Source organism: Mesorhizobium sp. L48C026A00 (assembly GCF_000502375.1).
GTDB classification, from domain to species: domain Bacteria; phylum Pseudomonadota; class Alphaproteobacteria; order Rhizobiales; family Rhizobiaceae; genus Mesorhizobium; species Mesorhizobium muleiense.
Window position 1 is genome coordinate 1 of record NZ_AYWU01000039.1, and the last position, 48373, is coordinate 48373.

General features: G+C 59.1%; 35 protein-coding genes and 8 pseudogenes. 11 read left to right on the forward strand and 32 right to left on the reverse strand.

Going from position 1 to position 48373, the window contains the following annotated elements; all coding sequences use genetic code 11:
* Nucleotides 1–47 precede the first annotated feature (47 nt).
* A pseudogene (locus X738_RS0144235) lies at nt 48–416 on the forward strand (IS6 family transposase); the annotation flags it as partial.
* Between the two features lie 235 nt (nt 417–651).
* Here X738_RS0144235 and X738_RS89415 read toward each other — a convergent pair.
* From X738_RS89415 to X738_RS76845, 5 genes and pseudogenes are all read right to left on the reverse strand, one after another.
* Complete coding sequence (locus X738_RS89415; protein ID WP_023803376.1) at nt 652–1041, reverse strand: dihydrodipicolinate synthase family protein; 390 nt, start codon at nt 1039–1041, stop codon at nt 652–654.
* Complete coding sequence (locus X738_RS89420; RefSeq protein WP_063830579.1) at nt 1001–1333, reverse strand: dihydrodipicolinate synthase family protein; 333 nt, start codon at nt 1331–1333, stop codon at nt 1001–1003. The genes X738_RS89415 and X738_RS89420 overlap by 41 nt, the downstream gene beginning before the upstream one ends.
* A gap of 157 nt (nt 1334–1490) precedes the next feature.
* A pseudogene (locus tag X738_RS0144245) lies at nt 1491–2708 on the reverse strand (trans-sulfuration enzyme family protein); the annotation flags it as partial.
* A gap of 610 nt (nt 2709–3318) precedes the next feature.
* On the reverse strand, nt 3319–4374 hold the full coding sequence (locus X738_RS76835; protein WP_031256823.1) for a cytochrome-c peroxidase: 1056 nt from the start codon (nt 4372–4374) through the stop codon (nt 3319–3321).
* A gap of 805 nt (nt 4375–5179) precedes the next feature.
* The gene (locus X738_RS76845) at nt 5180–5482 is read right to left on the reverse strand and encodes a DUF982 domain-containing protein (RefSeq protein ID WP_023803380.1); all 303 of its coding nucleotides are present in this window, start codon (nt 5480–5482) and stop codon (nt 5180–5182) included.
* A gap of 558 nt (nt 5483–6040) precedes the next feature.
* On the opposite strand from X738_RS76845, the gene X738_RS76850 reads away from it, so the two are divergent.
* A complete protein-coding gene (locus X738_RS76850) occupies nt 6041–6505 on the forward strand; it encodes a MucR family transcriptional regulator (protein WP_023803381.1) in 465 nt (154 codons plus the stop codon).
* A gap of 242 nt (nt 6506–6747) precedes the next feature.
* Here the strand turns inward: X738_RS76850 and X738_RS76855 are convergent, their stop codons facing one another.
* The gene (locus X738_RS76855) at nt 6748–6960 is read right to left on the reverse strand and encodes a cold-shock protein (protein ID WP_023721434.1); all 213 of its coding nucleotides are present in this window, start codon (nt 6958–6960) and stop codon (nt 6748–6750) included.
* 354 nt (nt 6961–7314) lie between these two features.
* Between X738_RS76855 and X738_RS76860 the strand changes: the two genes are divergently transcribed.
* The 3 genes from X738_RS76860 (at nt 7315) to X738_RS76870 (ending at nt 11918) form a co-directional block, all read left to right on the forward strand.
* Entirely contained in the window at nt 7315–7533 is a 219-nt protein-coding gene (locus X738_RS76860) for a hypothetical protein (protein WP_023803382.1), read from the forward strand.
* Nucleotides 7534–8525: 992 nt separating this feature from the next.
* On the forward strand, nt 8526–9947 hold the full coding sequence (locus tag X738_RS76865; protein WP_023803383.1) for a M16 family metallopeptidase: 1422 nt from the start codon (nt 8526–8528) through the stop codon (nt 9945–9947).
* A 513-nt stretch (nt 9948–10460) separates the two neighbouring features.
* The gene (locus X738_RS76870; protein WP_373420499.1) at nt 10461–11918 is read left to right on the forward strand and encodes an NAD-dependent succinate-semialdehyde dehydrogenase; all 1458 of its coding nucleotides are present in this window, start codon (nt 10461–10463) and stop codon (nt 11916–11918) included.
* A gap of 852 nt (nt 11919–12770) precedes the next feature.
* On the opposite strand, the gene X738_RS76875 is transcribed toward X738_RS76870, so the two are convergent.
* From X738_RS76875 to X738_RS87825, 4 genes are all read right to left on the reverse strand, one after another.
* A complete protein-coding gene (locus X738_RS76875) occupies nt 12771–14594 on the reverse strand; it encodes a class I tRNA ligase family protein (RefSeq protein WP_245277843.1) in 1824 nt (607 codons plus the stop codon).
* A gap of 491 nt (nt 14595–15085) precedes the next feature.
* Nucleotides 15086–15865 (reverse strand): phytanoyl-CoA dioxygenase family protein, encoded by a 780-nt coding sequence (locus X738_RS76880; RefSeq protein WP_031256830.1) that lies wholly within the window; start codon nt 15863–15865, stop codon nt 15086–15088.
* Between the two features lie 501 nt (nt 15866–16366).
* The gene (locus X738_RS76890) at nt 16367–17731 is read right to left on the reverse strand and encodes a lysine N(6)-hydroxylase/L-ornithine N(5)-oxygenase family protein (RefSeq protein ID WP_245277844.1); all 1365 of its coding nucleotides are present in this window, start codon (nt 17729–17731) and stop codon (nt 16367–16369) included.
* Nucleotides 17732–17922: 191 nt separating this feature from the next.
* Complete coding sequence (locus X738_RS87825; protein WP_023803391.1) at nt 17923–18072, reverse strand: hypothetical protein; 150 nt, start codon at nt 18070–18072, stop codon at nt 17923–17925.
* A 1170-nt stretch (nt 18073–19242) separates the two neighbouring features.
* Here X738_RS87825 and X738_RS89425 point away from each other — a divergent pair.
* The 5 genes and pseudogenes from X738_RS89425 (at nt 19243) to X738_RS0144270 (ending at nt 24841) form a co-directional block, all read left to right on the forward strand.
* A pseudogene (locus X738_RS89425) lies at nt 19243–21486 on the forward strand (prolyl oligopeptidase family serine peptidase).
* Nucleotides 21487–21685: 199 nt separating this feature from the next.
* Nucleotides 21686–22366 (forward strand): OmpW/AlkL family protein, encoded by a 681-nt coding sequence (locus tag X738_RS76905; RefSeq protein WP_023803396.1) that lies wholly within the window; start codon nt 21686–21688, stop codon nt 22364–22366.
* A gap of 108 nt (nt 22367–22474) precedes the next feature.
* Nucleotides 22475–22843, forward strand: coding sequence for an amino acid kinase family protein (locus X738_RS87830; RefSeq protein ID WP_245277845.1), 369 nt, complete (start codon nt 22475–22477; stop codon nt 22841–22843).
* 682 nt (nt 22844–23525) lie between these two features.
* Nucleotides 23526–24323, forward strand: a complete 798-nt coding sequence (locus tag X738_RS0144265) for a 4'-phosphopantetheinyl transferase family protein (RefSeq protein WP_198032929.1) — start codon at nt 23526–23528, stop codon at nt 24321–24323.
* 290 nt (nt 24324–24613) lie between these two features.
* A complete protein-coding gene (locus tag X738_RS0144270) occupies nt 24614–24841 on the forward strand; it encodes a hypothetical protein (RefSeq protein ID WP_031256838.1) in 228 nt (75 codons plus the stop codon).
* Between the two features lie 941 nt (nt 24842–25782).
* On the opposite strand, the pseudogene X738_RS87835 reads toward X738_RS0144270, so the two are convergent.
* The 3 genes and pseudogenes from X738_RS87835 to X738_RS83775 all read right to left on the reverse strand — a co-directional run.
* Nucleotides 25783–26188: pseudogene (locus tag X738_RS87835) on the reverse strand (IS110 family transposase); the annotation flags it as partial.
* A gap of 37 nt (nt 26189–26225) precedes the next feature.
* Complete coding sequence (locus tag X738_RS89430) at nt 26226–26636, reverse strand: helix-turn-helix transcriptional regulator (RefSeq protein ID WP_373420498.1); 411 nt, start codon at nt 26634–26636, stop codon at nt 26226–26228.
* Nucleotides 26626–26871 carry a helix-turn-helix domain-containing protein gene (locus X738_RS83775; protein WP_031256840.1) on the reverse strand — a complete coding sequence of 82 codons (246 nt, stop codon included), beginning with the start codon at nt 26869–26871 and terminating at the stop codon, nt 26626–26628. Before X738_RS83775 ends, X738_RS89430 begins: the two co-directional genes overlap by 11 nt.
* Nucleotides 26872–26990: 119 nt before the next feature.
* Between X738_RS83775 and X738_RS76925 the strand changes: the two genes are divergently transcribed.
* The gene (locus tag X738_RS76925; protein ID WP_023803403.1) at nt 26991–27266 is read left to right on the forward strand and encodes a DNA -binding domain-containing protein; all 276 of its coding nucleotides are present in this window, start codon (nt 26991–26993) and stop codon (nt 27264–27266) included.
* A 12-nt stretch (nt 27267–27278) separates the two neighbouring features.
* Here the strand turns inward: X738_RS76925 and X738_RS76930 are convergent, their stop codons facing one another.
* From X738_RS76930 to X738_RS83800, 19 genes and pseudogenes are all read right to left on the reverse strand, one after another.
* Complete coding sequence (locus X738_RS76930) at nt 27279–27773, reverse strand: DUF2285 domain-containing protein (protein ID WP_023803404.1); 495 nt, start codon at nt 27771–27773, stop codon at nt 27279–27281.
* 58 nt (nt 27774–27831) lie between these two features.
* On the reverse strand, nt 27832–28089 hold the full coding sequence (locus X738_RS83780) for a transcriptional regulator domain-containing protein (RefSeq protein ID WP_023803405.1): 258 nt from the start codon (nt 28087–28089) through the stop codon (nt 27832–27834).
* Nucleotides 28090–28123: 34 nt separating this feature from the next.
* Entirely contained in the window at nt 28124–28750 is a 627-nt protein-coding gene (locus tag X738_RS76935) for an acyl-homoserine-lactone synthase (protein WP_023803406.1), read from the reverse strand.
* Between the two features lie 91 nt (nt 28751–28841).
* Complete coding sequence (locus tag X738_RS76940) at nt 28842–29570, reverse strand: LuxR family transcriptional regulator (protein ID WP_023803407.1); 729 nt, start codon at nt 29568–29570, stop codon at nt 28842–28844.
* Nucleotides 29571–30064: 494 nt separating this feature from the next.
* The gene (locus X738_RS76945; RefSeq protein WP_023803408.1) at nt 30065–31471 is read right to left on the reverse strand and encodes an aminotransferase; all 1407 of its coding nucleotides are present in this window, start codon (nt 31469–31471) and stop codon (nt 30065–30067) included.
* Between the two features lie 329 nt (nt 31472–31800).
* Nucleotides 31801–31972, reverse strand: a pseudogene (locus tag X738_RS83785) (IS5 family transposase); the annotation flags it as partial.
* 773 nt (nt 31973–32745) lie between these two features.
* On the reverse strand, nt 32746–34185 hold the full coding sequence (locus tag X738_RS76950; protein WP_023803409.1) for an Asp-tRNA(Asn)/Glu-tRNA(Gln) amidotransferase GatCAB subunit A: 1440 nt from the start codon (nt 34183–34185) through the stop codon (nt 32746–32748).
* Nucleotides 34182–34442 carry a hypothetical protein gene (locus X738_RS0144280; RefSeq protein WP_051407985.1) on the reverse strand — a complete coding sequence of 87 codons (261 nt, stop codon included), beginning with the start codon at nt 34440–34442 and terminating at the stop codon, nt 34182–34184. The genes X738_RS76950 and X738_RS0144280 overlap by 4 nt, the downstream gene beginning before the upstream one ends.
* A gap of 621 nt (nt 34443–35063) precedes the next feature.
* Nucleotides 35064–35561: an Lrp/AsnC family transcriptional regulator gene (locus tag X738_RS76955; protein WP_023803411.1), complete on the reverse strand. Its 498-nt coding sequence runs from the start codon at nt 35559–35561 to the stop codon at nt 35064–35066.
* A 483-nt stretch (nt 35562–36044) separates the two neighbouring features.
* On the reverse strand, nt 36045–37589 hold the full coding sequence (locus X738_RS76960) for a fumarate hydratase (RefSeq protein WP_031256846.1): 1545 nt from the start codon (nt 37587–37589) through the stop codon (nt 36045–36047).
* A gap of 6 nt (nt 37590–37595) precedes the next feature.
* Nucleotides 37596–39029 (reverse strand): NAD-dependent succinate-semialdehyde dehydrogenase, encoded by a 1434-nt coding sequence (locus X738_RS76965; RefSeq protein WP_023803413.1) that lies wholly within the window; start codon nt 39027–39029, stop codon nt 37596–37598.
* Between the two features lie 204 nt (nt 39030–39233).
* Entirely contained in the window at nt 39234–40160 is a 927-nt protein-coding gene (locus X738_RS76970) for a LysR family transcriptional regulator (RefSeq protein ID WP_023803414.1), read from the reverse strand.
* Nucleotides 40161–40288: 128 nt separating this feature from the next.
* Nucleotides 40289–41191 (reverse strand): HpcH/HpaI aldolase/citrate lyase family protein, encoded by a 903-nt coding sequence (locus X738_RS76975; RefSeq protein WP_023803415.1) that lies wholly within the window; start codon nt 41189–41191, stop codon nt 40289–40291.
* Between the two features lie 132 nt (nt 41192–41323).
* Entirely contained in the window at nt 41324–42475 is a 1152-nt protein-coding gene (locus X738_RS76980) for a CaiB/BaiF CoA transferase family protein (RefSeq protein WP_023803416.1), read from the reverse strand.
* Nucleotides 42465–43742 carry a methylaspartate ammonia-lyase gene (locus X738_RS76985; protein ID WP_036270434.1) on the reverse strand — a complete coding sequence of 426 codons (1278 nt, stop codon included), beginning with the start codon at nt 43740–43742 and terminating at the stop codon, nt 42465–42467. The genes X738_RS76980 and X738_RS76985 overlap by 11 nt, the downstream gene beginning before the upstream one ends.
* Before the next feature lie 78 nt (nt 43743–43820).
* Nucleotides 43821–44816 carry a succinylglutamate desuccinylase/aspartoacylase domain-containing protein gene (locus X738_RS0144285; protein WP_031256850.1) on the reverse strand — a complete coding sequence of 332 codons (996 nt, stop codon included), beginning with the start codon at nt 44814–44816 and terminating at the stop codon, nt 43821–43823.
* Nucleotides 44817–44999: 183 nt separating this feature from the next.
* Nucleotides 45000–45488, reverse strand: a pseudogene (locus tag X738_RS83790) (IS630 family transposase); the annotation flags it as partial.
* An 85-nt stretch (nt 45489–45573) separates the two neighbouring features.
* A pseudogene (gene ltrA / locus X738_RS76995) lies at nt 45574–46832 on the reverse strand (group II intron reverse transcriptase/maturase).
* A 459-nt stretch (nt 46833–47291) separates the two neighbouring features.
* Nucleotides 47292–47818: pseudogene (locus X738_RS83800) on the reverse strand (helix-turn-helix domain-containing protein); the annotation flags it as partial.
* Between the last annotated feature and the right edge of the window lie 555 nt (nt 47819–48373).

The window sequence follows — 48373 nt, forward strand, 5'->3', positions numbered from 1 at the left end:
AAGGTCATTTGCTGCATGACGCTTGCTCTTTTTTCCGGGAGTTTGTCATGTTCAAAGGCCGCCATTTTGATCGATCCGTGATCCTACTGTGCGTTCGCCGGTATCTTGCCTACAATCTCAGCCTGCGCGATCTGGAAGAGATGATGGCCGGGCGGCACGTCGACCATTCCACTGTCCACCGCTGGGTCGTGCATTTTTCGCCTCTGCTGCTTGAACGCTTCAACCGGAGAAAACGTCCGGTCACCGGCAAGTGGCACGTTGATGAAACTTATGTCCGGGTGCGCGGTCGCTGGATGTATCTTTACCGCGCCGTCGACAGCGTGGGCGATACGGTCGAATTCTTTTTCAGCGAAAACCGTGACCTGCCGGCGGCCAAACGCTTCTTACGGAAGGCCCTGCAGCGCCATGGCAGGCCGGGCTGGCATCCGATGGCAAGCGTTCCAACGCGGCGGCGATCTGGCGCTTCGCTGCTGAGGGCAGAGGCAGGATGGGACGCGGGGGGGGCGGCACGGCAAATGTCGAGCAATTCGGCAAGTGCATAGACGACGCGAAGGCTCGAGAACTCCTTGAAGAGTCTCCAGAGCGGCGCAAGCGTGGCATCGATCCGTCGCGCTTCGGCCGCATCGCCCTGTTGCGCCGCCGTGACGATCTTCACGCAGACCTCGGGCAGGATNAGTCGCCGCTGTAGCCGATCGAGAACCCTTCCGGCACAGTGCGCCTCTGGTCGGCCAGATGGCTCTTGATCGCTTCGCCCTTGTCTGTCGGATTCTTGATAGCGACAATCCCATCCACCTTTGCCAGGCGGCTGACGAGTGCTGGGGTGAAATGGAAATGCGTCGTTCCTGGATTGTCGTAGACGACGATCGGCAGGCCGCTCTCGCACGCCACCGTCGAGAAATGTTGGAACACCTCGTCATCAGTGAGCGGGGTGTAGGAGGCGGCCGCAAGCAGCCCCGCGGCAGCTCCAAGGGCCTTGGCGTCCTGCGCGAATCTCACTGCTTCATCGGTGCGCAGCGCGCCCACACCCACCACGACCGGCATTCGTCCTGCGGTTTCGTCTAAGGTCTCGGCGAGCGCCCTTCGCCGTTCCTCCCGCGACNCCCACCACGACCGGCATTCGTCCTGCGGTTTCGTCTAAGGTCTCGGCGAGCGCCCTTCGCCGTTCCTCCCGCGACAGATACATGTATGTGCCGGTGCTGCCGAGAAGGCCGATGGAATTGACCTGAGCGGCGCTAAGCCGAGCAATCAGCCTGCGCAGAGCAACGGTATCGACGCGGCCGTAATGGTCACTCGGCGTGATGGGGAACGCGGAAAGACCGCTCAGGAATTCCATGGCAAAGCTCCAGGTTGCTGCTTGAGCGCAGGGCGGGCCGGACGACAGGTCATCAGAATGCGTCCAGAGCTCGCCGAAGGTCGGCGATTAGGTCATCGGCGTCTTCAAGACCCACCGAGAGACGCATGAGGTCCTCGCCGACTCCATCGGCCAGATGCGCANGCCGAAGGTCGGCGATTAGGTCATCGGCGTCTTCAAGACCCACCGAGAGACGCATGAGGTCCTCGCCGACTCCATCGGCCAGATGCGCGTCCTTGCGGATCGGCTGACGAGCACGTGTCAGGCTTGCCGGATGATAGATGAGGCTGTCGGCATCGCCGAGGCTGACAGCCCGGGTGATCAGGTTGAGCCGGTCCATCATCCGGCGCGCGCCCTCGAACCCAGCGTGGAGGCCAAAGGCCAACATGCCCGACCCGTGGGACATCTGCTTTCGCGCCGTCACCTGATCGGGGTGCGAGTCAAGGAAGGGATAACTCACCCATGCCACCGCCGGGTGCGTCTCGAGCGCCTGGGCCACCGCAAGGGCCGTGGCGCTGTGCCGCTTCATACGCAGCGTGAGCGTCTTCAGACCGCGCAGTATCAGGAAGGCTGACATGGGCGAGAGCGCTGCGCCGGTGATGTAGCGCAGGCCCGTCTCGTGCAGCGTGCGGAGCGTTTGCGCGTCGCCGAGAATCGCCCCGCCAAGGGCATCGCCGTGCCCATTGATGTATTTGGTCAGCGAGTGGAGCACGAGGTCGGCCCCATGTTCGAGCGGCCGCTGGAGCGCGGGCGAGGCGAAGGTGCTGTCGACTGCAATCTTTACACCGCGCGCGTGGGCGCGCTCGGCAATGGCAGCAATGTCAAGGATGCGGCTCAGCGGATTCACCGGCGTCTCGAAGAAAACCAGCCGGGTCCGCTCGGTGATCGCGGCATTGAGATTGTGAGGATCGGACAGGTCGACCGCGACGACCTTGATGCCGAAGCGGGGGACCGCCTGTTCGACCATGGCAAGCGTGTTCGCATAAAGCGTCCTGTGGACGATGAGTTCATCCCCTTGGGACAGGAGCGACAGGATCAGCGTCCCGAAAGCCGCCATCCCCGAGGCAACGACCAGACCTGCCTCGGCTCCTTCCAGATTGGCGAGCCGCTGCTCGAGGATCTCCGTCGTCGGATTGTATTCGCGCGCATAGAGCCGTCCACCAAGGGTGGCGGCCGCCTCGTTTGCTGCCACGCTTTCGAATCCATAGGTTGACGTCAGGAACACTGGCGGCTGGACGGCATTGGAAAAGCGGGCCGGATCGTAGCCATGATGGATCGCCCGGGTGGCAAATCCGGGACCGGTGTGGTTGAGCGACCCAGTTGGAGCATCGGTTTCCGATTGATGGGAGCGGGTCATTCGGCCTCTGAGATCTTTCTTGGGTTCCGAAAGATTGACGGCAAACTGGCCAATGTGAAATATCCAGTTGGCGATGAATAAAATGGTCCAGTCTTCAAGTGCCGGTTCTGCAGGTCGCACGCACGCGATGGGTGCACGCCAGATCTACGAGGCTCTTCGCGAGCAGATCCTCGGAAGTGTCTACGAAACCGGCAGTCANGCACGCCAGATCTACGAGGCTCTTCGCGAGCAGATCCTCGGAAGTGTCTACGAAACCGGCAGTCAGCTGCCGTCCTCCCGAGGAAGAATCGCTGGACATAGAGGACGGAGTGGCTGCCCCATCACACCCTGCGGGGGCCGGTCACTCCGGCGCGCGGCTATTCGGCCGCCAGCGCGATAGCCGGCCGCCGCGCGGTATCGACAGCGCGCGAGCCTCAAACGTCCGACGCCTTCCTTGGCATGTCGCACGCCAGATCCCAAACATGGTTCCACCGCAACGAGGTGGTGACGGAAGCAGTGTCTGCACTTTGGAAACGAGCCAGGCCTTTGCGTCCTCATGTACGTCGCGATCGTCTCGTCCCAGTAAAAGTCGCAATCATTGTCGATGCGACGTTCCGCGCCAGCTGGCCGTTTATTTTCCTAAGATCTGCGTTACAGGCCGGGGCGTTGTCGCCGTTTCGGCGGGTAAAATGGGATAGGCGAGCTCGGGTGCCTTTCCGGTCAGCGAGTTGAGGAAGGCAACAAGCAGGTCGACTTCTTCGTCCGCCAGTACCACGCCAAGCTGGGTGGTTCCCATCATGGCAACGGCCTGTTTCAAATCCCAAACCTTGCCCGAATGAAAGTATGGCGCGGTGAGTGCAACGTTGCGCAGCGGCGCCACGCGGAAAACATAGGAATCGTCGGCAGTATTGGTGACCGCAAATCGGCCCTTGTCTTTTTCCGGCAGGACCTCGGCGCTGGGCTGTTCCACGAGGCCGAATGGGTAATAGGCTTCCCCACCAACGTTGATACCGCCATGGCAGGACGAGCAGCCTTTGTCCATGAAAAGCGCCAGGCCCTGTTTCTGTTCGGAAGTCATGGCGGCGTCATCGCCATTGAGGAAGCCGTCGAAGGGGGCCGGCGTGACCAGTGTCGCCTCGAAGGCTTCGATCGCCTTGGCGACGTTGTCGAAGGTGACGCGATCGGCTTCAGCCGGAAAAGCTGCATCGAACCAATCGACATATTGCGGCATCGACTTGAGGGTGGCGATGACTTGACCCGGTGTATTGGCCATTTCGACGCCGGCTTGGACCGGTCCCTTCGCCTGAGCCTTCAGGTCTTCGGCACGACCATCCCAGAACTGGGCGATGTTGAAGACAGCGTTCAGTACAGTCGGCGCGTTGCGCGGTCCCTTCTGCCAACCATGGCCGATCGAGGTTTCGTGATTGTCGTCGCCGCCGGTGGCCAGGTTGTGGCACGAGTTGCACGACAAGACGCCTGACGCCGAGACGCGTGGATCGAAGAACAGTGCCTTGCCGAGGGCGATCTTCTCCGGCGTGATCGGGTTGTTAGCGACTGCCGGCGTGGTGGGTGGCAAAGCCTTGAAAGTGGCCAATGCCGTTTCTCTGAGGTCTGCGGGGATCGAATCCGCAGCAAAAGCGGTGGCTGCCAGCAAGGCGACAGCCATCGTACTGAATAGGATTTTCATAAATGATCTCGCTGCGTGGTGCACTCAGCCACTCTGGGATATGCGGCTCATGAACGCCCTGCGCTAGATCAGCTGCGGGAGAGGACCGGGGATCCGACACCTCTCGCGGCAGAGATGGGACCGTCCCGGAATTGAACGCTCTTCTCGATTGGATTTCAGGGAGGCGGAGGATCGCTGCTCGGCAAGCGGCGGCGCCGGAGCCGTGCTCCGGTTCTCTCTGCGCCTTCTACCATGAAGAAATCGGGTCCGCCGCTGTCTCAGATTTCGGTTCGGGGCCGGTGATCTGTTCCGCTGCAGGTCCTGCTCGACTTCCGCCTGCCTTCGACAGATCGACGTGAGCCCAAATCGATCCGCGATAGTGTCTTGTAGCACCTTTGCGGGACAATTTTATTTCGACTGTAGAGGACCGTTTCGGGTGAGCGAAATTAAACGAATTTCAAAGGGCGCCCGAGTAGCTGTTTTGATTGGCTTGTGAGGCTTATAGCCTCCATCGAGAGAATATTGGCAGACGACGGAGCACAATTTTGGCCTCGTTTATCAACTTCAATGGGACAACTGCTTTGCGATAATAACAGGGCAATTTACCGTCATGAATTCGAGAGAACCAAGTCCCACGCAGTGATTTTCACACCGGAAGCGTTGCAGTCCTGTCGCGAGAAGCTGATTTACAAATACAACAAGATGATTAACATCGCCATAGCGCGCAAAATATTGTTTGTTTATACTACGCTCTAGATGCCGGCGAAATCTGGATACAATAACCTGGTCGGCGTACCCGCTCCAGCCTCACACACGACTGCGACGCCTATACTTGCGCTTTTCCACTGTCCGACATGAAGGCAGCGAGCCATTGCATCGCGGAGGTTGCATCTTCCAATATGACGACCTGTTTCGCAAAGCGGAAAAAAGTCTTGCGCGCTGCGCTCGCAGGTTTTCGTCCGTTGTATGCATCAAAGCACGCCCTGAGGGCGGCTTCGTAGATCCGGTCTCTGCGATCTTCTGGCCATTCGTTGAGAAAATCGATAGCATCCGCAGGACTGGCAATCTCTTGCACGATGTGGGCTGCGCGCCTTACGAAAAGTGGGCTGCTGAAAGTCCCTGAGCTCATTCGTTCCTCCCGACCTGCTGAACCGCTAGCTTGCAGTGAACAGGCGTCTCCTTTACACCCGCCCACCATTGCGGAATGTGTTGTCACAGCGATAGCGGTTCAATAGCAAAGCAGCGGCGTGATGTCCTCGGTTTACCAGCGGGCCAATCCCTAACATCCTGCTGCAAGAGCGGCTCACCGGATGAATCTAGATCGTTTCGACCATTGCGAATCAACGCTTGATACTTCCTCCACGCGCCACCAGGAAGCTGCCACTGCTCTGCCATCGATTTCACAGCCAAAGAGAGAATGGCGAAACAGAAATAGCCCGCTTCGTTTCGAGATTACGGGTCATTTCGGCGCAAAGCTTACGGCCGAGACGCGCCTGAAAATGCGCAAGGACCGCGGCAGGTCGCCAACAACGGACGGATCAACAGTCACGACGGCGGGATACCGCGCCATAGATCTCGCTGGACGAGCATCGCAATAATCGTGTCGAGACCTTTGTTGCTTTCAGCGGCGACCGCCACTATGAAGCGACGCTTCGCCGACTGTGTTTCACGCCGCCTGGAGAGTTTCATGACAGAAGAAGCCGAAAAAAACATCGACACCCTCATCGAGCTCACGGCCGATGTCGTGTCAGCCTATGTCTCCAACAATCCGATCCCGGTGGGGGATCTCCCTGCCCTCATCGGCCAAGTGCACGCGGCTCTGAAAGGGACGGCCGGAGGTGTCTCTGCAGAAGAGCCGGTTGCCCTTACGCCTGCAGTCCCGATCAGGAAGTCGGTGACACCGGACTACATCATCTCCCTTGAGGACGGGAAGAAATTCAAATCGCTAAAGCGCCATCTGTCGACCCACTATGGGCTGACGCCCGATGGATATCGGGCCAAATGGGGCCTAGCGGCGGATTATCCCATGGTCGCGCCGAACTACGCCGCGGCGCGCTCGGCATTGGCCAAGACGATGGGGCTCGGCCGCAAACCGAAAGCGCCGGAAGCGCCGGCCCCGACGAAGCGAACCCGCAAGAAGGTCGCAGCTTGATTTCGGCAATCGAGATTCGTTCTGGAGCGTTGCAGCCATCGGCTTAATCTCCGCCTCAAATAAAAAGGCGGGGCCAACCCCGCCTTCCTTTGAAACAACTTTGTTTCATGAGGAATTCGCGACGCCTTGCAGCAATCTGCTGCGGCCTTGTAGTTGAGCCACGTTCTTGCTCGCTCTTGTCGAGCGGCCGTGAGGCCCTCCTGGCGTACCGCTCCCACTCTTGCCAGGACGCAAGAGTAAATTCAGCCAACTTTGCTGAGACTGCCAGCGGAGGATTTGCCAGTGCGGCGGTCCTGTTCAATCTCATACTTGATCTTCTGGCCGTCAGCGAGGGTCGAGAGGCCCGCGCGTTCGACAGCGGAAATGTGGACGAAAACATCCTGACCGCCATCGTCGGGTTGGATAAATCCAAATCCCTTGGTGCTGTTGAACCACTTCACTGTTCCGGTCGCCATATGCGTGTTCCTTTGTAACAATTGCAACGTGGGCAGGCCATTTGGCCAGTCCGATTCATAGCCGAGACCTGGAGGCAGCAAAACGAAAAACTTCAAGGCCGTTTGATTGGTCGCGGCAACTGCCGCACTCCATTGTGGCCGTGGCCGCCAGCAAAAAATGTCCTTACACTACCGCTCGAGCATGGCCGGAAGCGCCCGACCCTTCCAACGCTCCTCAGCGCCACGTCTATTGCTGGTGCTTGGAGGCACGGGACGTACGGCAGACCGCTGCTCGTGCCGCCAGGTCAAAGGCTGGGTAGTTCACGGAGCTACCTTCGTGCATAACGGCTTGGCAAGCGCTTGAAGGAGTTCCGAATGAATTGTTTCAAGAGGGTCGAGGGGTTAATCGATGCCACCAGCGTGGAAGCGATCGATAACGCGCGCGTATTGCTGGACCAGTTCAAGGGCAAGTCAGAAACAGTCGCCCAAGCGATCGACGACTTCCTACTTGATTTCATGACCTTGCTGTTTGTGGTAGAAGCTACCCGCGAGCGGTTCCACAATCCGGCGAGGCGGTGGCGCGCACCAGATTGAGCAGGATCAGGCTATTACTGACCCGATGCCCTTGACCTTAGCGACCACGCCGCCAGGGATGCGTTTGCAGCCGCGAAGAAGGCACAATCTGTTCGCCGGCAAACCGAGCACAGCCAGGCGGTATTTACGCAGATGAATTCAATCGCGACCGCCAAATTCTCCTGTTTGGTACCCAGCGACGACGGCAAGCGCGGACTGCCTCCGTGCAGCTGTCCTCCAGCGACAAACGTGCCTGCATGCCCCCATCCACGGCAAGCTCGACGGTTGTCTCTTACGTTTGACCAAGGTCCCGCGCAAACACTCCCCTTTCCCGCAGCAACTCATCAGGCTCAACGGCCTCGCGGCAGGCGCATTACGCCTGAAGCGCGCCACCGCTTCCTTCTTTCCCGCCCGAGTCCTACGATTTTCGTTTTCCAGCGCCTCGCGGATATCGCCCAACTCGCCGATCTTTGATCAGATCCGTCTTCGCGCGCGAGCAGGCTCCGCGCTCGAGTTCGCTACGCTCCTCGCGCCTCTGCCGTTCAGCATCGACCCGGTCTGGCTGTCGAGGACAGGGTTCCGCTGGGGCGACCAACATCTCCATTCTCACCGTCAGTGCAGCGGCCCTCGAAGCGCATCCTATGCCCCTCCCGGCAGCGCGCCCAATCGTCTTCCGAACGAAGAAGATATCCTCAGCCGCGCGCGCGTCGCGTTAGGCCCCGTCCGATGTCCGACAAGGCGGATGCGCAACATGGCAGAGTCCGATTTGTCCACTGCCTCGATCGGTTTTCTGATCTGGCACGGTGCATGCTTGGTCATCCGCAAGGCGTCGCGGACCAAGGAGAATCCGTCCCATGATCACCTCACCAAGAATTACCGCCGCAGGTCTCCTGGGTCCATCCAAAGATGAGGCTCGAGTAAAGCCTGGCCCCATGAAGAGCTTATCCATCTGGCTCGGCGCTGCCCGCCGATCCTCCCACGCGGGGAGAAGGGGACGCAGCGCCTTCATCAAAATGGGGAACAAATCACTTTGCCTCGAACCTTGCCTTTCGACCAGCCGCCACAACCGGAGCCATCGATCGTCCCCCTGGCTGCGCAAGGCGTTCATTGCCACCGCACTGGCCCTGGTGACGACCGCTCCGGCTCTGGCCGCCACCGACGACGGCAAAGTGACGGATTTCCTGCTCGACAACGGCATGGAAGTGGTCGTCATCCCCGATCACCGCGCGCCGATCGTCACTCATATGGTCTGGTACAAGATCGGCAGCGCCGACGAGCCACCCGGCAAATCCGGCCTTGCCCATTTCCTCGAGCGTCTGATGTTCAAGGCGACGACCAACCACGCCGCCGGCGAGTTCGACCGAGCCGTCTCAGCCATCGGCGGCTATAATAACGCCTTCACCGCCTATGACTACACCACCTTCCTCGAGACGGTGGCGCCCTCGGCGTTGGGTGAGATGATGGGCTTCGAGGCCGATCGCATGTTCAACCTCATCCTCAACGACGATGATATCAAGACCGAGCGCGACGTGATCCTGGAGGAGCGCCGTTGGCGCACAGAGACGAACCCCCAGGCTCTGCTGGACGAGGAGGTCAACGCGACGTTGCGGCAGAACCAGCCCTACCGCATTCCGGTCATCGGCTGGATGCAGGAGATGGAGAAGCTGAACGGCACCGACGCATTCACCATCTACAACAAATACTACCGACCGAACAACGCCGTGCTGGTGGTGGCCGGCGACGTAGAGCCTGAGACGGTGAAGGCGCTGGCCGAGAAGACCTATGGCAAGGTTGTGCGCGGGCCGGACCTGCCCCCGCGCAACCGCCCGGTCGAGCCGGAGCAGAACACCAGGCGCACAGTGACGCTGACCGATGCGCGCGTTTCGGTGCCGAGCTTTTCCACTCAATGGGTGGTGCCGTCCTATCATACGGCAGAGCCCGGCGAGGCCGAGGCGCTCGACCTGCTGGCCGAGATCCTCGGCGGCGGCAACCGCAGCCGGCTCCATCAGGAGCTTGTCGTCAAGCAAGGCATAGCCTCGGCGGCCGGCGCCTTCTTCCAGGGCTCCATGCTGGACGACACCAATTTCACCATCTCCGGCTCGCCGCGCGGCGATGCAAAGCTCGTCGATCTCGCAGCGGCGGCCGTTGCCGAAGTCGCCCGGATCGCCAAGGATGGCGTCACCAGCGACGAGCTGGACAAGGCCAAAGACCGCTATTTCCGCTCGGTGATTTTAGCGCACGACGAGCTGGACCACATCGCCAACATTTATGGCAAGACGCTCACCACCGGTGGCAATGTGAAGGACGTGCTCGAGAGGCCGGACCGCGTCCGCAAGGTCACCACCGACGAGGTCAAGGCGGTCGCCGCGCGTTATCTGGTGCTCGACCATTCGACGACAGGCTATCTTTTGCCGCAGCAACAGGCGGGGAATTGATCATGAGCTCCATCCCCATGCAAATGCGCCGGCCGGTCTTCCCTCGGCGCGCCTTCGCCACACTGTTCCTCTCCATCCTCTTTGTCATCTTGCGGGCGCTCGCCGGGTAAACGGGATCTGTTTAAAGCCGCGGGGAGCGGTTTTCGCGGGCCTTGCCAGGCATTTGCCGGTTCAGGCGTCATTATTGGGGTGCGCTCCTCCTCAGGCCAGCCTCTCTTCGAGTGGATAGAGTCGCCGATTCGTGGTCCGCAGATTGTAGGGCCACCAGCATCCACTCCGCGCGGCTGGCGAAGCCGATGTCCGTTGTTCAATCGTTCGACTAGTAGAACCGCGAGGCATCTTCTAGCGTATTCAGGTATTCTCCCTTTCCAGTCGGGTATCGTGGTCTACCAGCTGTCTGGCCGAGGCCCTATAAGGAACCCGGACGTCGCGGAGTACACACCGCACCTATATATATATATATATATACCTGCTGCGTTGAGGAGGAATCCGGTATTGCCCCTGTGCCTGCCGATGATCCGTCACCTGAGATCCCCTGACCTGTTTGGACCCATTGATCGCCTGCCGGCACTTGGCACGCGGACTAGCGAGCGGACATTCGAGGTCCTCAACCCGTCGACTGGCGAAGTGCTGGCAGAACTACCCGACATGGGTGTCGAGGAGACATGCGCTGCGATCGACAAGGCCTATGTCGCTCAGCCTGAATGGGCAGGGTTGACCGCACGTGAGCGCAGCGACGTTCTATGGCGATGGCATCAGTTGATCATCGACCACGCCGACGATCTCGCCGAGATTCTCACCGCGGAGATGGGCAAGCCGCTTGCAGAAGCCAAGTCGGAGATATCGCATGCTGCGGCGTATCTGCAATGGTACGCCGAGGAGGCCAATCGCGTCTATGGCGAGACGATCTCCGCACCATCCATGGACCGCCGAATGCTGGTAATCAAGCAGCCCATCGGAGTTGTTGGCACGATAACGCCATGGAATTTCCCGGCCTCGATGGTGGCGCGCAAAATCTCGCCAGCCTTGGCGGCGGGCTGCACGATCGTCCTCAAGCCCGCTGAACAGACGCCGCTCGTGGCGGGAGCAATGTTCGCCCTCGCCCATCAGGCTGGCTTTCCCGAAGGCGTCGTCAACCTGATCTATGCGTCCGAAGGTGACGCGGTCGGCCGCGAACTTTGTACCAATCCCAAGGTCCGCAAGATCAGCTTCACCGGGTCGACTGAGATCGGGCGCCTTCTCATGCGCCAGTGCTCGACCCAGATCAAAAAAGTCAGCCTTGAGCTCGGCGGCAATGCACCTTTCATCGTCTTCGATGATGCCGATATCGATGCCGCGGTTGACGGTGCGATCCAGGCGAAATTCCGCAATGCCGGCCAGACCTGCGTTTCGGCGAACCGGCTTTACGTCCAGTCGGGCGTTCACGACGAGTTCGTCGAGAAATTCGTGCAACGGGCTCGCCAACTTCAAGTTGGTGACGGTTTCGCTCCCGCAGTGGACATCGGACCGCTCATCGACAAGCACGCTTTGGCCAAGATCGAATCCCATATTGCCGATGCCGTCGCCAGAGGCGGCGCAATTCGATGCGGGGGCAAACGCATCGGCACGAATGGCACGTTTTTCCAACCGACAGTCCTGACCGGTGTCTCCAGCGAGATGACCGTAGCGCAAGAAGAGACATTCGGGCCGCTGGCACCGATTATTCGCTTCAAAGATGCGGATCAGGTCGTGCGTGAGGCCAACGACACGATCTACGGCCTCGCGGCCTACTTTTATGCCTCCAACCTGAAGCGTGTCTGGCGTGTGGCCGAGGCCTTGGAATATGGAATGGTCGGGGTAAATACCGGCCGGATGTCTTCAGAAGCGGCGCCGTTCGGTGGGATAAAACAGTCCGGCATCGGGCGGGAGGGATCCCGCCATGGCCTCGAGGACTACCTAGAAATGAAATATCTGTGCATGGGCGGCATCTGAATTTTCGGCTTGCAGGGTTCACAGACCGGGTAACCTAGGGAGCGATCTCCAAATATGTGAATTGTAGGATCGCTCCTCGATTGGGAACTGAGGGGCGGCTCCGTACCCGAGCAAACACGCAATCCTGAAGGAGCACCCTGGCTGGACTTATCTCTCGACGAGACAAGCGTCTGCATTGTCGGCGAAGACGGCGTGCATGTGACGGAGGATACGCTTGCGAGGGATTTGGCGGCCCTCGCCGACTATCTTCAGGCGACGGGCTGTCTTTGCGCGGGTCTGGTTGGAAGCTTGTGCACCATCGCGATCGTGAACGCTGGTTGTGCGCAATATCCGGTTTCTGGGGCAGAATTTTGAACCTGCTACCTTCCGATTGTCAGTAGCTCGGTTGTTCTTTCGGCCGACTGCCGCGCCGGTACAGGCTCGGACAGAATCGAAGATACCATCAGGCAGGCATTCGCATTCGACATTTCCGGTGATCGGCGCACGATCCAGGGCGCGCCAGGTTAACCAAGCGCCTCGAACCGCATGACAGTCTTGACCGGCTGGAGGACGGAAATCCCGCGATGCCGAAGAGGTTGGTCAACGCAGTCGAGCCTACACGGCACTTGCGGCACGAAACAGCAAGGGCTGGGAAGCGATCGGCCGAGCGGTCCTCGAAGGCGCGGGCCAAGGTGTCGACGATGCGTTGGTTCAGGTCCGCCAATCTGGTCTCTACCGTCTGATAGCGGCTTCGGTCGCCAGTGACAGCGAGTAAAGATATTTGGCATCATCGGCTTTGATTGCCGCGCAGATCTGGTCGAGATTGGGATAGCTCACTGGTGCACCTTTGGGCTCATAGTGCTTCCTCCTCATCTAGATGAGGATTGCGGATTTGGCGTAGAACACCAACACGGGTCCGAGATCAAAGCGCGTCCCGGGCGCAAGGCGCTGGACGGACCGGGGCCATGTTTCGGTTGAGACGCCATCGATTCCTCGCGCCAGCGTTCTGGCGAATCGGGGCATCAGCGGAGCGAGTGTCGGTGCCAGGATCGCAGCGGCCGTCGTCTGAAGGGCTAGCGAAGTCCGATTGCGGGCGGGATAGAAACGTCGCGCCGCCGCATAGTCTTGCGCCCGACGGTAGATCACGCAATCGCGCACGAAATCGCAGACCTGAGCGGCCGCGCGCCGGACCGAGAAGCCTTCGTCCGAATAGGCGCGCTCCATCGCCGCGCGATAGATCTCTATCCGAGCAAAGAAGGCGCGGTCGACCGGGCTCCAGTCGCCTGCATCGGGTACACGGCCGGCAAAATCCTGCTTGATTTCCTGGTTCAACGCATCAAGCCAGTTCAGCCAAATCCCTTGGAATACCTCGTTCTCGGTGCGGCGCAGCGCGTCCAGCGTGAAATCCGTCCGCTCATCTTCCGGGCGTGTCAGGCCCAAATGGAGGCGCACGACGTCGACTGTCTTTGGGCTCAGAATCTCCTTGCCCCAGACCGCATGGCGGCAGCTGGTTGAGAACTTCTTGCCGTCGAGCAGGTAGAACTCGTTGACGTGATAGTGGATGCGTGGCGTCCAGTGAGAGAAGACCTCGGCGTAAAGAGCGGGGTAGAGTAGCGCGTGGTAGAACGAATTGTCGAAGCCGAAGAAATGGACAATCTGCCAGTCGTTGCCGGGCATCTCCGCCTTCCAGTCGCGACCCAGCAAGCGGCCGAGCGCCTGGATGTTGTAAAGAAAACCGAAGGCCATTTCCGGCCAGACCCAGATCACTTGCCCCGGGAACCCTTCGGCCGGCAGGCCCCAGTCCGAGGGGTGGGTAATGGGCACTGAAAAGTTGCCGCGTCGGCGTAGGCGCGCGAAGAGATCCAAGATCCGTAGCGGGACGCCCGACGCCCTTAGATGCCGGTCGATATTGTCGTAGCATCGGTCCAAGGCAAGTTCCGGGCGGCGGACGGAGCCGACCAGCGGCGCCTCGGCCGATTGGCGTGACCGGGCTGCACCCAAGTCGTGGCATAGGTTTGGCGCGCCGCATTCCTCGCAGATGTTGCCACCGGCGGAGCCGCCGCAATCGGGGCAGAGGCCGCTAACATCCGGCTCGTAAAGATAGTGGCCTGTCACAGCATCGAAAAGCGCAGGGCTCTGGCGCAGATCTATCGCCGTGCTGCTCAGAAGCCTGCGGAAACACGCGGCTTGAAACTCGCCGTAACCGTCATCGCCCATTGTGGGTTGGAAGCTGTGGACCTCACAATCGAAAAGTGCAAGCGTGGCGCGAATCTCGTGGGCGTAGTAGCGCGCCACCTTTGCAGGCGTCGACTGATCGGCATCAGCGCGCGTGGCGACGTAGCTTTGGTAATCATCGCTTCCAGTCAGATGATAGGCTTCGACCCCTTTCATGCGCAGGAAACGCGTATAGACGTCGGCGCCAAAATAGGGGCCGGAAAGATGCCCCAGATGCAGATCGCCATTTGGCGTTGGCGGCGTGGAGAAGACGAAGATCGGCCCGCGTGGAGCCGTGGTCTTTGCAGCGGCATCAAGGGCGGCCTCGCCGTCTCGCCAGTAGACATCGACGAAATCTAGGTCTTCGTTTCCGTCGTTGCGCAGCACATGCGCTTCAAAAGGATGGAACAGAACGACATCGCCCGCCTCGACCGAGATTTCCCCAAGGTCGAACCTGACCTTGCCCGATCCTGACAGGATCACGAAGGCCTCGATTTCGTCGTGCCGATGGGGCTCGGATGTGACGCCGGGTCCAACCTTTCCGAATGAAAACCCCGTGCGAGCGCTTCCCGTTCCAAGCGTGGCCATGTCGATACCGAACGCCCGCGACAGCTCCGTTCGAGAAAACCTGTATTTGCGCATGACGAACCTAAGCTGTTGGAGCAGTGGGATTTTCGGCTGCCAACGCAACAGCCTCTTGTGCCAGTTGCGCAGAGAAACGGTAGCCCGACCCGTTGGCGGCCGCGGCCAGGATAATTCAGCTCTGGGCCGCCAGGCGGGTGACGAGGGGGGCGCCAGTCGGGCTGTCGTCACAGAAGACCGCCCTGCGACCACCTCCACAATCCACGTGCCGAAGCGTCGTAACGGGCTGCGGTCGATGCTCCGCGAGCCCGCAAATCAGAACGCCACACTCTCCGCCCATTTTTGAGCGGTCGATCAGTTTCGTGTGCATGCCTCCGCTTGGCTGCGTGAGCTCAATCGCGATAGAAAATGCCATTTGGGGGCTTGAGTTTGTCGAGATCGGCCACTTTGCCCTCGGGCGGGTTAAGGGCGCGCTTGAGCACGTTATATTCAGCGCGGGTCGGTCCACCGGTTGAAGCACGCTGGAACACCAAGTAGAGTGTCCGCCGCGAACGATTGCTTTTGTTCGGTCGTGAGTAGTGCGGTGCGTAATCGTCGAAGATGAAGATGTCGCCAGCCTTCCATACTACGGGTTCCCAGGCGAACATTTCGGCGACTTGAGGATCGATCACCCCACCGGCATCCATGGGAAATACCCCCTTCTTGTGGTTGCCGGGGCTGAAGAAAAGCCCGCCGTTTTCCGGGTCGGAGTCGTCGATGCCTATGGCAACCACCGCATGGACCATCCGGTCGGGGAGTTTGTGTGGAATGTGATAAATGTCTTGATGCGGGAGATAGCCGCCGCTGTCGGGGTAGTGGAAAATAAGCAACTCCTTGAGCCTGCGCGAATCTTCGCCAAGCAAATCATCGACCGCTGACTTTATGCGCTGATCTTCTAAGAGCAAACGACGCAATGGATCATGGAAGTCGAGAAAATTCTCGATCTTGGAGATGATCTTTCGATTGTCCGTCGTCTTCTCGAACCACATGAGCCATTTATCATCGCTGACATCCCAGCGTGAGATATCTTCGACAAAAGTAGACATATCTTCCTGAGCCGCTGGAGCAAAGAACCTTTCGAGCCTGACGTATCCGTCTTTCTGCCACTTGTCTCTTTGTGCATCAGTCAACATGCGAAAAGCCTCCTGTTGGAAAGATTGGTCGGACATCCCAATTAGGGCAGTCGGGCGCTGGGCAAGTTGCGGGTCCACGGAGACGGACTCACGCATGTGGGACGGCGATGCTAAGTGCGTTCCGCTCCGACGGATATTGTCCGCAGAAGCTCGGCGCGAGACTGCCTATGTCAGGCTCAGCCGGGTCCAGGGGTTCCGTAAACTGGGCCGGATCAATCGCTTCACCCGGTCCAGCCACGACACGCATCGCTAAAGGCCGGCACCATCCGCTGACCGCCGACCCAGCCATGGCCGCCAAGACCACGGCGCTCTTTCGAGTGAGCGACCTGGTACAGTCTTGACAACCGTAGGGGAAATGCACGCCCCCAGAATAATGCGATGCGCCGCTTGGTCCAAGAACTTGTTCGGTCACGATGATTTCGGAGAAGCCTCCGGCCTTCGCCGCAGCGGAGGCGGACATCATTCCTAGGATGCCACCGCCGATGATCAAAAGTTTACGAGTCATATCCCGCTGCCCATTTCTTCGGCTGCGGGGGCGGGCCAGCTCTCGATCGAGGTATGGCTGATGAAGCCAGGATGCTCGGGGTTCGCGCATGGCGCGCGCCCAAGAAGGCTATCGAGGATGCGGCGCGCGCGCCAGGCCAGCAGGCTTAGGTTCGGATCGGCCAGGCCGCGCTGCCCGAGGCTCGCGTTTTGTACGAAGATGCGTCTGTCACGCGGTCCGTCCCAGCTCACCGAAAAATCATCGCGAATAGCTAATTCATTGTCGATCTGCTCCAGCCGGTGCGCGATGGGTTCCAAGAAGTCTGGCACCGCGTTCTCGTAACCGGTGGCCAGGATGACGATGTCAGCCGTGACTTCTTCGACCTCGACCATGCCGTGCTGCAGGGTCAGCCTGTGACCCGCGCCGGCGTTGATGCAGTGCGAGACGGTGCAGCCTGGCCGCAGTATGATGTCGGATCGGTTTGGCTCGAAAAATGCGTGGCGGTACAGCGCCTGATATATCGCGCGCAACGTGCTTTCCGAAATGCCGTCCGAGGCAAGCACGAAACGCCGCAGGAGCAGCTTACGCTGCGACTCGCTCATCGCCGCGAAACGATCCGAAAAGCAGGGCATGAACAACTCGTTTGTGAACGGGCTGTTGTCCAGAGGCAGATAGTTTTCGCGCTGCGAGACCCAAGTGATCGAGGCAGGCCCCCGTTCTTTCGGCAGGCCGACAAGATGCAACATCACCTCGGCTCCCGACTGGCCTCCGCCAACCACGCAGACATGCTTTCTCCGCACCTCAGGATGGATGTGCAATAAAACAGATGAGTGGAACAGGTTGCGTCCAGTCCAGCCCTGAAACTGAGGCGGAATTTGCGCCTGCTTGCCAATGCCGACCACGACGTTTCTGGCGCCGAGAACCGCCTTATCCGTCCGCACCCGAAACTCGCCGTCAAAGCGGATTTCGCGCACTGTCTCGCCGCCACGCACAAGTGGGTTCCTATGGAACACCCAGTTCAGGTATTGCTCGAACTCAACTCTGAGCACGGCTTCGAACTGTGCGTTCAGGAAGTGATACAGACGCCCGTTCTCGTGCAGGAAGTTTACGAAAGTGTAGGCTGATCGGGGATTCACTAGCGTGACCAGATCCTTGAAGTGGCTGACCTGGAGCTCCGAGGATTCGAATGCGATGCCTGGATGCCAGCGGAAGTCGACCTGCCGATCCAGGAACAGTGCCCCTTGCCCAACTTGCTCGTGTATCTGACACGCAAGGCTCAAATTGGACGGCCCAGCACCGACCCCAACGCAAGATAACTCCACTTGCTTTCCTCCAATAGAGTCTTCCCACCAGGCGGGTTGTTCGCGGCGAATATCGGCCACAGCGATTGGGCTCCCCCTCGCGAGCGTTTTCGAGCCCCGGTCCCGACCGGGTTTGCGAGAATTTGTCCAGCGCGTTCGGGTCGTCGAATGTAGACCCGAGCATTCCAGCGCGGTGACAATCGACGGGTCATGCCGGCGACGTGGGGCAACGACGTATGTCCTTTCCGCCCGTCTGGATGCCCGCGTCGCCGTCACGCGAGGAGCTTTCCAGGCCCATTAAGGTGTTTGAAGCCGGCGCAATCGCCCGCCTCGACCATGACGCGCCGGCCTTTCGGCGGCTTGATGGCAGGCGAGAGCGTGGTTTTCACTGCGGCGACGGCATTTTCGGTGCGCATGATCATGGACGACGTCTCGCTAATGCGTTCGCAGAGTCCCATGCATGGGCCGTGCCAGAGAAGGAAATTTTGTTAAACAATGGGTTGGCGGATTTACGATCCTGTCCGAAATCCGACATTGAGGGGGACGCCTCACGGCGGCGCCCGATTTGCACGTCGATGTCGCTTTTTCCGAATAGCTAATCGGGCACCTTCTGCACCAGAATACTTCTCTTATGGAGACCAGCACAGTCTTCATGAACGGACAGTGCAGAACCCTGTGTCTCTGCCGGACAGATCGCGATATGCCTTGTCCATCGAGGTCGGCAGTTGCAAGAGCTGCCAGATCCTTCGCCCTATCGTGCCGTTGCAGTGGCTCGATCCCGACATCCTCGGAGGCCGCGATCATGAAGAGTGACGCAATCTCATGTCCATCGCGACCCCTCTCTCATGGGGAACCAATTCGCTGTGTTGGTGTCGGATCGATGCCCTTGATGAGATGGTTGCGGATGGGCGCATGCCCAGACCTAAGCGGATCAATCATTGCGCGATATGGGCCTTCACCAACTGGATTGTCGAATCTCTGTAAAGATAGCCCGAAGAGAATTGCGTTATGACCACTCTTCCGGTTCCAAAAGCACGTGCGCCATTCGGTCCCTGCGACTCAATCCAGGCGGAGGGATGAGGCCGCAAAGCAGTCTTTTGCGCGCCGACCGGTGGGCCAGGATGGAGCAATCGTAAACGGAGTTATTCGATGATCGCCGCCGCGGAGTCCTCAGGCTGTGCCGCGCCCGACACCAGCGACGTAGTGGTCGTCGAACGCCCCGTCGCCGATGTCGGTCCGAAGCTCGGCCAGTTTCGCGGTGAGCTTCACTGCTTGTTCCGCAGTGCCCACCGAGCTCGCGCACGAGGTTCTATCAGGCGGTCACGGCTGCATTCGTTGTCGGATCTTCGACAATGTCGGACATGAGACACAGCGCCATCAGGGTGATCGCATTGTTATGACATGATTTTCTCGTTTGGCACGACACGTGCAAGGCTATCCGCAAACGCGCTGCGGCAAGGACTTAGGAGAAATCATCCCATGATAATGCGCGCCGAACATGCGGTCGCAGCCGCGAAAACTGAGCTTTCCCGGGCCGACGGAAGACTTTGCGCCTGTTTTCCAGGCGACATCACTCTTCGAGTTATCCGGGCATGACCGCATTCGATTTCCGCCCAATGCTGAATGCTCCCGACGATGATCCCTATCTTTGGCTCGAAGATGTAGAAGGCGAACGGGCACTTGACTGGGCCGCCAGCCAGTCTGCCAGGACCCTGGAGCACTTCGGTGGAACGCAATTCGAGCGGGACCATGACGCCCTGATAGCGATTTTCGATCGCCCTGACCGGATCCCCTTGAGCAGGCGCCGCGGCCAGTACCTCTACAATTTCTGGCAAGATGCCCGAAATCCGCGCGGACTGTGGCGCCGGACCACCCTTGCCGCCTACATGAAAGTGGATCTCCAGTGGGAGCTGCTGCTCGATCTGGACGCCCTCGCCGCTAGCGACGGAGAGGACTGGATCTGGCGCGGCGCGTCCCTTGAGCCGGAGAGACGGGAAAGAGCCGTTCTGCGCCTGTCGCGCGGCGGCAGCGACGCGGTCGTGCATCGCGAATTCGATCTGGGGTCTCTTAGCTTCGTCTCCGACGGTTTCAACCTCGCGGAGGCCAAGGGCGGGGTAAATTGGCTCGACCCTGACACGCTTCTGCTTTCTAGTGCGTTTGGTGATGGCATGGCCACCCGCTCCGGCTACGCGCGCACCGTGCGGCTGTGGAAGCGTGGCGCGGATCCGCTCACCGCGCCCGTAATCTTCGAGACCGGTTCCGAATCCCTCGGCGTGTCCGGCCGTCTGGACCGCACCGCCGAGAGCGAACGCCTCTGGTTCATCGAGCAGTCGACCTTCTTTGAGAAGATCGGCCGAATCGGTGACAGAAGCGGGCCGAAGATGCGGATCGACCTTCCTCGGGACGCCTCGTGGAGCGGCTTCGGCGACTGGCTGGCGGTAAAGCCGCGCAAGCAATGGACAGTGGGAGGGATGACCCATGCCGCGGACGCGCTGATCGGCATCTCGCTTTCCTCCTTCATCGCCGGCGAGCGCAGTTTTGCCATCCTCTTTGAACCAGGCGACAGGCGCTCCCTGCAGTCATTCTTCTGGAATAACGGGAAGCTCATTNAGTTTTGCCATCCTCTTTGAACCAGGCGACAGGCGCTCCCTGCAGTCATTCTTCTGGAATAACGGGAAGCTCATTATCTCCTACCTCGTCAACCTCGATCCGCGTTTCGAGATGTTCACCCCCGACCGCCAGGAATGGACGCTCCGAGCGCTGGACACCGTGCCCAGCGAAGGGACTGTTCACCTTCGGTCGCTCGATGCGGAACGTCACGAGACCAATGGAGAGGTCCTCATTTCGGCTCAGGACCCGATCACGCCACGGAAGCTTCTCCTATTAGACCTCNCACGAGACCAATGGAGAGGTCCTCATTTCGGCTCAGGACCCGATCACGCCACGGAAGCTTCTCCTATTAGACCTCGATGCCGCGGCGCCTCTCGGCGCTCCAGTAATCCTGAAGCGCAACCCGGAGAATTTCGACGCATCCGGGCTGGTGGTCACGCGCCACGAGGCAGTCTCGACCGATGGTGAGATTATCCCCTCTACGCAGGTCGGCCCGGCGAGCGGGAACGGGGATGCCCCGGTTTACCTCACCGCCTACGGTGGGTTCGGCCTATCGCTCCTGCCCTACTCCAACTCCTCGATCGGCAAGCTGTGGCTCGAACGCGGCGGCACGTGCGTGGTCGCCAACATCCGGGGCGGCGGCGAGTTCGGCAGCCGTTGGCACGACGCCGGGCGCAGACAGGGCAAGCGCCTCACCCATGACGATTTCGCCGCCGTTGCTGACGACCTCGTGCGAAGAGGCATTACACAGCCGAGGCGGATTGCCGCCGAGGGTGGCTCAAATGGCGGCCTCCTGATCGCCAATATGCTGACCCGCTATCCCGAGCTTTTCGGCGCGCTGTTCTGCACAATTCCGCTTGTCGATATGCGCCGCTACACCAAGCTTTTGGCGGGCGCGAGCTGGATTGACGAATATGGCGATCCCGACATGCCGGAGGATTGGACTTTCCTCAGGGACATCTCCGCCTATCACGCCGCGGCGCCGGGACAGCCGCTATCCGCCGATCCTGATCGCCACCACAAAGCGCGACGAGCGCGTGCACCCGGGCCATGCGCGCAAGATGGCCGCAAAGCTGCAGGCTCTCGGCTATCCCGCTTACTTCTACGAGCCCAGCGCGGGCGGGCACGGCTACGGCAAGGACAATCGGGAGCGAGCCGCATTCATCGCCCTGGGCAACAATTTCCTTCGCAGTGCGATCGGCTGGCAAGCTGATCGGGTTCGATAGGCGGGCGGACCACACAAAGGCAACGTTTCAAATTGAGCACAGGTCGATGATTGCGAGCAGGGCGCAATAACGGGTGCTCCAGTCTCATCCAAAATGAGCAGGAGCGCTCAGTCAATCTCAGTTAATTCGAGCAGGTTTTTTCATAGTGCAGTTCGTCATTTCTGAAGAGCAAGGAGAGAATAACATGGCAAGAAAGCGAATGGGCGTGGCGCTGAAAGTAGCAGCGGTGGTCGTCCTCAGTGTGGTGGGACAGCATGCCGTCGCGGCGGACCTTGAGCAAGCCGCGAGCGCCCGGCAGACAGGAGACTGGGTCACGGAAGCGCCAAGCCCTTGGCAGATCCGCCTGCGTGCGTTGGGGGTCATCACTGAGGATTCGGGCTACGTTAATACGGTGCCCGGCTCCGGTCTTTCCTATTCAAACACTGTGACGCCGGAACTCGATATCTCATATTTCTTCACCGACAACATCGCCACGGAGCTCATACTCGGCACCACCTACGCCAACATCGACGGCCAAGGAACGATCGGCGGGCTGGGCAATATCGGCAAGGTTTGGTTGCTGCCGCCTACGCTCACATTGCAGTATCATTTTACCAATTTCGGCGGGTTCAAGCCCTATGTTGGCGCCGGCGTGAACTACACGATATTTTATAACCAGGATGTCGGCAGCGCCGATGCTCTCAAGATTAAGAACACGTTCGGCACCGCGCTGCAGGTCGGGTTCGACTACATGGTGGATCAGCACTGGGGCGTCAACTTCGACGTGAAGAAGCTCTTCCTGAAGCCAGACTTCGACGTCACGGTCGACGGCGCGAAGCTGACCGGCAAGGCCGCGCTCGATCCCTGGTTGATAGGCGCAGGCGTCACCTACCGTTTCTGATACCAAAGGCGACGCGGCTTGCTGACAGCCGATCTGAAATGAAGGGCGCCTCGTGCGCCCTTATACCCTCCAAGGCCGTGACGCTCAGGACAGGTGAGTTTGCGAGACGTGTCTTCACTTCCAGTGCAGCAACACTCAGCGGCAGCACCAACAAGCTCGATCCGATTGCTTTCGGCTCGCCGGCTGATAGTGAAGATTGGCTCAGCACTGATCGGCGATCCAGAAACCGGAGAAATACGCGGTTCTTGGCTTGAGACACTAATAGAGGATGTCGTCCGATTTTTCGCACGCGGGCAGCAGGTGATCATCGTCACGTCTGGTGCTGTCGCGGTCGGCTCAAGTCACTTCAACCATCTGGACAGATCTCTGCGAGTTGAGGAGAAACAAACGGCCGCCGCTATCGGTCAGGTTCAACTCATGCGTGCCTATGAACGAAGTTTTAAACGCCATGGCTTGGCGTTGGGCAAATACTATTGACCCGCGAAGATATAGACGATCAGCATCGCCGCCTCAATGCGGTTTTCAACCATTCAACAACTTCTCAAAGTTGGCGCCGTACCCATTTTCAACGAGAACGACACGACCGCAACGGCGGTCGCACGCACTCGGACACGCCGGCGCCGGGCCAAATCCAGGTGCATGGAAGGTCGCTTGTGCCGCGACTTTCTCACCGCCTCTTACGAGCAAGATTGACTGACGGCAGCGCCCGATCCAAGTATCTGCGGCTGCGGGTGGCGCGCATGTTTCAGGGGCTTCGGTTCAAAGTCGTCGTCGCACATCAACGGTCGGCCCACACCTTGAAATCGAATCATTCCTCGGATGCAACTCGACGAGTTCGCGGTGAGTTGACTTTTCCGCGGCGCACACCGAGTTCGCACAGGGCACCGACAGGCGGTCACGGTTAGATTCGTTGTCGGATCTTCGACGATGTCAGAAATGATACAGTGCTATCAGAATGATCGCACTGTTCTGAAACGGTTTTCCTAGTTGGCACAACCCATGCTCGGGCTATCCCCAAACGCGCTGCGGCACGGACTGAGGAGAAATCATCCATGTTCACGCTCGCCGAACATGCGGTCGCCACCGCGAAAACTGAGCTTTCCCGAGCCGAAGGAGAACCTTGCGTTTGTCTACGGCGATGGGGTCTAGGCTGGGCCCTGTGGCGGTGATCGCGGCCTCCAGCATGCGCGCCTCAGCCGTCAGGCACCTCACTGCTCTTTCTGCCCGTTCGCTTGGATTTCTTAAAGACGTGACCTTGCACGACACGGGATACGTCGATGCGGTTCTTGTGCATGGCCGGTTCGATTTCGAGTGCTACACGGAAGATCTGTTTCATAAGCTCGCCTTGGCCTTCCCTCCCAGCTTGTGCACGGCACTACCTTTACGCCGTGCCGAATTTCTAGCCGGTCGCGCGATGGCGGGCGCGGCGTTGCAGGCGCTGGGCCAACTTAATACTGAGATCCCCATCGGTCCCGATCGCGCCCCAGTCTGGCCAAAAGGCTCAGTTGGTTCAATCACCCATGCGCGGGGGCATTGCGCCTGTTTCGCCAAAGGCGATCCAGGCTGGCAAGCCGGTGTCGACATCGAGGAAATAGCCAGCGGCCACGCGCTGGAATCGATCCTGAGCATGACGGCTAACCAGCGTGAACGTGCCTTGATTGCACGACAGACGGCGCTCCCTCCAGATCGGCTGGCAACGCTGCTCTTTTCGGCAAAGGAAACACTTTTCAAAGGACTCTACCCGGTGGTGCGGCGCTTTTTTGGGTTCGACTGTGCTGAACTACGGACGCCCCCTGCGAACGGATGCTTGCGGCTGCACCTAACACAAACCCTTTGCAGGGAATTACCTGCGGGCGAATCCTATGACATCCGCTTTAATACCACCGCCGACTGGGTATTGACTTGGCTAGCCGTGCATCGATTACGAGGCAAGCCTGATTACCCGAGCCGCATGTAAAATATAGCGGTCTGCCCTTTCACAGCAGGTTCCGTCCGGCGGATCCTCGTCGCGCGCTCGTGAGGCGTCAGCTTTTGCAAACTATGCGCGTCGTCAGCGCCTTGCGCTGCTCAGACACACACCACTTGCTCGAACATTTCCTTGCCCGGGCGGACGAGGCTGTCGCGACCGGCCTCGGCTCGAAACGCCCAGATCCTGGTATCGGTCACCGTCCCTCGCCGAAAAGATGAATCTGAACTGACGACGGTCGCTGGTCGTGCCATCCTCCGGATCATAGAGTTCCCAAGCGCTTGCTATCGAATGCCAGCGCGCTGAATATAGCGCAGATCAGCGCGCGCCGAGTGAAGTCCCTTTCCATCCAGCTTGACGACACGGGACTTGATGACGAGGCGCGGCTGGAAGGCGGCGAAGCGGTCACGCGACGCAAGCTCACTGCAGACGCCGACACCGCGCCCGATACCGGTGCCATGGAAGGTTCCCTTGCCGCGACTTTCCCAACCACGAGCAAGATTGGCTGACGGCAGCGATCGAGGTATTTCCGGCCGGGGGTGACGCGCATTTTGCGGGGCTTCGGTTCAAAGTCTTCGTCGCGCATCAACGGCCGGCCCCCACAACTTGAACTCGAGTCATTCCTCGAGTTGGCAGCTCGACTGGTCCGCGGAAATGGGCGCCATATAATCCGGTGGTTGTGCGCCATCTGGCGTCTTGGCGGCCCTACAGTTGCTCTCATTGTCAGATCATCGACGATGTCGGGCATGAGACCCAGCGCTCTGATCGGTTGTTCTGAAACGATTTCCCGGTTGGTGCCCCACCCCGCGGACGCGCTGATCGGCATCTCGCTTTCCTCCTTCATGGCCGGCGAGCGCAGTTTTGCCATCCTCTTTGAACCAGGCGACAGGCGCTCCCTGCAGTCATTCTTCTGGAATAACGGGAAGCTCATTNAGTTTTGCCATCCTCTTTGAACCAGGCGACAGGCGCTCCCTGCAGTCATTCTTCTGGAATAACGGGAAGCTCATTTTCTCCTAGCTCGTTAACCTCGATCCGCGTTTCGAGATGTTCACCCCCGACCGCCAGGAATGGACGCGCCGAGCGCTGGACACCGTGCCTGCCCAAGGCACTGTTCACCTGGGGTCGCTCGATGCGGAACGTCACGAGACCAATGGAGAGGTCCTCATTTCGGCTCAGGACCCGATCACGCCACGNGGGTCGCTCGATGCGGAACGTCACGAGACCAATGGAGAGGTCCTCATTTCGGCTCAGGACCCGATCACGCCACGGAAGCTTCTCCTATTAGACCTCAATGCCGCGGCGCCTCTCGGCGCTCCAGTAATCCTGAAGGGCACCCCGGTGAATTTCGACGCATCCGGGCTGGTGGTGACGCGCCACGAGGCAGTCTCGACCGATGGTGAGATGATCCCCTATACGAAGGTCGGTCCCGGCGAACGGGAACGGGGATGCCCCGGTTCACCTCACCGCCTACGGCGGGTACGGCAAGTCGGTCCTGCCCCACTGGGGCCGACACCGGGAGTGGCGCCAGGCGCTGTCTGCTCTCCTTGGCCCGACGTTAAGCTATCAATCTCGGGTCCACATCTTTCAGATGTGTTTGCAACTGCGCATATTTCTTGAGCATAAGCGCGAACAGCTCCCGCCGCCAATCCGGCAGCGTCCCATCTTGCTAAGATACGCTTGAGCAGCGGTCGATCTGCACATTATTTGGCGGCGATCAGCCCATATTCTGTCGGATAGTTGCGGATCGCATTGGCGAGTGGCGTGCGATTGCGGATCAGCCTGTCGCGCAGGTCAACCAGCAGCAATGCTGGCTGGTTGTCGTCTGTCTTGACCGGTATGAAACGGCGCATCGTCGGAATTCTACGCCCTCGCATGCGCGATCGGGGTGCGTCGTCATCCTGATCGAAAAAGACCCGGTCTCTGCGGAACTCTTAGGCCAGTTTGTCGGGCCGCACGAGTTCCATGTGCAAACTCGTAGATCGTGACGATCGTCGGATTTCTGCGGCCTTTCTCCAAACCGCTTATGTACTGCTGACTGAAGCCGGAGATCTCGGCAAGTTGCTCTTGCGTCAGATGGTTCTTCTGCCTGAACCTCTGCACAGTCCGACCAACTGGCGCATGTCCATCCGCCCAAGTCAGCGGATTCCACACCGGAGGTCTCAATCCGCCCGCGGGCGGCTGCGCGGAACCGATTTTTCGGAAGGACAGCGGTGTTACACTCTGAACCGAATGCGCCGATCGCGGACAAGGCCCTGCTGAGGGCTTGTATTGAGCAATCCAAGCGCAGCGCCATCTACAGGTCACGACAGCGACGCATTTGTGCCAGAAGCTCGCAAGGATCGATATCGAGAGCCTCGGTAACGTCGAGAAACTCAATTACGTCCAGCCGACGTTCACCACCCTCGTACTTGGCCACGAAGGATTGTGGGCGGCCCAGCATATCAGCAACCTGGGTCTGGGTGACCCCTTTGGTTTTGCGCGCCGCAATCAGGCGTTTTAATAGCCGGCGCTGGCGAGCTGATCGAAGGGATTTCGGCATCAGACGAACCGGCCAAGAAGGAACCGGCTCACCGACTAATCCCAGTTTCGGATTATCCCATTTTAGGATATTGTGCCGTGCGCGCGCGGGCGCGGAATAGGTCTTAAGCGAGACATGAAATGGTAGACAGATTGTTCCAACCTGCTGTTGCCGACGAGGTCCCATGGGCGGAGAGCCTGACCGCTTACGACGATGAACACTTCACGACATATTTGAAGCTCATAGACGCATGCGCCGACAATGCGAGCGAAGAAGAGATGGCGCAGGCGATATTGGGCATCGATCCAGTGCAAGAGCCAGCGCGCGCCCAAAGGGCGGTTCGCAGCCATCTCGCGCGCGCCCACTGGCTGGTGGTGGCGGGGTACAAAGAGCTGTTCTCTGGCCAAAAGGCCTGATGGTGACAGTCGTTATAGAACAAAACGCTTATAACCACCGTTCATGAGCCAGCGCCCGCGTCTGACTGCACGGCGGACGCTGTCGCGAAGATGGTCACCGGGGTCGGCCCAGTCCTGCTCGACGCGGGCTCTGCCGAAGAGGGCAAGGCCGATTTCGCGGTGTGGTGCGCCAGCGATGGAGCCGTCGAGCGCACGCAAGACGCGGCGCAACCGCGAGCAACGGGGCTCGGTCGGAAAGAATCCTGGTTGCAGCCTGCCGGTCCAACAGAGGCTGTTCAGACATTCCAACGCGTTCAGGCGTTGCTTCAGTTCCTCTGGCGACCAGAGGACGGAGGATGTCAATCGCACAGCATCGAGGATGCTGACGCCTGAGGCTGCCAGCTGCAAGCTCCTGCCACTGTCCTCGACAAGGACGTGCTGATGCCCATCCCGCGTGACGAGTATGGAGATGCGGCAGGAGTGCGCGGTGAGATCGAGCACGTCGACCCCGCGCGGCCGCGCCGCCATTTCGGCAGCAACCGGTAAAACATGCGGACATTGCCAGGGGCACCAAAAGACGCTCGCATCAGTTCCTTTCGAGCTTGCAAAACAGAAGGCCCCACCGCGAGAGATCAACAGTGTTCGAAGGCAGGCTGATAATATCCACGGACCGGGCGTTCGTGCGTTCGGCACCGAGCAGCGCGTTCGCCAGATCCTTCTGGAAGTCCGGATTGCGCCTGAGGAATTCCCAGGCCCAGCCTCGGCTGGTCAGCCGCTCGACATAGCCATAGTCATCATCATCTTGCCTGTCCGGCCAGGCAGGGCCAGGTATTATTTCGTCCATTGCATCGTTTCCAAGAAAGGGTTGAATTCCAGGCTCAGGCGATCTTCATGACCGGTGTCCACAGTACCGGGCCCTTGAGTCCGCCATTGCGATGGAGGGCTTCCAAGCTCTCTGTTGAGACGTCGAGATATCCGGCAACGGCGCGCGTGTTGCCTATTGTTTGCGGATCGGACAGCCGTTCGAGTGGCCAGCCGGCGCGACGCAAGATCCGCTCTATGCGCAGATCCGTTACGGTTACGATGCTGCGCAGACCACGTGACAACCCAAACTCGACCATCCCGGCAAACAGCTCGTAGGTGCCAATAGCGATGCCCGCCTGTTTCGGCGCGGAAGGCGGCAGATCAAGCGCAAAACGGCTGCTTTCCCAAACCCGCGGATCTTCCGGCGCCGAACGGTCTGCAAGGAGAGCGCAGAAGCTGTCGCGCAGCATCGTCGGTCCGGTGGTCGGCAACAGGCGCACGCAACCGTCGATGCGCCCGGTGGGCGCACGCAGCAACAGGTAGTGGGGACGAAGCGCGTCGAACGGATCGACCTCATAGCCGCCGCTGAACGAAACGTCCCAATCAAGTCGATCCCTGAAGACGCGATACCGCAAGCGGTGCATCTGCTCGAGTTCGTCGCTGAACTCAGCGTAGCAATCCGGCGTGATCAACTGCATCATGATGGCCTTTCTCCCTCGCATGGATAACACCTGCGATTGAAGGCAAAGGCCGGAGTTGATACAACCTGTGCATGTGTCCAGGTTTCGGAGATCAGGTGAAGAGAGATGGCCTGGATAGTGCAAGCCGAACGGCTGCCTGAATAGCCGTCTTCACGCCAAGCTTCTTCCTGGCGTTATCCCGATGATAGGCTGCGGTGTGCCGACTGATTCCCAAGATGCGGCCGATCTCCCACGCCGTCTTTCCGCGAGCCGCCCACTTCAGACACTCGATTTCCCTTCGCGATAGGGCAACGCCATCCACGATCCTGCCGTCGGCCAACTTGCGACAGGCATGAAGATGGAAGAAGACCGCGATGAGCTGCAGCACGCGGTCATATCGGTCAATCAGCCGGAAGAACAGTGGTCGCCTTTCATCCGAGGCGAAGGTCAGTGCTGCAAACGTACCGGTGCTGTCATGGATCGGGATCGTGAAGCCGCAGTGAATGCCAAATTGCGTCGCCTCATCCATCAATTGTAGCTGCTGCGTCGACAGTTCGAGATCAGCACCGTGCGCATCCCAGTTGAATGGTCCCTGACCACCACGCGCCTGATGGATAACCGGGTCAATCTTTTCATACCGACTGTGAAGGTAGTGAGATGTCCAGGATTGAGGGTAGGTGGAAATCAGGCGCACCTTGCGGCCCTTGCCAGGCGAAGGGAAAAGATAGGCAAAAGACGGCAAATCGAGCGAAGAGGCAATCTCGCCCAGAGCGTTGCGCAGGTCCGTCGCGTCAGCGCTGTCTGCGATCTGCTCTACAAATCTATGAAAAGCGTTTTGCATAGCTAAACTGCAGTGAGTTCTCGCCCCTCACATACGAGCCAAGACGGGCCGGCCAAAGCGCAGCCATTCAGAGTTGAAGGCCCGGCCGGAGACTGAGCTCCGTGCCGGGCCGGTGCGCCTTGGGAGGGCGATATGTGCTCGTGACAGTTGTCCTCTTGGGTGGTTTGCACTTCAGGGTCGGGGTGTCTGTTTGCAGGCTGTTGAGGCTGCCTCCGTGGAAGAGCTCAGGCTCACGGTAGATTGCGGTCTACGCTCTGTGAGAGTCTCACCTCTACAATTCTGCAGCAGCCCTACGTCGCCGTCTCGGACGCCAAGGCGGCACTGTGCTTTTTGGAACTGGGGGTGCATTCCAGCACCGGCTCGCACACCCTCCATGCAAGTTGCCTTTGAGAGCGAAGAGCGTGGCTTTGCACGCACCAACTCATGACGCCACTGGGCTCCCGGAGGTGATATCCTGGTCGATCCGAGTGGGAGGCGTCATCCGTTACGTCAGATCATATCGCGCCTTCCGCCTTCAGCGCGCGATAGGTCGTATCGACTGATTTCGCGGTTGCGTCGACGATGATGTCGATCTCTTTTCGGGTAATGATCAGAGGTGGGGCGAAGCCGAGGATATCGCCATGCGGCATCGCGCGGCCTATGACACCATTTTCAAACAGGGCAGCGGCGGCGCGCACGCCGACCTGAAGTTCGGGTTCAAATGGTACCCGGCCCTTCGGATCCCGCATCAGCTCCACGGCGGATATAATGCCGACGCCGCGAACCTCGCCAACAATGGGATGTCGCTCCAGTTCGGCTTTCATGCGGGCTTGCCAATACGGTCCGACGTCCCGAACATGTTCCAGGATATTTCTTTCCTTTAGCAATTTGATATTAGCAAGCGCGGCCGCCGCGCAAAGCGTGTGACCGGAATATGTCCAGCCATGGCCAAGTGGCCCGTGCTTTTCCGTTCCTTGTTCCAACACCGACCAGACGCGGTCGCCGATAATTGACCCAGAGATGGGCAGGTAGGCGGAGCTCAAGCCCTTGGCGATGGTCACAAAATCCGGGCGCATGCCATAGAGGTGGGATCCGAATTTCTCACCGGTTCGCGCGAAGCCGCAGACCACTTCATCGGCAATAAGAAGTATATCGTACTTGTCAAGTACCCCTTGAATCGCAGCCCAATATCCCTTCGGGGGCGGAACGATGCCGCCGGTCCCAAGTACCGGTTCTCCGATGAAGGCTGCAACCGTCTCCGGGCCTTCAGCGAGGATAAGGGCTTCAAGTTCATTGGCACAGCGCCTGGAGAACGCTTCCTCATTTTCGCCGTCGTGCGCCTGGCGATAGTAATGTGGCGTCGTCGTATGGCGCACCAAATTCAAAGGCAGGTCGAAGAAATTGTGAAAGAAGGCAAGGCCTGTCAGGCTACCTGTAACCAGCCCTGACCCGTGATACCCGCGATTGCGCGAGATGATCTTCTTCTTTTCAGGGCGGCCGAGAATGTTGTTGTAGTACCAGACCAGCTTGATGTTGGTTTCATTGGCGTCGGAGCCGGAGAGGCCGAAAAAGACCCTTCGCATATTCTGACCAAAATATTCGACCACGGCCTCTGCCAAAAGGGCAACTGGCTCGGTTCCCTGGCTCGCATAGACATGGGCGAATGGCAACTCGTGCGCTTGCCGGGCGATGGCCTCGGCAATCTCCGTGCAGCCATATCCCATATTGACGCAGTAAAGCCCTCCGAAACCGTCAAGGCTCTTTCGCCCGTCGGTATCCCAGATGTACACGCCTTCTGCACCGGCCATGATCCGGTTTGGCGTCTCGCCGCGACTGTGCTTGGCCAAGTGCGTGGAGGGATGAAAGACGAAGCTTCGATCTTTCTCCCGCAGTTGCTCGGTTCCCAAATTGCTCAAACGCATCGTCCTCTCCTCGCGATTCCTCGGCTGGGAACACTCGGCCAGCCGCCCGTTGGAAACCAGCATAGTNCAAACGCATCGTCCTCTCCTCGCGATTCCTCGGCTGGGAACACTCGGCCAGCCGCCCGTTGGAAACCAGCATAGTGGCAAACGGGTCTCGGGTTTCGCGGGAATGCATACCTTTAGCCGACGAATTCACGGAATCGGCACCAATCGCCGTGAAAACCCAAGGCTTCGGGAGTTTACCGTTGCCTCAGGGCGGATAGAGGAATCGGTGAGTTGGATTTCACTGGTTTCGTCACGACAAGGCTGTAGTGACAATTTAATCATTTATAAGCGCGGTCGGCGATCACTTGGTTCGCAGCAAGCCGCTCGACTAGTCCGCAGGCAGGTGCCATGTCGTTTTGCTGACCCGGCCCGATCTCGAAGCGGACCGGCAGGCCCAGTGCATCTACGACGGAACCCACCACGTGATCGGTCGAGAGCCTGAGCTTCAGATCCCCCCCATATGAGGCACATCGTGTCAATGGTAGTGGTGACGGCCTCAGGCCGGAGCCTACTTGTCAGCGCGTCTGAGCGAGACCTGCCTCGATTCGCCCGGGTCGAAGGCCTTGAAGCTTTGTCCGATATGCCGAATGGCTGTCGCATGTCTTTCTTGGCCAGGGCCTTCCTTACAAATTCAGCCGAGGAATGGGTATCAAGGCTTCAGGCAGCCTATATCGGAGCTGCAATCTGTGAGGATATTGCCGAGCTGCGCTCAAATATGCGAGGATTGCGGATGGCACCCCGGGCATAGATCAAGGCAGTTACTCCTTCTCGACGCTGCGTGCGGGCACGTCGTTACGCAGGTTGACCCCTACGCAGTGCGCCCCATTTCTGCAAAGATTTACACCCCATTGCCGCCCGAAAAATATGGAGCGTCGACGCGGCAAATTCTGCGCAGCTTGGAATATAGCGAGCGCGAGGTCATAGAGCTTTTCGCTGCGGGCCAAGCCAGCGAAAGCTGGAGCCGCGAATATTTTACCGAGCTGATGGCTGTTATAAGCCGGCAAATGGGTGATGTTACGGTAACGGATGGTGCGGGGCTACAGCGACGGACGCACTTGCTATGCACCCGCGCCAGTCAGCTAAGCTATAAGCGCCGTCACTTCTCACCTCAGATCATCGCAAGTAGAGTCAGACAGCGCGGGTCACGGGCCACCATTTCGATCCGATAGCGGTGGTTCTTGTAGGTCGGTGCACTCATGGCCATGGGGCCCGCTAGTGCCTCAATTTTTTTACCGCTCACTCGATATCTTATCTTGAGCCGGCAACATCGGCCGCCGCTTATGCCAATCGGTCTCCTGTTGATAAGCGTCCGCCAATTTGAGAATATCTACCTCACCGAATGGACGCCCTGTAAAGGAGAGACCAATCGGCAGACCGTTTGGATCGAAACCGCAACTTACGCTTACGGTTGGAAGGCCAAGGTAGTTGAAAATCCCGGTATTGGCCCAAAGCTTAGCCGCCTTACCTTCACCGACGACTGACTGATGCTCTATATGGGTTTCCGCCAATGTCGGAATGCAGGTAGGGATGGTCGGCGTCGCAAGCACGTCAACCCTGCTAAAAACTGCTTTTGAAAACTCCCTCAGAATAGGTCCGCGCCGAGACAGGGCCTCCAAATAGTAGGTTGCAGGAATAGCATAGCCCGGGTAGACCCATGAAATATCCGTGCTCAAATCCTGCGGACGGCTGCGCATCCATTCGGCATGAATGGACGCCGCTTCGACACTATCAACGACCCCACCGTATGCCAAGATCGCATCAATAAAGGGCACTGGAACGCACTCCACTTTGACGCCACGTCTGGCTAGCAACCCGACTGCGTTGTCAAACGCGATTCCAACCGGATGATCCACGTTGTCCAAGAAATATGTGTCAGGGACGCCGATCTTAATACCCTCGGCCTTGCCCTTTAGTGCCTCCTCATAAATCGGCACACTCTCAGTCGAACTGGTTGGATCTAAGGGATCATGTCCTGCGATGACCGAGAGAATGCGGGCGCAATCCCGCGCTGTGCGGGCAAGAGGACCGACATTGTCAAGAGAGAAGGATAACGGCATCACGCCATAGCGGCTAACGCGTGTTTGTGTCGGCTTGATGCCCGTGACACCACAGGCTGCCGCCGGTAGCCGAATCGAGCCGCCCGTGTCGGATCCAAGTGCCGCATAGGTCATCCGCGCAGCTACGGCCGCACCTGATCCCGAGGAAGAGCCGCCAGGCACATAGGCCGGATTCCAAGGATTGTGACAGTCGCCGAATTCCCTGTTGTGACCAGTTCCGCCGCCTGCAAACTCAGCCATGTTGAGACCGCCGAAGCTATAGGCACCCGCCGCGTCCATGCGAGCAAGCACAGTAGCTGTCGCCAGGGGCACAAAATCCTTACGGATTCTCGAACCGCAAGTGCAAGGCTTTCCTTCCCGATAGAACATGTCCTTATGAGCCAAAGGAATTCCATGCAGGGGACCTAGCCAGTTGCCCTTCTCGAGTGCTTCGTCTGCCTTGCGCGCGAATTTGCGAGCGCCGGCATAGTCAAGCCAGATGAAAGCGTTAAGTTCTTCCCCTGCAAGCTGGATTTGAGCGAAGCACGCATCGAGGAGCTCAAGTGAAGAAACCTTTCGGTCACGAATAGCGTCGACAACCTCGGTTAAACTGAAATCAGCCAGATCGCTCATCGCGCCTGTCCCTTCGCCTCTACAAGCGCTGCGTTGAAGCTCGCCGGCTCGTCCTCGAAGCGCAAGGTGCCGCGCATGCTTTCGATCTCGTGGATCTTTTTCTCAAGCCGGGCGGCAGCACGCCTTGAATTCTCGGTAGGCGCCGAAATGCCGTGCCATATGGCGATCCACAATTCAACGCGGTCGAGAAATTCGCTGGTTTCCTCCCCTCCAACGCCGGCCGGGGTTTCGGGCGGCGGAAGAATTCCATTGGGCATCGGCAGTTCCTCCCCTTTTCCGATTTTTGTGGCCGTCGCATCAATGGCAGGATGAAGCTGTCTCATCTCAGCAACTTTCTGAATGAACATCGCACATCTCACCCAAGAGCCCCACCTTCCGCGAGCCTCGGCGATACACGACAATACCGGAGGCCGCGGCGGAGACGATAACTCGGGGGACCAGAGAGGGAGAGGGACGGGGTCTTTGTGCTGCTCTTCAATTTCTTGAGGTCCGAAACACAGTCTCTACGAGCGTCGCTAACGTCAAATGCCTTTTGTAGATTCAAGCCATCTCGAATTCAGATACCCTACCGCGCCAACATGAAAGACGAAGGTTCGGTCCTTCCCCCGCAGTTAATCGGTTCCAGATTGCTCAAACGCATCGTCCTCTCCTCGCGATTCCTCGGCTGGGAACACTCGGCCAGCCGCCCGTTGGAAACCNAGATTGCTCAAACGCATCGTCCTCTCCTCGCGATTCCTCGGCTGGGAACACTCGGCCAGCCGCCCGTTGGAAACCAGCATAGGGCAAACACGTCTTGGGTTTCGCGGGAATGCACACCTTTAGCCGACGAATTCACGGAATCGGCACCAATCGCCGCGAAAACCAAGGCTTCGGGAGTTTTACCGTTGCCTCAGGGCGGACAGAGGAATCGGTGAGTTGGATTTCACCGGTTTCGTCACGACCAGGCTGTAGTATTGCTCGATACCCAAGCCTGCCTGCAGCAATTCCTCCATGAAATCCTGATACGCAGCCATGGAAGGGGATGAAACGCGCATTAAATAGTCGATCCGCCCCCCGATGGCCCAGCAGTCAAGGATTTCCGGTATCTGTTGGATCGCAGTCTCGAAGTGCCGTTGGTCCTCAAGACGGTGACGATCCAGAACCACCTCAACCATTATAGAGATAATGCCTCCCATAAGGGCTGGACTTAGTCGGGCGTAGAACCCCTCAATGATCCCTGCGGCTTGGAGCACGCGGAGCCGCTCCGAACAAGCCGACGCCGAAAGGTGAACACGCTTTGCGAGCTCGCTTTTCGAAATCCGACCGTCTGACTGGATCTCAGAGAGAATCCGGACATCCCAAGCGTCCAGTCGCACAGGATCGGGTTTCGACTTCATGACCTTTTGCTCTCAAGCGGTGGTCGACAGCGCAATTAGTACCAATGAAGCGGACGAATGTAGTGGGCGTCATTCGTCCTCGGCCTGCAACGCTTCACTGCGAGGTGTCGAAGTCAGGGGACTGAGAGCGATCCAAACAGAAACGCTTTAGAACAGTTGGGGTATTGCCCCTGCCCCCAACCGGGCGATGACGCATTTGGAAAGGAGTGGTCGCCTGTCGGCGGCGGCCTCTTGGTAAATGAATTCCGCATCTTTTTGGTATCTCCGGTGCTTGACCCGATTAGTACTCCTAGACAGCACCCTGAGCGTCAATCGACGGCAGGTCGATGCAGTCTTTACACTGAGTGTTTGGCATCGAGAGCGACTTGAAAGCCTTTTCTTGTCTGACTCGCCGAGGAGCTGAACCACAAATGGCCGCTTGTGTTACCGATACGGCCAAAATCCGAGGCGGGAGTCCTGGCCGGATTCGCGCAGCCGGCGGACTCAAACGCCGATGCTGCGGGCGATGCTGTCGGCCGCCATGCGCTTACGCCACTCAAGCGGCCCGGAATTGTGGGTGGAGTTTCCCTCAACATCGACAGCCATTATGACAGGCATGTCCAGGACCTCGAATTCATAGATGGCTTCCATGCCCAGGTCTTCAAAGGCAACGAGCCGCGCCGCCTTGATCGATTTTGAAATCAGGTATGCAGCGCCACCCACTGCAATGAGATAGGGTGTTTTGTGTCTCACAATCGACTCGATGGCCGCCGGGCCCCTTTCCGCTTTGCCGACCATCGCAAATAGGCCAGTCTCGGCGAGTATCTTTTCAGTAAAACCGTCCATACGGCTGGAGGTTGTTGGGCCAGCCGGCCCTACGACCTCATCCCTTACAGCGCGGACGGGTCCGACGTAGTAGATCACGCGTCCCCGCAGATCGACCGGGATCGGCTTGCCGGCATCGATTAGCTCGACCATTCGCTTGTGGGCGGCGTCACGGCCCGTAAGCATCTTTCCCGACAAAAGAACGGTTTCTCCGCAGCGCCACGATGCCGTCTCTTCCTTGGTAAGCCCATTGAGATTGACCCGCCGGACGTCGGTTGTGTGCAAATCCTCATGACCGATCTGGGGCCATTCGGAAAAGTCAGGTGGCTCGAGCTTGATGGGTCCCGAGCCGTCCAAGGAGAACTTCAGGTGCCGGTTGGCCGCGCATTGCGGAATGAGCGCCACAGGCTTCGACGCGGCATGTGTAGGATAGGTAGCAATCTTGACGTCAACGACCGTGGTCAGGCCGCCTAGGCCCTGAGCGCCGATGCCTAGCGCATTAATTCGTTCATACAGCTCGATCCGCAGCGCCTCCTCCGAGTTGGACGGCCCCCTGGCGATCAGTTCCGACATGTCGATCGGTTCGTTCATGACCTCCTTGGCAAGCAGCATCGCCTTTTCAGCGCTGCCACCGATGCCGACCGAGATCAGGCCGGGCGGACACCATCCGCTGCCCAGCGTCGAAACGGTGTCGACTACCCAGTCGGCAACGGACGCACTAGGATTCAGGGTGGTGAACCGCGCCTTGTTTTCCGATCCGCCCCCTTTTGCGGCGATGGTGATCTCAATCTGGTTGCCTTGCACAAGGTCGACGTGGACGACTGCCGGTGTGTTGTCCCGCGTGTTCACCCGCCCGGCAAGCGGATCCGAGACGATCGATGGTCGAAGGGGATTGTCCGGGTCGAGATATGCCTGGCGGACGCCCTCGTTGACGAGGTTCGCGAAACTGGCCGTTGATTTGATGCGGGCGTCCATGCCGACCTTGGCAAAGACCACCACGAGACCGGTATCCTGGCAGATCGGCCTCCGCCCGAAGGCCGCCATGCGGGAGTTCAGCAGGATCTGACCGATGGCGTTCTTCGCCGCCGGGCTCTGTTCGCGAGTGTATGCCTGCGAAAGGTACCGGATATAGTCCGGGGGATGGTAGTATGAAATGTACTGAAGGGCGTCGGCGACGCTCTTTGTAATATCCTTACCGGCTATGGTCCGTCTTGTCTTATTCACGAAATCTCACCCGAATGAACTAAACCCGTTGACCAGTTTCAGGCTCTGGAAGCTCCGCACCCCCTGCTCGCCTCCTTCATATCCATACCCGCTCTGTTTAACGCCTCCATACGGCGCATCTGCTGAGACCCCTTTAAGATAATTCACACTCAGAGCGCCGGCCGAAAGACCGCCGATCAGCGCCTGTTTGGTATCGTCAGCACCGGTGAAGAAGTAGGCGGCCAAGCCATAGTCAGTGGCGTTGGCTTCTTCGATCGCCTCCTCGATCGTGTCGAACGGCGCCACGGTGAGGATCGGTCCGAACGGCTCGTCATGAAGCACTCTGGCATCCTTTGGCACGCCTGTCAGGATCGTTGGCGGCCAGTAAAAACCCGGTTGGTCGAGGCGGGTGCCACCGGTTTCGATGGCGGCACCGCGATCGACCGCATCGTTAACCAGACGCTGCATGGCCTCGATTCGCCGTGCATTTGCCATCGGCCCCATCTCCGTCGCAGGGTCGTCCGGCGGACCGATTTTGGTCTTTCGGGCGACTTCCGTCATCCGGGACAGGAATTCTTCATATAGGGTTCGCGCGACGAGGATCCTGCTGGGTGCGTTGCAACTCTGGCCAGCGCACTCGAACTTGTATTCCGAGATTGCCGGTGTAGCTTTTGCGAGGTCGGCATCGTCGCATACAATGACGGGGGAGTGCCCACCGAGCTCGAGGATGCATCGCTGCAAGTTATTCGCGGCGAGCTTGGCGAGCTGTTTTCCAACCTCGGTAGAGCCCGTGAACGTTAGGACTTTGACGATCGGCGAGCTGAGGAGATGCCGGGATATTTGCACCGGCACGCCAAAGACGAGATTGACCACGCCGTCCGGAATACCCGCTTGTTGCAAGGCTTCGACGAAATGGACAGCCGCGCTTGGTGTCTCTTCAGCCCCCTTGAGGATCACGGGGCAGCCTGCCGCCAAAGCAGGGGCGAGCTTGCGGGCGATGAGAACGGCGGGATAGTTCCAAGGCGTAAAGGCAGCAACGACGCCAAGTGGCTCGGGGACGATCATCCGGTTCGGGCCCATCGGAATAGGGGCCGACAACTCTTCGGCGTGCGTTCCGTTCCACTCCAGCGTTTCGACAGCGCGCGCGTACTCACCTGTCGCTTCGGCAATCGTCTTTCCCTGTTCGGCTGACAGATCCCTAGCCGCCGCTTCAACCTTCGCTGCCAGAATTTTGGCGGCTGCTACGAGAATCTCGCCACGATCTTTTGCAGGCCGCGAGGACCAGGCCTTGCGGCTGCGCTCTGCCGAAGCGAGGGCCTCATCCAGATCCGGTATCGTCGCCGAGGCCACCGAGGCAAATACCATCTCCGTCGCTGGATTGATTACCGGCAGAGTGGCTCCGCTACCACCGGCGCGCCATCTGCCATTGATGAAAAGCTGATAGCTCGTGGCGTTGGACATCCCATGCTCCGCTTGAGTATTTCTGCCAGTGCGAGACCAGCCGAATCTCCCCGACCATCGGCTCACTTCTCTGCAGTCTCATCGCGATGGTCACGCCGGGTCAAATATGGAATGTCGCCCAACACCATCTCGAATCCAGATTGATGGCCGGCTCGCCCCCCCGTGGAAGCGTGATAGCACTGGGACTCGGTTTGACGGATATGCCTAAGCCCGGACCGGAGCCGTAGCCGGCCACTGCCCGCTCTCGATTAATGTCCTGGTGACATTGGGGATCAGCTTGCGGACAGCAGAGACAGCGGGAGATTGCTCATCTTTGGGGTTGACGGCAAGCACAACGGAGCGGGTAATCACTGGATCAATGATTTTAACCGTCCGGACCTGTCCCTGAGAGGCTTCCCTCTGAATGGCCGACGGAGCAAGGATAGAATACGCTTTTCCTTCCATGACCATACTAATGATCGTAGAAAGGGAGTCGACTTCAAATCTGACGTCAAGCACACAACCGTGCTGCGCAACCACATCAGCCACCGAACGCCTGACATTGTTGTTGCGCATGGGGACCGCCAGCGGGAACGCATGCAGGTCGACGAGCGGTATCTCGTCTTCGAAAGGCGGCTCACCCGGCGGCACCACAAGGCAAAATTCTTCGCGTGCCAGCACCGTCATCCGCCTCGCGCTCTCGGCAGTGCGATAGAGGACAGCCAGATTGAAGCGGCCCGCAGCCATCCACTCCTCCAGCGGTCCCGTCATGCCCTCGATCATCTTAAGGGAGATCCTTGGCAGCTCGTTTCTTGCCGATTCAAGCAGCGGACCGCTAAGGACACGCGCGGCCCCGGACGGAATACCAATAGTCACCTCTCCGGAAGGAGAAGCCATCGTGTTGGTCAGTTCCATCTCGGTGAGTCGAATTTCCCTGAGAATCGTGCGCGCCCGCTCAAGCAGTTTACTTCCGGAGGCCGTCACACTGATGCCGGTCCTGTCGCGTACCAGCAGCTGAGTGCCGAAGCCTTCCTCCAGTTGACGCACATGGAGGCTAAGGGCGCTCTGAGCGACATGCAGGAGCGAAGCGGCCTTCGTGAAACTGCCGGCTTCCACCACGCCGACAAAGTATCTTAACTGCCTGATATCCACGGCTTAACCCAACTGAGGCAACTCCCCCAGTCCTTTAGCGTTTATCTCGAAACGAGATGGGCCGCAAGTAATACTTGCTGGCGCACAGCAGGGAAAGGTCCCCGGTCGGACCATTGACCGGAGTTAGGTCAGTTACTGCCGGCGAGGGTCAGGATTTCGTGAGCGCGCCGCACCACAGGCGGATCAACCATCCTACCATTCAACGAGAAAGCAGACAGTCCGCGGGCGGTGGCATCGTTCTCCGCCGCAACAACAGCGCGGGCCCACTCGACTTCCTGTGCGCTTGGCGAGAAAGCCTCATTGAATATGGCCACCTGTGTCGGATGGATCGCCAAGGCTCCGGCAAAGCCAAGCCGTCGCGCATGCGCCGCGGCTTCACAAAGTTTTTGAGTGTCCGAGAACTCGCCGATGCTTCCTATGAAGCCCAGCGGGAGCAACCCTGCCGCACGCGCAGCAAAAAGAACTGCAAGGTTCGGCGTCAACAGAAGGTCGAATTCCGGGGCGCCGCCAACAGCAGCGCTGAAGTCTTCAGGACCAAGCGCCATTGCGACCATCCTTGGATGCGCCGACGCAATGGCCGCAAGCCTTTGCAAGGCGCCCGGCGTCTCGATCTGGGCAAGGAACCGGATGCGCCCCAGCGGAAGATTTCTTTCTCGTTCAAGATCCGAAACCGCATTCGCGATCTCTAATATCCACTCTGCCGAATCCGTCTTCGGAAGAACAAGTGCGTCAACCCCAGCGATCACGGCTGCATCGAGATCGCCCGCTAAGGCACGCAGACCACGATTGACGCGAACCAAAACGGATGCACCCTTGCGGGCCACATTTGCCACGGATTCAGGAAGCTGCCGCCGCGCCTCGGCCTTCTGATCCTGGGGAACGGAATCTTCCAGGTCGAGAATGAAGCCATCTGCACCTCGCTCATGGGCCGTCTTGACAAAGCGCGGAATGTGGGCGGGAACGAAGAGCAGCGATCTCCAGCGTGGTACAGAGATCGCGCTTTCAACGGCCGGAGCGATGTCCTTGATCATAGGGTCTCTGCGGTTGATTTTAGCCAGGGTGGCGGCAGTGGGCTCGCTGGGTGTCCTATGCGATTACGTGACCGAAGTATGCGCGGTCCGTGTAAATCGCGAGAGCACCAACCTTACCGACAACGCTCGCGCTCACGCAGACGCGGCCCGCGCGCGCAAACGCCCCAGGATTTCCTCGCGGACAATCTCGGTGTGAGCGCCTAGAGCCGGAACGGGGCGCAGTGAGGGGTGCTCGGAGTTGAAAATCGCCGCCGGCGCTATCGTCTCGACGGTTCCTTCGGGTGTTCCAACCTCAACCCTGCGAATGTGTGGATGGTTTGAAACATCCCTCACATCGTTCAGTCGGCCATATGCCAAACCGGCCGCCTCAAGCTCCCGCATCGCTTCATGGCAGGACAGTTCACAAAAGCGCCTCTCAATGACCTCATCAAGCTGTGCACGGTGACCGAGGCGCTCCATGTTATCGGCAAAACCAGGTGCACGTGTAAGCTCCGGCTGCTCCAGGAATTTCTCGCAGAAGTTTACCCATTCACGGTCATTCTGAACCGAAAAGATGAGCTCTTTGCCGTCAGCGCAACGATAGGCGCCATAGGGTACCAGCGACGGGTGTTTCACGCCGGCGCGTACGGTGTGATAGCCGCTGTAGTCGCTTTGCAGAACCGGAACATTCATCCAGTCGGCGATGGCATCGAACAGTGACACCTGGATGCTGGTGCCTTCGCCGGTGACCTCGCGGTGATAGAGGGCCTGAAGAATGGCGCTATGCGCTGTCATTCCCGCCGAGATGTCGCAAACCGAGACCCCTACACGCGCAGGCCCTTGCTGGTTGCCGGTGATCGCGCATAGACCTGTTTCGGCCTGGACGATGAGATCATAAGCCTTCAAGTGAGCATAGGGCCCTTTATCCCCGAAACCGGAGATGTCGCAGGCGATCAGTCGCGGGTATCGGCAACGCAGATCAGCAGACCCGAAACCCAGTTTTTCGATACTGCCCGGTTTCAAATTCTGGATGAAGACGTCAGCATCGGCAATGAGCGTATCGAGGACCTCACGGTCCGCCTCCAACCTCAGGTCCAGACACACGGACTCCTTGCCCCGATTGAGCCAGACAAAGTAGGCGCTCTGCCCCCGCACCAACTTGTCGTAGCTTCGGGCAAAGTCCCCTTCCGGCCGTTCAATCTTGATTACCCTGGCGCCGGCATCCGCAAGGCGAGACGACGCATAAGGCGCGGCTACGGCCTGCTCCACAGCAACGACAGTGATCCCCTCAAGGCTATTCTGCATTGCTGACACACCGCGCTTTTCGATCAACATTTTTAGTTGCTCGTCGGTTCAGGATGGCGAGCAACCGGTTCTGTTCGTTTCCGACGATGGAAAATCCCTCGTCGACACCCATTCCGGGCTTTGCGAGCATCATGTCGGCCTGGGTCGCTACCGAAATGTGAACTGAAGCCTGGGCGGAGAGATCCGTCTCAGTACAGCTCCCCCCGACATACGCCCCTACCTTATTCGCCTTGCAGATGAGAACTGCGCGCGCCGTGTCGGCGATTGAGCCGACGTCGGGCGTCTTGATTTGCACGAGATGCGTAGCCTTCGCTTCGGCAAAGAGCCGGATATCCTCAAGCGTGTTGCACCTCTCGTCTACCACAATGCGAGCGCTCGAACCCCGGTCATCCAGGATCGATACGATCCGGGCATAATTCTCAATCTGAGCTTGTGTAGAACCAAAGTCCGCCGGGGACTCGATGTTGATCGTGAAACCCGGAACGGTATCGGCTACCCTGCAAATAAAGTCGGCGATCCGTTGCGACTCCAGGCCGATTTCCTGGCCGATCCAGCCGTACACATCGAAATGCAGCACCGGCTGATACCCCGGGCGGCCGAGTTCGCGCGTGCGCGTTGCAACCCACTTGACGAACTCCAGGAAAGTCTGGCCGCCTGCGCCGAATTTCTGCCGTGAGTTGATCAGGCCGTGGGGAAGCACATCCACCGCTTTCAGGATCATTTTGTCGACGTTGATTTCGCGAGCGTCACCGCTTTGGCAGTAAATCGGGACCCTACGTATTGGCAGCGGTAGGTTAAATTCACCGCATATGATCTCCGCCATCGTCGTACGTTGAAGATGAGCCGCTGCGCGAAGGAGCGCCTGGCTGACGCCATATTCAATCGCTAGAGGTAACCGCTTATGTTCGAAAGGCTCGAGAACCGTCGCGCAGGCAGGAAGGTAACGAGAAGCATCGGCATCAAGAAGCCGTGGCGCCACGACGCGCGACGTCAAATCCGAGATTTGAGCGGTTTCAAACACAGGATCGCGCCCGCCAGCACCAGAGTACTGCACGTTCATCATGTCGCCCCAAACAACGGTTTCGTCGGCAAGGACCACCCCAATGCTGAGCGAAGATGCTGGAATGCGAATCGAATTGAACCCAGGCGTTGTCGGTTCGCCGACATAGATGAAGCCGTCCTGGGTCGCGCCCGACCTAATGGCAGCCTGATCGTCATAGAAGAATGCGCCGTTGCCAGACGCAAGGAGGACGTCTTTGATCTGCAATTCGGTCACTCGATTCACCCGGACGGGATTGAAATTGGTTCCGCTACTGGCGCGCGAGGCGCTAGCTGCACCTGATTCTTAGATCTTCAGCGGCCGCGCAACGAGCGCTACCACTTTGTTGGCGTCGACATGCGCCCCCGATGTTATGGCCAAGACGATGGACGTTCCAGGCGCGCGGATATCAATGGACTCGGAGGACAGCGAATCCATCGGATGCAGGATGCCTATGAGATCTCCCTGCCTCACTTCATCCAGCACCGAGCAGCGAGGTTCGAAGATGCCTGGTGCTGGCGATTTCAACTGATCGGAGGGATGCGTTTCGAGTGTTTGGCCGGAGCTCTGATGTCGGAGCGTTGGATACTCGGCTTTGCCCTCGACCAGCCCGAGCGCCACGAGCGCGTTGCGTACTCCAGCCTCGCAGATTGCGAGATTGTCCGCGCCGACCGTGCCCCCGCCGAATTCAGCGCAAACAAATACCTTGCCCTGGTTTTGGGCCGTGATATCAAACATTCCAGCCGTGTCATTGTGTTGCCAGACCAACGTCAAGGGCAATCTGAACGCTTCCGCCATTCTCACCGTCCTGGCCATGAGATCGGGATCGGCAATGGGGTGCGTCGTGGCCGCCGGTGGAAACTCCCACGTTGGTCCGAAGCTGTGCAGATCAAATACGGTGTCGGCCGTTGGCAACAATACGCGCGAAACCGCATTCGCGATTCGTTCCGTCACTGACCCGTCGGCCCGGCCCGGAAAGACACGATTGAGATTCAACCCGTCGAGCGGAGTATTGCGGCTCCAGGCCTGCACGGCCAATGGATTGAGCACCGGTAGGACGATGACTCTTCCACAGGTTTGCGCCTCTGGCAGCCATTTGATGAGCCGTCGCGCGACAATTGGCCCCTCCAATTCATTGCCATGATTTCCGCCGGTGACAAGAAGACGCGGTCCCTCTCCTTTATTGAGACTGAAGACAGGGAGCGAAAGCTCCTCACGGTCGGTACCTCCCGGCACAACAAGATGCCCCCTACTCACGCCGGGGACATCAAGATCGAACGTAAGATGTGGTGCTTTGCTCATTGTTCAACCTATTTGCGAGTGACGGGCGACCTGGGCGGCGGGATTGCGGTTCTCCGCTTTGCACAAGTATGCGCCAGCCTGTCTTCAATTCGCCAATATAATGTCCCGGACGGTACCATCGCGTTCTTAGATGGCCGCCGCCCGGCTTGTTGGATACCGCTGCTCGATTTTCCCCAGAGCCTTTCATCTTTTGACGGAAGCATAGCCAGCTTTTGCGAGGTAATTGGCGCATTCTGCTGGTGTGATTGTCTGGATGAGTTGGCCGATGGTGCGCCAAGTCTCTTCGATGGTTCGACGCTGTGCGTGTCGCATCCAATGTTTGATTTTGGCAAAGGCTTGCTCGATCGGATTGAGATCGGGTGAGTACGGTAGGCAGGAACCACAGCTTTGCGCCGGCTGCCCTTATGGCCTGGCGAATGGCTGCGGATTTGTGGCTGCCCAAATTATCCGTGACGACGATGTCGCCGCGCCGCAGGATCGGAACAAGCTGCTGACGGACATAGGCGCGGAAGCATTCGCCATTGATGGGACGTCGAAGACGCAAGGTGCGGTGAGTTCATCGCAGCGCAAGGCACTCAGGAAGGTCATGGTGCGCCAATGGCCATGCGGAGCAAAGCTCCGCAGCCGCTGCCCCTTCGGGCCCCAGCCGCGGAGCGGGGACATGTTGGCTTTATCCAGGGGTGAGTAGGCCGGAGGGATTTCACCTGCCGGCCTCTCGCAGAACGGTGGGTGAACCTCTTGATTCACACCGCTCCCATCAGGTAAACGTATTCGTTCCGAACGCCTTCCAGTGCACAGACAGTCCTGCATTGTCCCGAGGCAGCTTTCTCACGAAGAGGCTGGCACGCGTCTTATGGGACTGAAAGCGCTTGAACTTACGCATGATCCACGCCCTGAGCTTCCGGTTGACGTAATCAGCCAGAGTGGACAGGGCCGAACGGCTGTAGCGGCCATAAAAGGCTATCCATCCGCGAAGGAGTGGATTGAGCTGTTGGGCGATTTCAGCCAGCGTCCCCGGCGTCTGCCGCGGGATGTTCAAGCTTTTGATCGTGGCCCGCATCGACTTCATTGCCGTTGGGCTGGCCGCAGGCGTGTAACCACAGAAGAACTCATCTCGCTGTGTGTTCGCCACGCGTCGCGGCCGGAACTGATACCCGAGGAAGTCGAACACGACATTCGGGTATTCCCCCCTGCGCCTTTGGTCTTTGCAATAGACGATCTTGGTCTTTGTCGGATGCATTTGAAGCCCGCATGCTGCCAGTCGAGCACCAAGCTCCGCCTTGAGGGCTTCTGCCTGCTGCTCGTTCCGGCAATGCACAAGACCATCGGCCGCATATCGACACCATGGAAGGTCAGGATGCGTCCGGGTCATCCACAGATCAAACGCATAGTGCATGAAGAGATTCGACAAGATCGGGCTGACAACGCCCCCTTGCGGGGTACGGCGTGTTCGCTCGACGACTTCCCCGTTCTTCTCCATCGGCGCTGCCAGCCATCTTTCGATGTAGAGCAGAGCCCACTTGCATGTGACGTGCTTCCTGACCGCCTTCAGCAGGAGATCGTGCGGAAGATTGTCAAACAGCCCTTTGACGTCGAATTCCAGAACCCAGTCATGCTTCCAACATCGCTGACGCGTGACGCCAACTGCATCCAGAGCCGATTTTCCCGGCCTGTAGCCGTAGGAGTCTGGAAGAAAGAGGATCTCCAAATCCGGCTCAATCATCTGCTTGACCACCATCTGTGCGATCCGATCGCTGACGGTGGGCACACCCAAAACCCTTTCGCCCCCCTCTTTTTCGGAATGGAGACAGCGCGAACCGGCGGCGGGAAGTACGTCCCTGAGGACATCCGATTCCAGACCTTGTAAAGGTTTCCTGCAAGGTCCTTCTCGAACATCTCCAGGGTCTGCCCGTCCGCCCCGGCTGCGCCCTGGTTGGCTTTGACCGCTTCGTAAGCTTCGTACACTTGTCGTTTCGCAATTCGAAACGGCTTGTCTGTCGTATCTTCCGAAGTCATCCTGTTTCCAGTTGTTCCAAACAATACGACCACCTGATCCGGCCCTTTTGCTCCTGCCCCATTACAGGGCCTTCAACGCTCATACGGGCCGGTCCGCCCCAGTCTCCTGCATCGGTACTCTCGCCTTGCGGTTTGGCCCGCTTGAGCTTCTCCCTTTGCATCAGGAGCCTGGTTCCAGCAGTTCCGCGGGAATGCCTGTGTCCGACTCACGCCCCCTCAACGCCGGTCGCTGCCCGCCCTGTCATCAGGCACCCGGCGGACTTGTCCCAGGATGACGAGACGGTCCTGGTTTCGGCGACACTTACGTTCATAACGACGCGTCTTCGAACCACGGCTCTTTACCGCAGCAGCTTGGACTGGTTTGAGACCTGCTCCTGAAAGCCGATCCCGGAGGACCGTCCCCCATCATTCACGCAGCTTTACGCTACGGTCTTAGTTCATGTTGAACTCCTTCCGCTCACTCTCATCGATGAAGACGAGCCGTTGCGGATCAAGGCGACCCTGCCAGGAGCGCCAACGTTTGCGCCTGCGGGCAATGTAGCTCGGCTCTGCTCAAGGGCGAACAGCGTTTTTTTGAAGCTCAGCCCCTCGCGCCTGAGAAACTGCCAGACCGCATTGTGGGACACCATGACACCGCGTGCGGCCAACTCATCCTTCAGNCCCTCGCGCCTGAGAAACTGCCAGACCGCATTGTGGGACACCATGACACCGCGTGCGGCCAACTCATCCTTCAGCCGATGCAGCGTCAGGTCCGAGGTCGGGTTGATCCAGTCAACGATGAACGCACGATGCGGCTCCAGAACGCGGCGGCGGTGGCCACCCATCTTGCCCGGCGAGACACTGCCCGTCGCCCGGTAACGTTGCGACCACTTCACAACCGATGACACCGCTACGCCAAACCGCGCCGCAACCCGCCGGCTACTCTCGCCCGACAATACCGCACCAACAACGCGCTCACGAAGATCGTTCGAAAGGGCTCGTGTCATCCGATGCTGGCCTCCTTCCAGCCAGCATCTTGAATCTGGAGGGTTCTGTGTAGTCGCGGGCGCGATTGGGCGGGCACGCACGGGTCGCGACTACATTGAAGCCTNTTGAATCTGGAGGGTTCTGTGTAGTCGCGGGCGCGATTGGGCGGGCACGCACGGGTCGCGACTACATTGAAGCCTTGAACTGAACCGCGGGATGGCGGGCGGGGCTATGGGGATTTAGGGCTCGACAGTGTGTCCGAGGCGCCGGAGCGGGCTCGCCGATCGCTCTTGGGCGGTCGCCCGTCGTCGCGATGCAGGACCATCTGCGACGCGGGAGACGATGCCATTGGGTCGTTGACGCTGAGGTGCAGCGTTGCTGGCGACAGCCGGGCTGCGACTTTGACTAGCGGCGCGCAAATGCCCGACGGCGATGTAGCAGACGCCGGGATGGACGGTGCGAGCGTGTCGGTGCGCAGCGTGTCATGAGGTGTCTGGCCAGGTCGGGGCCTTGCGCGGGATCGGGCCGAGCGTGGCCATGGCGCCGCCGCAGCCCGGACAGATGTCCAGGGAGCG

Bases quoted from the DNA above. Each gene is read 5' to 3' on its own strand.
- X738_RS76835 (WP_031256823.1), bottom strand. From the start codon at position 4,374: ATGAAAATCCTATTCAGTACGATGGCTGTCGCCTTGCTGGCAGCCACC.
- X738_RS76845 (WP_023803380.1), bottom strand. From the start codon at position 5,482: ATGAGCTCAGGGACTTTCAGCAGCCCACTTTTCGTAAGGCGCGCAGCC.
- X738_RS76850 (WP_023803381.1), top strand. From the start codon at position 6,041: ATGACAGAAGAAGCCGAAAAAAACATCGACACCCTCATCGAGCTCACG.
- X738_RS76855 (WP_023721434.1), bottom strand. From the start codon at position 6,960: ATGGCGACCGGAACAGTGAAGTGGTTCAACAGCACCAAGGGATTTGGA.
- X738_RS76860 (WP_023803382.1), top strand. From the start codon at position 7,315: ATGAATTGTTTCAAGAGGGTCGAGGGGTTAATCGATGCCACCAGCGTG.
- X738_RS76865 (WP_023803383.1), top strand. From the start codon at position 8,526: ATGGGGAACAAATCACTTTGCCTCGAACCTTGCCTTTCGACCAGCCGC.
- X738_RS76870 (WP_373420499.1), top strand. From the start codon at position 10,461: ATGATCCGTCACCTGAGATCCCCTGACCTGTTTGGACCCATTGATCGC.
- X738_RS76880 (WP_031256830.1), bottom strand. From the start codon at position 15,865: ATGTTGACTGATGCACAAAGAGACAAGTGGCAGAAAGACGGATACGTC.
- X738_RS87825 (WP_023803391.1), bottom strand. From the start codon at position 18,072: ATGATCATGCGCACCGAAAATGCCGTCGCCGCAGTGAAAACCACGCTC.
- X738_RS76905 (WP_023803396.1), top strand. From the start codon at position 21,686: ATGGGCGTGGCGCTGAAAGTAGCAGCGGTGGTCGTCCTCAGTGTGGTG.
- X738_RS83775 (WP_031256840.1), bottom strand. From the start codon at position 26,871: ATGCCGAAATCCCTTCGATCAGCTCGCCAGCGCCGGCTATTAAAACGC.
- X738_RS76925 (WP_023803403.1), top strand. From the start codon at position 26,991: ATGGTAGACAGATTGTTCCAACCTGCTGTTGCCGACGAGGTCCCATGG.
- X738_RS76930 (WP_023803404.1), bottom strand. From the start codon at position 27,773: ATGGCGGCGCGGCCGCGCGGGGTCGACGTGCTCGATCTCACCGCGCAC.
- X738_RS83780 (WP_023803405.1), bottom strand. From the start codon at position 28,089: ATGGACGAAATAATACCTGGCCCTGCCTGGCCGGACAGGCAAGATGAT.
- X738_RS76935 (WP_023803406.1), bottom strand. From the start codon at position 28,750: ATGATGCAGTTGATCACGCCGGATTGCTACGCTGAGTTCAGCGACGAA.
- X738_RS76940 (WP_023803407.1), bottom strand. From the start codon at position 29,570: ATGCAAAACGCTTTTCATAGATTTGTAGAGCAGATCGCAGACAGCGCT.
- X738_RS76945 (WP_023803408.1), bottom strand. From the start codon at position 31,471: ATGCGTTTGAGCAATTTGGGAACCGAGCAACTGCGGGAGAAAGATCGA.
- X738_RS76950 (WP_023803409.1), bottom strand. From the start codon at position 34,185: ATGAGCGATCTGGCTGATTTCAGTTTAACCGAGGTTGTCGACGCTATT.
- X738_RS0144280 (WP_051407985.1), bottom strand. From the start codon at position 34,442: ATGCCCAATGGAATTCTTCCGCCGCCCGAAACCCCGGCCGGCGTTGGA.
- X738_RS76955 (WP_023803411.1), bottom strand. From the start codon at position 35,561: ATGAAGTCGAAACCCGATCCTGTGCGACTGGACGCTTGGGATGTCCGG.
- X738_RS76965 (WP_023803413.1), bottom strand. From the start codon at position 39,029: ATGTCCAACGCCACGAGCTATCAGCTTTTCATCAATGGCAGATGGCGC.
- X738_RS76975 (WP_023803415.1), bottom strand. From the start codon at position 41,191: ATGATCAAGGACATCGCTCCGGCCGTTGAAAGCGCGATCTCTGTACCA.
- X738_RS76980 (WP_023803416.1), bottom strand. From the start codon at position 42,475: ATGCAGAATAGCCTTGAGGGGATCACTGTCGTTGCTGTGGAGCAGGCC.
- X738_RS0144285 (WP_031256850.1), bottom strand. From the start codon at position 44,816: ATGAGCAAAGCACCACATCTTACGTTCGATCTTGATGTCCCCGGCGTG.